Source organism: Micromonospora alfalfae, assembly GCF_022230925.1.
In the GTDB taxonomy this organism is placed as follows: Bacteria; Actinomycetota; Actinomycetes; order Mycobacteriales; family Micromonosporaceae; genus Micromonospora; species Micromonospora alfalfae.
On sequence record NZ_JAKKFH010000018.1, the window covers coordinates 114,354 to 172,024 of the forward strand.

51 protein-coding genes and 1 riboswitch (2 of these 52 cut by a window edge) are annotated in these 57,671 nt (G+C 71.8%); of the genes, 24 read left to right on the plus strand and 27 right to left on the minus strand.

The window, feature by feature from the left end:
- A protein-coding gene (locus tag MED01_RS15740) for an SCP2 sterol-binding domain-containing protein (protein ID WP_238669315.1) crosses the window boundary here: on the plus strand, positions 1-96 show its end. 327 nt of this gene lie to the left of the window's left edge; the window shows 96 of its 423 coding nt (coding positions 328-423); the start codon falls outside the window, past its left edge; it ends in the stop codon at positions 94-96.
- Positions 93-2,159: an amylo-alpha-1,6-glucosidase gene (locus MED01_RS15745; protein ID WP_238669316.1), complete on the plus strand. Its 2,067-nt coding sequence runs from the start codon at positions 93-95 to the stop codon at positions 2,157-2,159. Before MED01_RS15740 ends, MED01_RS15745 begins: the two co-directional genes overlap by 4 nt.
- A 43-nt stretch (positions 2,160-2,202) precedes the next feature.
- Here the strand turns inward: MED01_RS15745 and MED01_RS15750 are convergent, their stop codons facing one another.
- Complete coding sequence (locus MED01_RS15750; RefSeq protein WP_238669317.1) at positions 2,203-2,706, minus strand: DinB family protein; 504 nt, start codon at positions 2,704-2,706, stop codon at positions 2,203-2,205.
- A 126-nt stretch (positions 2,707-2,832) separates the two neighbouring features.
- Here MED01_RS15750 and MED01_RS15755 point away from each other — a divergent pair, with 126 nt between their 5' ends.
- On the plus strand, positions 2,833-3,738 hold the full coding sequence (locus tag MED01_RS15755; protein ID WP_238669318.1) for a DUF72 domain-containing protein: 906 nt from the start codon (positions 2,833-2,835) through the stop codon (positions 3,736-3,738).
- Positions 3,739-3,774: 36 nt separating this feature from the next.
- On the opposite strand, the gene MED01_RS15760 is transcribed toward MED01_RS15755, so the two are convergent.
- On the minus strand, positions 3,775-4,146 hold the full coding sequence (locus MED01_RS15760) for a hypothetical protein (RefSeq protein WP_238669319.1): 372 nt from the start codon (positions 4,144-4,146) through the stop codon (positions 3,775-3,777).
- Between the two features lie 197 nt (positions 4,147-4,343).
- Positions 4,344-4,973, minus strand: coding sequence for a hypothetical protein (locus MED01_RS15765; protein WP_238669320.1), 630 nt, complete (start codon positions 4,971-4,973; stop codon positions 4,344-4,346).
- Between the two features lie 197 nt (positions 4,974-5,170).
- Here MED01_RS15765 and MED01_RS15770 point away from each other — a divergent pair, with 197 nt between their 5' ends.
- Positions 5,171-5,341, plus strand: coding sequence for a hypothetical protein (locus MED01_RS15770; RefSeq protein ID WP_196922054.1), 171 nt, complete (start codon positions 5,171-5,173; stop codon positions 5,339-5,341).
- A 19-nt stretch (positions 5,342-5,360) separates the two neighbouring features.
- On the opposite strand, the gene MED01_RS15775 is transcribed toward MED01_RS15770, so the two are convergent.
- The 3 genes from MED01_RS15775 to MED01_RS15785 form a co-directional block, all read right to left on the minus strand.
- A complete protein-coding gene (locus tag MED01_RS15775; protein ID WP_238669321.1) occupies positions 5,361-6,224 on the minus strand; it encodes an alpha/beta hydrolase family protein in 864 nt (287 codons plus the stop codon).
- Positions 6,225-6,364: 140 nt separating this feature from the next.
- Positions 6,365-7,621 (minus strand): SGNH/GDSL hydrolase family protein, encoded by a 1,257-nt coding sequence (locus MED01_RS15780; protein WP_238669322.1) that lies wholly within the window; start codon positions 7,619-7,621, stop codon positions 6,365-6,367.
- A 198-nt stretch (positions 7,622-7,819) separates the two neighbouring features.
- Positions 7,820-8,518: a hypothetical protein gene (locus tag MED01_RS15785; protein WP_238669323.1), complete on the minus strand. Its 699-nt coding sequence runs from the start codon at positions 8,516-8,518 to the stop codon at positions 7,820-7,822.
- 277 nt (positions 8,519-8,795) lie between these two features.
- On the opposite strand from MED01_RS15785, the gene MED01_RS15790 reads away from it, so the two are divergent.
- From MED01_RS15790 to MED01_RS15800, 3 genes are all read left to right on the plus strand, one after another.
- A complete protein-coding gene (locus MED01_RS15790) occupies positions 8,796-10,853 on the plus strand; it encodes a DNA gyrase/topoisomerase IV subunit B (RefSeq protein ID WP_238669324.1) in 2,058 nt (685 codons plus the stop codon).
- 38 nt (positions 10,854-10,891) lie between these two features.
- Entirely contained in the window at positions 10,892-13,375 is a 2,484-nt protein-coding gene (locus tag MED01_RS15795; protein WP_238669325.1) for a DNA gyrase/topoisomerase IV subunit A, read from the plus strand.
- A gap of 251 nt (positions 13,376-13,626) precedes the next feature.
- Positions 13,627-14,145 (plus strand): TrmH family RNA methyltransferase, encoded by a 519-nt coding sequence (locus MED01_RS15800; RefSeq protein ID WP_238669326.1) that lies wholly within the window; start codon positions 13,627-13,629, stop codon positions 14,143-14,145.
- 171 nt (positions 14,146-14,316) lie between these two features.
- On the opposite strand, the gene MED01_RS15805 is transcribed toward MED01_RS15800, so the two are convergent.
- Entirely contained in the window at positions 14,317-14,889 is a 573-nt protein-coding gene (locus MED01_RS15805; protein WP_238669327.1) for a peptidoglycan-binding domain-containing protein, read from the minus strand.
- Between the two features lie 349 nt (positions 14,890-15,238).
- Between MED01_RS15805 and MED01_RS15810 the strand changes: the two genes are divergently transcribed.
- On the plus strand, positions 15,239-18,052 hold the full coding sequence (locus MED01_RS15810; protein WP_238669328.1) for an AfsR/SARP family transcriptional regulator: 2,814 nt from the start codon (positions 15,239-15,241) through the stop codon (positions 18,050-18,052).
- 13 nt (positions 18,053-18,065) lie between these two features.
- On the opposite strand, the gene MED01_RS15815 is transcribed toward MED01_RS15810, so the two are convergent.
- The 7 genes from MED01_RS15815 to pseB all read right to left on the minus strand — a co-directional run bounded on the left by MED01_RS15815 (position 18,066) and on the right by pseB (position 25,589).
- Positions 18,066-18,701, minus strand: a complete 636-nt coding sequence (locus tag MED01_RS15815; protein WP_238669329.1) for an alpha-ketoglutarate-dependent dioxygenase AlkB — start codon at positions 18,699-18,701, stop codon at positions 18,066-18,068.
- Between the two features lie 160 nt (positions 18,702-18,861).
- On the minus strand, positions 18,862-20,019 hold the full coding sequence (locus MED01_RS15820; RefSeq protein WP_238669371.1) for a PseG/SpsG family protein: 1,158 nt from the start codon (positions 20,017-20,019) through the stop codon (positions 18,862-18,864).
- Positions 20,016-20,771, minus strand: a complete 756-nt coding sequence (locus MED01_RS15825; RefSeq protein ID WP_308193486.1) for a cytidylyltransferase domain-containing protein — start codon at positions 20,769-20,771, stop codon at positions 20,016-20,018. The genes MED01_RS15820 and MED01_RS15825 overlap by 4 nt, the downstream gene beginning before the upstream one ends.
- 5 nt (positions 20,772-20,776) lie before the next feature.
- Positions 20,777-22,603 carry a class I SAM-dependent methyltransferase gene (locus MED01_RS15830; RefSeq protein WP_238669330.1) on the minus strand — a complete coding sequence of 609 codons (1,827 nt, stop codon included), beginning with the start codon at positions 22,601-22,603 and terminating at the stop codon, positions 20,777-20,779.
- Complete coding sequence (locus MED01_RS15835) at positions 22,593-23,441, minus strand: hypothetical protein (protein WP_238669331.1); 849 nt, start codon at positions 23,439-23,441, stop codon at positions 22,593-22,595. The genes MED01_RS15830 and MED01_RS15835 overlap by 11 nt, the downstream gene beginning before the upstream one ends.
- 10 nt (positions 23,442-23,451) lie before the next feature.
- A complete protein-coding gene (locus MED01_RS15840) occupies positions 23,452-24,609 on the minus strand; it encodes a DegT/DnrJ/EryC1/StrS family aminotransferase (RefSeq protein ID WP_238669332.1) in 1,158 nt (385 codons plus the stop codon).
- Complete coding sequence (pseB, locus tag MED01_RS15845; protein WP_210816822.1) at positions 24,606-25,589, minus strand: UDP-N-acetylglucosamine 4,6-dehydratase (inverting); 984 nt, start codon at positions 25,587-25,589, stop codon at positions 24,606-24,608. The genes MED01_RS15840 and pseB overlap by 4 nt, the downstream gene beginning before the upstream one ends.
- A 365-nt stretch (positions 25,590-25,954) precedes the next feature.
- Here pseB and MED01_RS15850 point away from each other — a divergent pair, with 365 nt between their 5' ends.
- Positions 25,955-27,691, plus strand: a complete 1,737-nt coding sequence (locus MED01_RS15850) for a hypothetical protein (RefSeq protein ID WP_238669333.1) — start codon at positions 25,955-25,957, stop codon at positions 27,689-27,691.
- Between the two features lie 101 nt (positions 27,692-27,792).
- Here MED01_RS15850 and MED01_RS15855 read toward each other — a convergent pair whose 3' ends face one another.
- Positions 27,793-28,329, minus strand: a complete 537-nt coding sequence (locus tag MED01_RS15855) for a GNAT family N-acetyltransferase (protein ID WP_238669334.1) — start codon at positions 28,327-28,329, stop codon at positions 27,793-27,795.
- Between the two features lie 73 nt (positions 28,330-28,402).
- On the opposite strand from MED01_RS15855, the gene MED01_RS15860 reads away from it, so the two are divergent.
- The 4 genes from MED01_RS15860 to MED01_RS15875 are packed head-to-tail and all read left to right on the plus strand — an operon-like array spanning position 28,403 to position 31,187.
- A complete protein-coding gene (locus MED01_RS15860; RefSeq protein WP_091401397.1) occupies positions 28,403-28,654 on the plus strand; it encodes an acyl carrier protein in 252 nt (83 codons plus the stop codon).
- Entirely contained in the window at positions 28,651-29,931 is a 1,281-nt protein-coding gene (locus tag MED01_RS15865; RefSeq protein ID WP_238669335.1) for an AMP-binding protein, read from the plus strand. The genes MED01_RS15860 and MED01_RS15865 overlap by 4 nt, the downstream gene beginning before the upstream one ends.
- The gene (locus tag MED01_RS15870; RefSeq protein WP_238669336.1) at positions 29,924-30,679 is read left to right on the plus strand and encodes an SDR family NAD(P)-dependent oxidoreductase; all 756 of its coding nucleotides are present in this window, start codon (positions 29,924-29,926) and stop codon (positions 30,677-30,679) included. The genes MED01_RS15865 and MED01_RS15870 overlap by 8 nt, the downstream gene beginning before the upstream one ends.
- Positions 30,680-30,731: 52 nt before the next feature.
- On the plus strand, positions 30,732-31,187 hold the full coding sequence (locus MED01_RS15875) for a hypothetical protein (RefSeq protein ID WP_238669337.1): 456 nt from the start codon (positions 30,732-30,734) through the stop codon (positions 31,185-31,187).
- Between the two features lie 30 nt (positions 31,188-31,217).
- On the opposite strand, the gene pseI is transcribed toward MED01_RS15875, so the two are convergent.
- A complete protein-coding gene (gene pseI / locus MED01_RS15880; protein ID WP_238669338.1) occupies positions 31,218-32,270 on the minus strand; it encodes a pseudaminic acid synthase in 1,053 nt (350 codons plus the stop codon).
- Between the two features lie 133 nt (positions 32,271-32,403).
- Positions 32,404-33,567: a glycosyltransferase family 2 protein gene (locus tag MED01_RS15885; protein WP_238669339.1), complete on the minus strand. Its 1,164-nt coding sequence runs from the start codon at positions 33,565-33,567 to the stop codon at positions 32,404-32,406.
- A 299-nt stretch (positions 33,568-33,866) separates the two neighbouring features.
- On the opposite strand from MED01_RS15885, the gene MED01_RS15890 reads away from it, so the two are divergent.
- The 4 genes from MED01_RS15890 (at position 33,867) to MED01_RS15905 (ending at position 38,028) form a co-directional block, all read left to right on the plus strand.
- Complete coding sequence (locus tag MED01_RS15890; RefSeq protein ID WP_238669340.1) at positions 33,867-35,102, plus strand: acyltransferase family protein; 1,236 nt, start codon at positions 33,867-33,869, stop codon at positions 35,100-35,102.
- A 92-nt stretch (positions 35,103-35,194) separates the two neighbouring features.
- Positions 35,195-35,617: a hypothetical protein gene (locus MED01_RS15895; protein WP_238669341.1), complete on the plus strand. Its 423-nt coding sequence runs from the start codon at positions 35,195-35,197 to the stop codon at positions 35,615-35,617.
- Between the two features lie 132 nt (positions 35,618-35,749).
- Entirely contained in the window at positions 35,750-36,520 is a 771-nt protein-coding gene (locus MED01_RS15900) for a hypothetical protein (RefSeq protein ID WP_238669342.1), read from the plus strand.
- A 284-nt stretch (positions 36,521-36,804) separates the two neighbouring features.
- Positions 36,805-36,946: riboswitch (cyclic di-AMP (ydaO/yuaA leader) on the plus strand.
- A gap of 233 nt (positions 36,947-37,179) precedes the next feature.
- Positions 37,180-38,028, plus strand: coding sequence for a C39 family peptidase (locus MED01_RS15905; protein WP_238669343.1), 849 nt, complete (start codon positions 37,180-37,182; stop codon positions 38,026-38,028).
- A 73-nt stretch (positions 38,029-38,101) separates the two neighbouring features.
- On the opposite strand, the gene MED01_RS15910 is transcribed toward MED01_RS15905, so the two are convergent.
- Positions 38,102-39,139: a hypothetical protein gene (locus MED01_RS15910; protein WP_238669344.1), complete on the minus strand. Its 1,038-nt coding sequence runs from the start codon at positions 39,137-39,139 to the stop codon at positions 38,102-38,104.
- Between the two features lie 136 nt (positions 39,140-39,275).
- Between MED01_RS15910 and MED01_RS15915 the strand changes: the two genes are divergently transcribed.
- Entirely contained in the window at positions 39,276-40,022 is a 747-nt protein-coding gene (locus tag MED01_RS15915; RefSeq protein ID WP_238669345.1) for an alpha/beta fold hydrolase, read from the plus strand.
- Between the two features lie 4 nt (positions 40,023-40,026).
- On the opposite strand, the gene MED01_RS15920 is transcribed toward MED01_RS15915, so the two are convergent.
- From MED01_RS15920 to MED01_RS15935, 4 genes are all read right to left on the minus strand, one after another.
- Positions 40,027-41,697 (minus strand): CDP-glycerol glycerophosphotransferase family protein, encoded by a 1,671-nt coding sequence (locus MED01_RS15920; protein WP_238669346.1) that lies wholly within the window; start codon positions 41,695-41,697, stop codon positions 40,027-40,029.
- Positions 41,698-41,730: 33 nt separating this feature from the next.
- The gene (locus MED01_RS15925; protein ID WP_238669347.1) at positions 41,731-43,248 is read right to left on the minus strand and encodes a bifunctional cytidylyltransferase/SDR family oxidoreductase; all 1,518 of its coding nucleotides are present in this window, start codon (positions 43,246-43,248) and stop codon (positions 41,731-41,733) included.
- Between the two features lie 146 nt (positions 43,249-43,394).
- Positions 43,395-44,171, minus strand: coding sequence for an ABC transporter ATP-binding protein (locus MED01_RS15930; protein WP_036412239.1), 777 nt, complete (start codon positions 44,169-44,171; stop codon positions 43,395-43,397).
- Positions 44,172-44,205: 34 nt separating this feature from the next.
- Positions 44,206-45,099, minus strand: coding sequence for an ABC transporter permease (locus MED01_RS15935; protein ID WP_238669348.1), 894 nt, complete (start codon positions 45,097-45,099; stop codon positions 44,206-44,208).
- Positions 45,100-45,279: 180 nt separating this feature from the next.
- Here MED01_RS15935 and MED01_RS15940 point away from each other — a divergent pair, with 180 nt between their 5' ends.
- From MED01_RS15940 to MED01_RS15950, 3 genes are all read left to right on the plus strand, one after another.
- Complete coding sequence (locus tag MED01_RS15940) at positions 45,280-45,918, plus strand: TetR/AcrR family transcriptional regulator (protein WP_238669349.1); 639 nt, start codon at positions 45,280-45,282, stop codon at positions 45,916-45,918.
- 110 nt (positions 45,919-46,028) lie between these two features.
- A complete protein-coding gene (locus tag MED01_RS15945) occupies positions 46,029-48,149 on the plus strand; it encodes a DUF6077 domain-containing protein (RefSeq protein WP_238669350.1) in 2,121 nt (706 codons plus the stop codon).
- Between the two features lie 356 nt (positions 48,150-48,505).
- On the plus strand, positions 48,506-50,263 hold the full coding sequence (locus tag MED01_RS15950) for a CDP-glycerol glycerophosphotransferase family protein (protein ID WP_238669351.1): 1,758 nt from the start codon (positions 48,506-48,508) through the stop codon (positions 50,261-50,263).
- Between the two features lie 105 nt (positions 50,264-50,368).
- Here the strand turns inward: MED01_RS15950 and MED01_RS15955 are convergent, their stop codons facing one another.
- Positions 50,369-50,707: a DUF952 domain-containing protein gene (locus MED01_RS15955; protein WP_238669352.1), complete on the minus strand. Its 339-nt coding sequence runs from the start codon at positions 50,705-50,707 to the stop codon at positions 50,369-50,371.
- Between the two features lie 113 nt (positions 50,708-50,820).
- Between MED01_RS15955 and MED01_RS15960 the strand changes: the two genes are divergently transcribed.
- The 3 genes from MED01_RS15960 to MED01_RS15970 all read left to right on the plus strand — a co-directional run bounded on the left by MED01_RS15960 (position 50,821) and on the right by MED01_RS15970 (position 53,316).
- On the plus strand, positions 50,821-51,132 hold the full coding sequence (locus MED01_RS15960) for a hypothetical protein (RefSeq protein WP_238669353.1): 312 nt from the start codon (positions 50,821-50,823) through the stop codon (positions 51,130-51,132).
- Positions 51,133-51,219: 87 nt separating this feature from the next.
- Positions 51,220-51,876, plus strand: coding sequence for a response regulator transcription factor (locus tag MED01_RS15965; protein WP_091401433.1), 657 nt, complete (start codon positions 51,220-51,222; stop codon positions 51,874-51,876).
- Positions 51,877-51,885: 9 nt separating this feature from the next.
- Positions 51,886-53,316 carry a sensor histidine kinase gene (locus MED01_RS15970; RefSeq protein ID WP_238669354.1) on the plus strand — a complete coding sequence of 477 codons (1,431 nt, stop codon included), beginning with the start codon at positions 51,886-51,888 and terminating at the stop codon, positions 53,314-53,316.
- A 10-nt stretch (positions 53,317-53,326) separates the two neighbouring features.
- Here the strand turns inward: MED01_RS15970 and MED01_RS15975 are convergent, their stop codons facing one another.
- The 4 genes from MED01_RS15975 to MED01_RS15990 all read right to left on the minus strand — a co-directional run.
- Positions 53,327-54,283, minus strand: coding sequence for a TAXI family TRAP transporter solute-binding subunit (locus MED01_RS15975; protein WP_238669355.1), 957 nt, complete (start codon positions 54,281-54,283; stop codon positions 53,327-53,329).
- A 64-nt stretch (positions 54,284-54,347) separates the two neighbouring features.
- Positions 54,348-55,100: a hypothetical protein gene (locus tag MED01_RS15980; protein ID WP_238669356.1), complete on the minus strand. Its 753-nt coding sequence runs from the start codon at positions 55,098-55,100 to the stop codon at positions 54,348-54,350.
- Between the two features lie 106 nt (positions 55,101-55,206).
- Positions 55,207-56,004, minus strand: a complete 798-nt coding sequence (yaaA, locus tag MED01_RS15985) for a peroxide stress protein YaaA (protein ID WP_238669357.1) — start codon at positions 56,002-56,004, stop codon at positions 55,207-55,209.
- A gap of 65 nt (positions 56,005-56,069) precedes the next feature.
- Positions 56,070-57,671, minus strand: the 3' portion of a protein-coding gene (locus MED01_RS15990; RefSeq protein ID WP_238669358.1) for an ArnT family glycosyltransferase. It continues 54 nt past the right edge of the window; only the last 1,602 of its 1,656 coding nucleotides appear in the window; its start codon lies beyond the right edge, outside the window — the gene reads right to left on this strand; the stop codon is at positions 56,070-56,072.

Below are 57,671 nucleotides of genomic sequence, written 5' to 3' on the forward strand. Positions count from 1 at the left end.
GGCGCCCGTCATCCGCACGAGCTGGGCCGGGCCGCGCTGGCCGGCCGGGCCGGGCACGCTGGGCCCGAGACGACCGCTCGGGATGAGCGGTCGTGAAGCAGGAACTGGTGCACCTCATCGCGGGCAACGTGTTCGCCATCAGCGACGCCCAGGGCGACATCGAGGCCGAACCGCAGGCTCCGTCCGGACTCTTCGCGTACGACACCAGATTCCTGTCCCACTGGGTGCTCAGGATCGACGGTGAACGGATCAACGCGCTCTCCCGCGACGACCTCACCTACTTCGAAACCCGGTTCTTCCTGGTCCCCGGTGCGGCGAGCCACTACGTCGACGCCGACGTGTCGATCATCAGGCACCGCTCGGTGCACGACTGCTTCCACGAGAACATCACGGTGCTCAACCACTCGTCGCAGCCCGCCGAGTTCACCGTCCGGGTGGAGATGGCCAGCGACTTCACCGACATCGTCGAGGTCGGGCAGCTCGGGCAGCTCCGGCAGCGGGCCATCGAGGTCACCGCCGACCCGGCGCGTCACCGCCTCGTGCTGCGCTACCAGCGGGACCGGTTCGTTCGCGAAACCACAGTGCGCAGCACCGTCCCCGCCGAGGTGGACGAGCGGGGGATGACGTTCCGGATCCGGATCGAACCCGAGGGGAAGTGGGAGACCGATCTGCACGTCAGCGTGACAATGGGTGGCGCGGAGGGCCGGGATCTCCGCACCGACCTGCAGTCGCACCAGCAGACCGTACGGACGGGGATGCGCGAGGACCTGGCGCAGTGGCTGGACCGGGCGCCGCAGCTGGTGGCCGAACGCAAGGGCCTGGAGGAGCTCTACCAGGGCAGCCTCGCGGACCTGGCGGCGCTGCGCTACCAGCCGCTGTCATACCGCGAGCGGGTGCCCATCGGTGGTCTGCCGTGGGCGATGGGGTTGTGTGGCCGGGACGCCCTCATCACCTGCCTCCAGACGGTGGCCTTCACCCCCGAACTGGCTCCGGCGACGCTACGGATGCTGGCGCTCATGCAGGGCGGCCAACTCGACGACGCGTTGGACGAGGAGCCCGGCAAGATCCTGGCCCACCTCCGGTACGGCGAGACGGGGGCGTTCAGCGACCGGGTGAGCGCGCTCTACTACGGTGCGGCGGACACCACACCGCTCTTCGTCGTGCTGCTCGACGAGTACGAGCGCTGGTCCGGTGACGCGGACCTGGTCCGCGAGCTGCGCCACCCGGCCCGGATGGCGCTGGACTGGATCGACGAGTACGGCGACCTGACCGGGGACGGCTACCTGCGCTACCAGCGCCGCAACGAGCGCGACGGCACGATCAACCAGTGCTGGAAGGACTCCCCGGACGCCATCGTCGACGCCCACGGTCGGCAACCCGCCTTCCCCCGGGCCACCTGCGAGTTGCAGGGCTACGCGTACGACGCGAAGCGGCGTGGCGCCCGGATGGCCCGGGAGTTCTGGGGCGACCCCGCGTACGCCGACCGGTTGGAACGGGAGGCGGAAGCGCTGAAGGAGCGCTTCAACACTGACTTCTGGCTGCCACACCGGGAGTACTACGCGTTGGCGCTCGACCCGTACGGCGAACCGGTCGACGCGCTGGCCTCCAACATCGGGCATCTGCTGTGGAGCGGGATCGTTGCGGACGACCGGGCGGAGGCGGTCGCCGGGCACCTGGTCGGGCCGCGGCTGTTCAACGGGTGGGGGGTACGCACGTTCGCCACGGGGCAGCGCACGTACAACCCGGTGGGCACGCACCTGGGCGCGGTGTGGCCGTCGGACAACGCGCTGATCGCGGCCGGTTTGCGCCGCTACCGCCTCGACGTGCAGGCGGCCCGGATCGCGGACGGCATCTTCGACATGGCGCAGACGCTCGGTGGCGCGGCGCCGGAGATGATCGCCGGCTACGAGCGCAGCCTGACGACCTACCCCGTGCAGTTGGCGACGAGTTGCCGCCCGCAGGCGTGGTCGTCGGGAGCGTTGCTGATGCTGCTCGGCACCATGCTGGGCCTGCGACCCACCGGCGACAACCTGTTGGTGAACCCGGCGGTGCCGGAGGGGTTCGGTCGGCTGGAACTGCTGGACATCCCGGGCCGTTGGGGTCACTCCGACGCCTACGCGAGAGACCGGACCACCGAACGCCGGCACGGTCTGCGGTGAGGCGGTGCGGCAGCGCTCGGCCCGGCGACGGTCGGTGTCGGAGTCAGCCCATGGTCTTGGCGCCGTCGATCGACTCCCGCAGGATGTCGGCGTGCCCGGCGTGCTGGGCCGTCTCGGCGATCAGGTGCAGCAGCACCCGGCGGATCGTCCAGCTCGCACCCGCCTCGAACCAGGGCGCCTGCGGCAGCGGGTGCGCCGCGTCCAGGTCCAGGGTGGCGGCCAACTCGTCGGTCTGGGCGGCGACCTCCTGGAAGCGCTCGACCAGCCCGGCGAGGGTCTCGCCCGGCAACATCTGGAACTGACCGACCCAGTCGATCTCCTCGCGGCCCATCGCCTCCGCGCCGCCGACGGCGAAGAGCATCCACCGGTGCTCGACGCCGGACACGTGCTTGATGAGGCCGCCGAGGCAGAGCCCGCTGACGGTGGGGCGGCTGGCCGCCTGCTCGTCGGTGAGCCCGTCGACCGTCTGCAGGAGGAAACCGCGGTGCCTGCGGAGTGTCTGCAGGAGGTCGGTGCGCTCACCGGTGAGCTGCTCAGTGCTGGTCATGCCGCCACCCTTCGTTGATGTCCACCCGGTGCCACCGTAGGGCGCGGCACCGACACTTTGCGGGCACGACACCGGTCGACCCGCCAGCGGTTGCCGATCGGCGCCGGCGGCGGTCCACTGGATGACATGGGTGTGATTAAGGTGGGCACGTCGTCCTGGGCGGACCAGTCCCTGCTGCGCTCCGGGTGGTACCCACGCTCGGCCAGCACGCCGGCCCGTCGACTGGGCTTCTACGCCAGCCAGTTCCCGATGGTCGAGGTGGACACGTCCTACTACGCCATACCGGTGCCGGAGACGACCCAGGGCTGGGTGGACGCCACACCTGACGACTTCACCTTCGACGTCAAGGCGTTCAGCCTCTTCACCGGTCACCCGACACCGGTCGCCGTGCTGCCCCGGGACCTGCGACCGGCCAGCGGTCCGAGCCGGATCCGCCGCCGAGACCTGCCGGAGCCGGCGTACGACGAGCTGTGGGCCCGGTTCCACGCGGCCCTCGACCCGATCGCGGCCGCCGGCAAGCTCGGCGTGGTGATGTTGCAGTTCCCGCCGTGGCTGGTGCGCAGCCCCGCGGCGGAACGCCGGATCGTCGAGCTGGCGCAGCGCTGCCGGCCGTGGCGGGTCGCTGTCGAGCTGCGGCACGGCTCCTGGTTGGACGACGACGGCGCGGCGGACACTCTGGACCTGCTCCGCGCCCACGACCTGTCAGTGGTCTGCGTCGACATGCCACAGGGGCACCCGTCGTCGGTGCCACCGATCCTGACCATGACGGCGGAACCGGCGATCGTCCGGTTCCATGGTCACAGCGACGCCTGGGGCGAGGGCGACAAGCAGGAGAAGTTCCGGTACGCGTACGCCGAGGACGAGCTGCGGCACTGGGCCGGGCTGCTGGCCGAGTTCGCCGATGCCCCCGACGAGCTGCACGTGCTGTTCAACAACTGCTGCGCCGGGCAGGCCCAGCGCGATGCCACCAGGCTGGCGCAGGTGCTCGCCGAGACGATGCTCGTCGAGCAGGCCGTCCCGGCGACCGGCTGATCGCGGCACGGGCCGCCCGGCCGGGCACCGGTCCGCTCAGGACCGTCGTCCCCGGCTGCGCAGGGCGTCCTGGGTCGACTCGCCGATGTCCGCGTCGTCGGGAAAGCTCCGACCGCTGGGGGCGGGATCGGGTGGGGCACCCGGCCCGGCCATCGTCGTACGGGTCGGCTCCACCGACCCGAAGCCGTGTCGTCCCGCCGGGTCGGACCGGCCCGCCGGAGCACCCGCGCGTCGCTCTCCGCGCCGCCCCTCGGGCACCGCGGTCTCCTCGCTGCCCTCGTCCATCGGTGAGTCGTCGCCAGTGCCCCAGGGCGCGTCGGCGTCGAAGCCGTCGCCGGTGCCCCACGGCTTGGTCGCCTCCGGCTCCAGCCGGTCGTTGTCACCGCTGCGTCCCTTGTGCGCCGTCATGGCCACCCCGCTCGTCGGTCCGCCGCCGCCGGCGGACGATGTGCCCTGCCCAGGCCGGGACAGCCGGCCCGAGTGCGGCGTACGACAGGTCGCCGGCACGCCGCCGCGCGCGGGATCCGTCGTCGCTCCGGTGCGCGCGTAGGGCCGACCAGCGCCCCGCCGTCGAGGTGGCGGCGGGACGCCGGCCGGCCCGACGTTCAGCGTCCGGCCATCGCCATCGGCCGCTTGCCGTTGCTCATTCCCGCCATCTTGATCATGGTCTTCGAGGCGCCCTTCATCCCACCGGCGCGACCGAGCATCCCGCGGAACACCTGGCCGGGCTTCTGCTGCTCACCCATGTACGCGGTGACCACCACCAGGGTCCCGGTCAGCGCCGGAATGGCCCACTGGAGCAGCTTCATCTGCCGCTGCGACGAGGCCACGCTGGCCGGGGTCTGGTGGTTCGGCTCGGTGGCGCCGCTCACCGACGGACCGCCCGCCTTCTCCAGCCGCATGCCGACCAACCGGCTGTAGCCGGTGACCGCCAGCGCGCCGATGGTCAACGCGGTCTTGATGGCGCTGGCCCGGCCCACGCCGGACTGGGCCGCCACCCGTGGGCTCTCGGTCACCAACTCACCGACGGCGCCGGCGAGGTGGGCGCCGATCGCGGCCGCGTTGACCGGTGTCCACTTGGACCATCCGGCCGAGGCGACCGGGAGCCGCTGGGTCGAGTCGCTGATTTTCGCCGCTGCGCCGTTGACGCCGAAGGCACCCATGAGGGAGCCGCCAAACCAGGCCGCCAGGCCCAGATCGTGCATCGAGCGCAGTGCGGTGTGCCGTTCGGACATGTGATCCCCTTCCGCCGTGTCGGGCGGTGCGGCTTACCCGCCGGTCGGGCAGCTAACCCCGCCCCGCCTGGGCCGATGCGGCCCGTGGCGGGCAGTTACCGGACATCGGTGGCGTCGGTGGGTCGGCATGGCCCGGGCAGGAGTCGTTCGCCCGGTGGCGGGTAGATCCCGAGCGACGCCGACGAGAGGGGAACGCGATGTCGCAGCCGGACGAGAGCCGGGAGAAGACCCCCAAAACAGACGCGGTGCTCATGCACCCCGACAACGACCCACACCGGAACACCGCAGAGGTCGCGCCCCGCAAGGAGCACGGCGAGATCCAGGTGGAACGCGACGGTGAACTGGTGCCGCTGGACCAGGACGAGTGAGCCGACCGGTCGGTACGGCTCAGCGGGGCGGCAGGTCGCCGGCGAAACCGGCGATCCGCCGTGCCAGCGGGACGCTCGCGCGAACCCAGGTGAAGTGGTCCAACGTCGCACCGGCCTGCGCCACTGAGTACCGCTCCCGGGTCACCGGCGCGCCGGCGAGCTTCGCGCAGAGGTGATCCATGGTCTCGTGCGGGGTGAACTGGTCGTCGTCCACACTGACTGCCAGCACCGGGGTCCGCACCGCGCGGACCGCCGCCTCGGTGTCCGTACCGTCGAGCCGGGGAAATCGGCCGGTCCGCGCGGTGTGGGCCCAGTCGCGCATCACGCCGCGTGCCTGCCGACCGCCGAAGCCCCAGCCCGGCCAGACCCCGAACAGCGCGGCGGTGGCGGCGATCCCCTGGGTGTAGGGCAGCACGCCGAGGCCCCGTCGGCCCGGGTAGGTCCGCCAGTACGGGATGCCGACAGCGATCAGCGCCAACCCGTCCACCTCGTCGCCGCCGTGCAGGGCGAGGTGCAGCAGCGCGGCCTGCCCGCCGAGCGAGTGCCCGAGAAGCAGTCGGGTGCGTCCGTCCAGTCGTGGTTTGAGGGCGGCCAGGACGGCGCCGACGTCGTCGGCCAGTTCGGCGTAACCGTGCCGGTCCGCCCGGCTCGGCGCGGGCGTGCTCGCCCCGGTGCCGCGCAGGTCGGCCACGACCACGCCCAGCCCGGCGGCGCGCAGCGCGGCGGCGAAGGGCCGGTAGTACCGGGCCCGGACACCCATCGCGGGCCAGATCACGACCATCGGCGCACCCGGCGCTCCGGCCGGCTCCGGGTAGACCTGCACACCCAGCCGGCCGCCATCGACCTCGACGAACTCCTGCGCGTACTCCGCATCCCCGTTCATCGGCCCAGCCTACGGCCTGACGTTACCGCCGGGTAGCAGCAGGCCACCGGCTCGGCGGCCGTTGTGCGGCTGCGCCGCGCGCTCCGCGGACACGACGGAGGGCCCCGCCGACCGGCGGAGCCCTCCGATGGACGCTGTGGTCAGGAGACCGAGATCGCCCCGTTGCTGGCCCGGACACAGGCCACCGAACGGGCGCTGGTGGAGGCCGCGCCGCTCAGGCACTGACCGAGGACCTGGTGCCCGGTGGCGTTCGGGTGCCACGACTCCTGGCAGGTCTGGAAGTAGCTGACGCAGGTGTTGGCGATCCGCTGGATGGCGATCTTGTCCTTACCGGCGAGGCTGGTGACGAAGGTGCCGGTCGCACCGTCCTGGAGCCGGATCGGAGTGGCCAGCGCACCGCTCGGGCTGCTGGTCTGCTCGCAGAGCCGGGCGCCGTTGAAGGCCTGCTGCACGTTCAGGTAGACCAGTTCGTCGGCGGGGAACTCGGCGGCGAGAGTGTCCCGGGTGGACTTCACGATGCTGCCCAGACCCTGCGAGAAGCGGTGCCCGGGCGCCAGGCTGGCCCGGTGGATCGGGCATCCGGCCGCGTACCGCTCGGCCCCCAGGTCACGGAACTTGTCCCGGGTGTCGTCCCGGCTGTCCTCCTCGTGGAACTGCTGGTTCAGGTCCAGCGGCAGCGGGTTCGTGTAGTCCTGGAACACCACCCGGTGCTGCCCGTCCGCGTCCACCTGGTCGAGGGTGGTCAGGATCTGGCGTACGGCCGCTGTGGTCTCCGCGGTCGCGGCGCTGAGCTGCGCGGCGGTGGCCAGGTCGGCGTCGCTGCACGGCTTCTGCTCGACCGGCCCGTTCAGGTACGCCCAGAACTCCCACCAGCCGGTCCAGGCGTCGGCGATGAACCGGTTGGCGCACTTCTCCGCGACGCTGCCGAAGGTGAAGGAGCTGTTGTTGGAGCCGAGGCCGACCAGCACCAGGTCGATGTCCTGGGTCTGCGCGACGGCGCGCAGCTGACTCAGCTGCGAGGCGACGGTACGACCGTTGGTCCGCGCCTGGGAGGCGTTGGCGATGTCGTGCGGCTGCCCACCGGAGCAGGCCAGGTTGAACCGGTTCTGGATGCCCGGCAGGTTGGCCTGGTTGAGCGAGGCGTTCGCCGAACGGTGGCAGAAGTACGCGTTGTTGTTCGCCGCCGTCCAGCCGGGGAAGCCCTGGCTGACTCCGTTGACGTCGACGACAGGGGTGTACGCCCCGGCGCCCTCGCCGCTGATGAAGCTGTCCCCGAGTGCCACCGCGGCGGTGGGTAACGCGGCGGACGCGGGTGCGGGCAGCGCGACGGCGGTCGACAACGCGGCCATGGCGATCGTTAGTCCCGCGGCGAGCGCGGTACGCCGGAACCTGGGCATGGGGCCCCCATCCATCGAAAGATGAAAGATTCTCTGAGAGCGCGATCAGATCACCCCGGCGCGACGGGCGTCAATGGCCCGTAACAGATTCGTTCGACGAACGACACGCGCACGTAGGCAGGAGGGTCTACGGCGTCGAGAGTGGACCCGCGCTCCGGGTTGCCGAACCCACCGACCCGCGCCCGTCGGCGCGGAGAGTCAGTGACCGGCCGGGCGGTCGCGGCGGTGCAGCAGGGCCGTGCCCACGGCGTTCAGACCGACACCCCAGACCAGGAGTACGCACAGCCACTGCACCCACCGCAGCGCGCTCATCTGCCCCGAGAACAGGTTGCGCACGCTGCCGAACGGGGTGAGCCACGGCTGCGCCGGACGGAGGGCGTCCACGGCACCCAGCAGCGTGAACAGCCCCAGCGGCAGGATGATCGTGGCTAGGAACGCCACCACCACCGAGCGCAGCAGCAGGCCCAGGCCGGTGCCCACCAGGCCGGCGGCGATCTGCACCAGCACACCGCCCACCGCGGTCGTCCCGGCGAACCGCCACGGGTCGTCGGCGACATCGGCCGGGGTGAGCGCCAGCGTCGCGGCGCAGATCAGCACACCGGCCACGCCGATGACGACCGCTGGCAACCCCACCGCAAGCACTGTGGGCAGGACCGGAAGGCGGACGGGCGCCCGGCGCAGGTCACGCACCAGCAGGATGCCGAAGAGCGGGGTCGCGACCGACATCAGGCTCTGCACAGTGCGCGAGAGTTCGGTGAAGCTCCGGTCGGCGGGAGCCGCCGCCGCGACCAGCGCCACGGCGGCCAGCAGCCCCGCCACCAGGGTGCCCACCAGCAGCCACCGTCGGGTCCAGGTGCCGAGGGAGCGTTGCAGGGCGTCGTGAATCGTCACGTCCATCTCGACCGCCTCCTGATCTCCTCGACCCGGACGGCGTGCACCCCGCGCGCAAACCGGCCGCGATCATGAGCGAGCATATCGGTGACGCTGTCTCTGCGTGGTCCCGTGATCACCCGCCGGCTGTTCGTTGGCTCACGTCCGGAGGGGCGCGCGCGGCGGGTCGCGTAGGTCCTCCGGTGGTTGTCCTAGCCTCGGGCTAGGCTCGCTGCGGCGCGCCACGCCGGCTGATGTCGCCGGTGACCGGCAGCACACCGCCGAGACCGGGGAGTACGACCAGTTGACCGCAGAGCCTGACACCCTGTACGGGGCCGATGACCTCACCCACCTTGAGGGGCTGGACGCTGTCCGCAAGCGGCCCGGCATGTACATCGGTTCCACCGACAGCCGTGGCGTGGGTCACCTCGTCAACGAGATCCTCGACAACTCCACCGACGAGGGTGTCGCCGGTCACGCCAGCCACGTCGAGGTGATCCTGCACGCCGACGGCTCGGTGCAGGTCGACGACGACGGCCGGGGCATTCCCACCGACGTGCACGCCAAGTCCGGCATCTCCGGTGTCGAGTTGGTGCTGACCCGGCTGCACGCCGGCGGCAAGTTCGGCGGCTCCGGCTACAAGACCTCCGGCGGTCTGCACGGCGTCGGCGCATCGGCTGTCAACGCGTTGTCCCGCCGCTTCGACGTGACCGTCCGCCGGGCCGGCAAGGTCCACGCGATGTCGTTCCGGCACGGCGTCCCGGGCATCTTCGACGGCGACGGGCCGGACGCCCTCTTCACCGCCGGCCCGGGGCTCCAGGTGACCGGTGCCATGAAGCGCGGCCAGCGCACCGGCACCTCGATCCGCTGGTGGCACGACGCCCGTTACTTCGAGACCGGCGCTGCGCTCGACGTCGACGCCGTCCGGATGAAGCTCCGCAACACCGCGTTCCTGGTCCCCGGCGTGACCTACCTGCTGCGCGACCTGACCGGCGAGACTCCCGCCGAGGAGCGGTTCCACTACCCCAACGGGCTCAGCGACATGGTGGAGTTCCTCGCCCCGGCCGGCGACCGGCCGGTCTCCGGCACCCTGCTGGTCAACGGCGAGGGCACCTACCGGGAGAACGCCGCCGACGCCAACGGCGTCATGCAGTCCAACGTGCAGCGGCGTGCCGAGGTCGAGGTGGCGTTCCGGTGGGGCACCGGTTACGAGCGCACCGTCGAGTGCTTCACCAACACCATCCGCAACGCGCACGGCGGCACCCACCGCAAGGGGTTCGAGCGGGCCCTCGTCCGTGCGCTCGCCGACGCGATCCGCAACACCCGTGGTCTGCTCAAGGCCAAGGAGGAGCCGCCCACCCTTGACGACGTCCTGGAGGGGATGACGGCGGTGGTGCACGTGCGGATCCCCGAGCCGCAGTTCACCTCGCAGACCAAGGACGAGCTCTCCACCACCGGCATCACCAAGGTTCTCCAGTCCCTGGTCGACGCGCACATCAAGGCCTGGCTGGAGGACCGGCGCACCAAGGCCGAGGCGCGCACCGTCCTGCAGAAGATCGTCGACGCCGCCCGGGTGCGACTCACCCAGAAGCAACAGAAGGACGCCGCCCGGCGCAAGACGGCCCTGGAGGGCGCGTCCATGCCGCCGAAGCTCGTCGACTGCCGGGCCACCGGCATCGACCGTAGCGAGCTGTTCATCGTCGAGGGTGACAGCGCCCTGGGTACGAGCCGGATGGCCCGTTCCTCGGAATACCAGGCGCTGCTGCCGATCCGCGGCAAGATCCTCAATGTGCAGAAGGCCAACCTCCAGCAGGTTCTGGACAATGCCGAGTGCGCGGCCATCGTGCAGGTCCTCGGCGCCGGCTCGGGGCGCACCTTCGACCTCTCCGCGCTGCGCTACGGCCGTGTGCTGATCATGGCCGACGCCGACGTGGACGGCGCGCACATCCGTACGCTGCTGATCACCCTGTTCGCCAGGTACATGCGGCCGCTGATCGAGGCGGGTCGGCTCTACGCCGCGATGCCGCCCCTGCACAAGATCACTACCAAGGGGCGCAGCTCGCAGACCGTCTACACCTACACCCAGGCCGAGATGGAGACGACGGTCCGCAAGCTGGAGAAGGCCGGCAAGCAGATCGTCACGCCCATCCCACGGTTCAAGGGTCTCGGTGAGATGGACGCCGACGAGTTGTGGGACACCACGATGAACCCGGCCACCCGGGCCGTCCGCCGGATCACCCTCGACGACGTCGACGCCGCCGAACGCATCCTCGAACTGCTGATGGGCGAGAAGGTCGAGCCGCGTCGCAACTGGCTCATCGACTCCGCCGACCGCGTCGACCGGGATGCGATCGACGCATGAGCGCCGCTTCCGTTCCCGTTCCAGTGGAGAGCTGAGTCATGGCACGCCGTAAGGAAAACAAGGTCGACCTCTCCTCGTTCGACCAGGCCGGCGCGCGGGTCTTCGACAACCCGCTGGTCACCGAGGTCTCCGACTCCTACCTGGAGTACGCGTTCTCGGTCATCCACTCCCGCGCCCTGCCCGACGCCCGCGACGGCCTCAAGCCGGTGCACCGGCGCATCCTCTGGTCGATGTACGAGCAGGGCTACCGCCCCGACCGCGGGCACGTGAAGTCCGCCCGAATTGTCGGGGATACAATGGGAAAGTACCATCCGCACGGCGACACGGCGATCTACGACGCCATGGTCCGCCTCGCGCAGGACTTCTCCCTCAACGTGCCCCTCATCGACGGGCACGGCAACTTCGGCAGCCCCGACGACGGCCCTGCCGCCTCGCGGTACACCGAGGCCCGGATGTCCCGCGAGGCCATGCTGCTCGTCGGTGAGCTGGGCGAGGACACCGTCGACGTCGAGCCCAACTACGACGGGTCGCTGACCCAGCCGACAGTGCTGCCGGCGGCCTTCCCCAACCTGCTGGTCAACGGCGCGTCCGGGATCGCGGTCGGGATGGCCACCAACATGATCCCGCACAACCTGGCGGAGGTCGTCTCCGCGGCCCGCTGGCTGATCAACCACCCGGACGCCACCCTGGACAAACTCATGGAGTTCGTCCCCGGCCCGGACCTGCCCAGCGGTGGGGTGCTGCTCGGCCTGGACGAGGTGCGCAGGGCGTACGAGACCGGCCGTGGCGTGGTGCGGATGCGCGGCAAGGTGGAGATCGGCCCGATCGAGGGCAGCCGAGGTCGTCAGGCGATCACAGTGGTCGAGCTGCCCTACGGCGTCGGCGCGGAGAAGGTCATCGCCGCGATCACCAACGAGGTCACCAAGACCAAGCGGCTGACCGGCATCGCGGACGTCAAGGACCTCACCGACCGGGAGAGCGGCACCCGGCTCGTCGTCGAGTGCAAGGTCGGGGTCAACCCGCAGGCGCTGCTCGCCGACCTCTACCGGTTGACCCCGTTGGAGCAGTCGTTCGGCGTCAACAACCTGGTCCTTGTCGACGGGCAGCCGCGCACGCTGGGCCTCAAGGCGCTGCTGGAGGTCTTCCTGGCCCACCGGTACGAGGTGGTCACCCGGCGCACCTCGTACCGTCGGCGCAAGCGTCAGGAGCGGCTGCACCTGGTCGACGGTCTGCTGATCGCGTTGTTGGACATCGACGAGGTGGTCCGGCTGATCCGGGGCAGCGACGACGCGCAGGCGGCGAAGGACGGGCTGATGAGCCGGTTCGGCCTCTCCGACATCCAGGCCACGTACATCCTGGACACTCCGTTGCGCCGGTTGACCAAGTTCGACCGCATCGAGCTGGAGGCCGAGCAGGAGCGGCTGCGTTCCGAGATCGCCGAGCTGAGCAAGATCCTCGACGACGAGCGGGTGCTCCGGAAAGTGGTCTCCGACGAGCTGGCGGCAGTGGTCAAGCAGTTCGGCACCGAACGTCGGACGACGCTTGTCGACGGTGACCTGAAGGAGGTGCTGGCCGCGTCCGCGCCGGCCGGCCCGCTGGAGGTCGCCGACGACCCGTGTCAGGTGATCCTCTCGGCGACCGGGCTGGTCGCCCGGACCGCGGCCGAGTCGGAGGAGAGCTCCGAGGGGCGTCGCCGCAACGGCCGGGTCAAGCACGACACGGTACGCGCCATCGCGCACTCCACCGCCCGAGGTCGGGTGCTGCTGTTGACCAGCGCCGGTCGGGCGTTCAAGGTCGACGTCCTGCCGCTGCCGGTGCTGCCCGAGCAGGCGGGCACCGTGTCACTGCGTGGCGGTATGTCAGCGGCCGAGCTGGTGCCGTTGGCGGCGGGGGAGACCGTCGTCGGCCTGGCCCCGCTGGGCGGGCAGGCGGAGGGCTCACCGGGGCTGGCGTTGGGCACCCGGCAGGGCGCGGTGAAGATCTGCTCACCGGAGTGGCCGGTGCGCTCCGACGAGTTCGAGGTGATCGGTCTGCGCGATGGTGACGAGGTGGTCGGGGCGACCTGGCTGACCGACGGCACCGAGACGCTGACCTTCGTCACCTCGGAGGCGTCGCTGTTGCGCTTCCCCGCCGGGTTGGTCCGGCCGCAGGGCCTCAAGGGCGGCGGTATGGCCGGCATCAACCTGCCGGCCGGGGCGCGGGTCGCGTTCTTCGGCGCGGTGCGCACCGACGACCCGGGGCATGGTGAGCCGATGGTGGTCACCTCCACCGGCGCGACGGTCAAGGTGACGCCGTTCAAGGCGTACCCGGCGAAGGGCCGGGCGACCGGCGGCGTGCGCGCGCACCGCTTCCTCAAGGGTGAGACGGACGTCGCCGTCGCCTGGGTGGGACCGCGACCGGTCGGCGCGACCGCCACCGGCGACCCGGTGGAGCTGCCCGCCGCGGACCCACGCCGCGACGGCAGCGGCTTCGCGGTGATGCTCGGCCCGACGGTGGTAGGCCACCTGATCGAACGCGACTGACCCGCCCACCTGCGCCGTCGCCCGGTCATGTCCGGCGTGCCAGGTCGGTCGAAGATCGTGCTCGATCCTGGACGTAATGGTGTCACCGACGCGGTGATGCCACTCGATCCTGGATCGAGCACGATCATGCGGGGTGGGGCGTCCGTCAGCGCGGTATGTTGGTGCCCTCTGTTGTCGGTGAGGGTCCGGGTGCACCGCGAAGCGCCCCTCAACATGATTTCTTCTCTGTCCGGCGGAGTCGCCGGTGCGGCGTGAGCGCCGCCATCCGGGTCCGGCCGAGGCGTGAGCTACGGGCCGTCCGCCGTCCCCGGCCACACCGCTGTTGGGGTCACCTGATCGCCGCGCCACTCTGGCCGCTGCACGGCGCGAACCTGGGCACCCTGTTGCGTACGTGCGACGCGGTCGGCGCCTGCCTCGCCGTGCCACCGTTCCGCTGGGTGGACGAGGCCGTGGCCCGAGGCAACACGCTACGGCGGCCGGGCTGCGTCCACCGGGTCGGCAGCCCGCTGCGCTGGCTGGCCGCCGAACGGGCCGCCGGCAGCCGGATTCTCGGGGTGGAACTGGCCGACGAGGCCGTCCGGCTCGGTGATCTGCCCGCCGCTCGGGGCCGTACCGTGGTGCTGCTGGGCCACGAGGCGACAGGCATCCCGCCCGAGGCGCTCGATCAGCTGGACGCGGCGGTGGAGATTCCCATGGTCGGCCACGGCCACAGCCTGAACGTCGCGGTAGCCGGCTCCCTGGTCCTCTACAAACTGGCCGGCCTCCTCTAGTACGGCGCCCGGTCGCCGCTGGAGCAGTGGCGATCAGGCCGGAGAACCGCACGGTAGGTCCGGACAACGGTTCTGTCGCGTCCGGACCTACCGTGCGGGTCGCTGGTCACCACGCGGGGTCGGGCCACTCGCGATGATGCTCGGTTGGCCAGACCGCCGGGTTGGGCGAGGTCAGCAGGTGCGGGAGTTGTAGGCGGCCCAGTAGGGGCCGCTGCCCTGCGGCGGGTAGAACCGGTAGTTCCCGTCGGGCGAACGCTGTAGGACGAATTGGTGCGAGCCGTACGGGCTCCGGGAACCCGTCGCCCCGTGGTAGACCACGTACAGCCACCCGTTCTGGTTGTCGTGCTGCACCAGCTTGTCGCCGGCCTTCGTCCAGCTGTTCCGGCCTGCGGAGCCATCCGCTGAGAGGCCCTTGTCGCGCTGGAAGTTCCTCGTCGCGGCATCGGTCTGGTCGCCGAAGACACCGTCGACCCCGGACGAGGGCAGGTAACCATTCGCCCAGAGAATGGTCTGCCAGAGACAGGCGACGTTCGAGTTGCGGTGCGTGGTGACGTTGGTGACGCCTTCGTCATCGAAGTCGTCAGACACCGCGCCGGTGCCATGGACGAACGCCCGGCCCGTGTAAGAGCCGCTGGCCGCGGCCGGCGTGGCGATGGTGACGTTGATGCCGATGGCCAGTGCCGCGCCGATGGCGGGCACCGCGACTCTCTTGAGGACGCGGCCTGTGGATCGGTGCGACGACATGTATCTCCTCTGGTCGGGATTCACGAGGGCGCAACGGTGCTGGGGCGTTGCGCCGGCCGGCGGTGTCAGACCTGGCACGACGAGGCGAGGTGGCCTCGCGCCACTGTGGACGAACGGTCCCGTCTGGCCTCGCGTCATCGGCGTGCGACCAGGTCTGGCGATTGGTGCTCTTGGATGAGACGGTGAGGACGGTAGAACCGTCCTCACCGCTCCGGGTCCCCCCATGGAGAAGGTACGGTGGGGCCGGTACAACCGCCGCACAACTCACGCACAGCTCGTCCACTCGCCCGCTTGTCCGGGTGCTGTACGCGCGGCGGCACATGGCAGCGCCCACATGTGAGGTGCCTGGTTGCGTTTCGAACTCCTTGGCCCGTTCCGGGTGTACCGCGACGGCCAGCCGGTTCCACTGGGCTCGGTGAAGCAGCGTCTCCTGCTGGCGACCCTGCTGCTGCGCCCGAATGAGGTCGTCGGCACGAACGAGTTGGCCGCGATGCTGTGGGGCGACGAAGAGCCGGCGTCGGCCGCCGCGAACCTGCGCACCTATGTGCGCGGGTTGCGGCGGTCGCTGGGCGGTGGGGCGACCTGGGACGGGATAACCGCTGCGGCCGGCGGCTACCTGCTTCGGGTGGGCCCGGACGAACGGGACGTGGATCTGTTCGACGCCGCGGCGGCGCGGGGCCGCGAGGCGCTCGCCACCTCCGATCTGGACCGGGCCGAGGCCGAACTCTCCGCCGCGGTGCGCCTGTGGCGTGGTGCACCGCTGGCCGATCTGCCGCTGCGCTCGACGCTGGCTCGGCGGGTGGCGCAGTTGGAGGAACGTCGGCTGCTCGTCGAGGAGGACTACGCCGAGGCGGTGCTGGCCCTCGGCGCGTCGGCCGACGTCGTGCACCGGTTGCGCGGCCTGCTCGACCGGTACCCGCTGCGGCAGCGGGCGTGGGGCCAACTGATGGTGGGCCTGTACCGCATCGGAGACGTAGCCGGCGCACTGGATGCTTTCCGGCAGGCCCGACAGACGCTGGCCGAGGAGACCGGCCTCGATCCCGCACCCGAGCTCGTCACGCTGTACGACGACATCCTGCATCACCGCCCGGGCCTGACGGCGCAACCGCCAACGGGGTCGGACCGGCCGGCGCCGGACACGGGAGTGGGGCCGCTCATCCAGCGCCCCGAGCAACTGCCGCGTGCGGTGCCGGAGTTCGTTGGACGTAGCACCGAGCTGGCGGGCCTCGACGGGCTTCTGGGTGGCGGGGCCGAGGGGTCGACGAGCGGCGCCATCTCTGTGGTGTCCGGCATGGCCGGAGTCGGCAAGACCGCCCTGGCGTTGCACTGGGCGCACCGGGTTGCCGACCGATTCCCGGACGGCCAGCTCTACGTGAACCTTCGCGGTTACGACGAAGCTGGCGCGGTGTCCCCGCCCGACGCCCTGTCCGGCTTCCTCGAAGCGCTCGGCGTGCCCCACGCCCGGATACCCTCCGACATGGAGGCCCGGACTGGTCTCTACCGCAGCCTGCTGGCCTCCCGGCGGATGCTCCTGGTGCTCGACAACGCTCGTGACTCCGCCCAGGTGCGCGCCCTGCTGCCCGGTGCGGGCCGCTGCATGGTCGTGGTCACCAGCCGTGACCGGCTGGGCGGCCTGATCGCCGCCGAATGTGCCACGCCGTTGACACTGCACGTGCTCACGGCGGAGGAGTCGAGAAGCCTGCTCGCCAGACGTCTCGGGGCCAGCCGGCTCGCCTCCGAGTCGGTGGCGGTGGCCGACATCATCGAGGCCGCAGGCCGGCTTCCGCTGGCACTGTCGATAGTCGCGGCGCGCGTCGCGACCCATCCCACCTTTCCGCTCAGCGCGATCGCCGCCGAACTGCACTCGGCCGAGGCGAGGCTGGACGCCCTGGCCGACGGCGACGTCCGGCGCGTCTTCTCGTGGTCGTTCTTGGCCCTGGGGGCGGACGCGGCCCGGCTGTTCACCCTGCTGGGGCTGCATCCGGGCCCGGACCTGACCACCACTGCGGCCTCGGCGCTCGCCGGTGTGCCTGCCGCTGCCGTCACGCCGATCCTGCGGGAACTGACTCGGCTCCATCTGCTGGCGGAGCACGCGCCCGGCCGGTTCGCCTTCCACGATCTTCTGCGCGCCTACGCGGCCGAGCTCGCACAGTCGTCGGAGCGCGGCGACGAACACGTCGCAGCCCGACAGCGCCTGTACGACCACTACCTGCACTCCGCCTATCCGGCCGCCCGGCTACTCCAGCCGCAGTGGCCCACGATCGAGCCGATGCCGCCGCTGCCCGTACCCGCCAGGCGACCGGTGACCGATCACGACGGCGCGCTCGCCTGGTTCACGGCGGAGCATCGGGTGCTGGTCCGGGTGGTCCGACAGGCCGCCGAGAACGGCTTCGAAACGTACGCCTGGCAGATCGCGTGGGCGCTGACCACCTTCGTGGCGCCGCGCGGCCTCTGGCAGGACCAGCTCGCCATCCAAGAGGTCGCGCTGGGCGCCGCGGAGAAGATCGACGACCTCGCCGGTCAGGCCGTCGCCAACCGCCTGGTCTCCCGCGCGCTGATCCGACTGGGCGACCGCACCACTGCCGAGTACCGGCTCAAGCGCGCGCTTGAGCTGCACGAACGTCTCGGCGACCCGATCGGCCAGGCCCAGACGCTGCACAACTACTGCGAACTCTGCTACCTGGACGGCCGGCTGGACGAGGCGCTCGCACACGGTCGCGAGGCACTGCGGCTCTACCGGCTGGTCGGCAATCACGCGGGCGAAGCCCGGACGCTCAACGCGATCGGTTGGCTTCTCGCCACCACCGGCGACTACGTCCAGGCCATCGCCAGCTGCACCGAGGCCCTCCACCAGCAACGACGGACCGACGACCGCAACGGTCAGGCCGCGACGCTGGACAGCCTCGGCTTCGCCTACGACCGCCTCGGTGAACGCGACCGCGCGGCCAACTGCTACGAGCAGGCGATCACACTCTTTCGCGACTCCGCGGACCGGTATCACGAGGCGGAGACCCTCATCCGACTCGGAGACACCCGGGAGGGGATGGGTGACCGGGACGCTGCCGCTGCCGCGTGGCGCCTGGCTGCGCGAATCTATGAGGACGTGGGCGACCCCGCAGCCGAGGAGGTCCGCCGCCGCCTCGAACGTCTGATTTCGCCCTAGTCAGGGGCCACAGTCAGGCGACGTTGTGGGGGCGGAACTGGACGCTCACCCGGGGCCCCACGGGGCGGGTGGTCTTGGGGATGGCGTGTTCCCAGGTGCGTTGGCAGGAGCCGCCCATCACGATCAGGTCGCCGTGGCCCACCGGGAAGCGCAGGCTCTCGCCACCGCCGCGTGGGCGCAGCAGCAGCGGTCGGGGTGCTCCGAACGACACGATCGCGACGACCGTGTCGGTGTGCGCCGAGCGGCCGATGGTGTCGCCGTGCCAGGCCACGCTGTCGCGCCCGGACCGGTAGAGGCACATGCCGGCGGTGACGAAGGGTTCGCCCAACTCGGGCGCGTAGTGCCCGGTGAGCGCGGCCCGCGCGGCGGTGAGCACGGGGTGGGGGAGTGGTCTCGCGGCGTCGTACCAGCACAGCAGGCGGGGCACGTCGACCTCGGAGTCGAACATGGTGCGCCGTTCGGCACGCCAGGACACCTCGGTGAGCAGTGTGTCGAGGACCGTGTCGGAGCCGCGCACCCAGCCGGGGAGGTGGTCGACCCAGGCGCCCCGGCTGAGCTGGTGCCGGCGGATCTGGCCGGGCAGCGGCCCCAGGGTCGGCCCGGCGTCGGCCAGGTCGAGCATCGACGGCTGGTAGGCGGCCTGCGTCATACGGCCACCCTAGCAGCACTTTCGTACACCCGTGCTAGCGGTGAATCGTGCGGGCCGGCTGCTTCTCGGCAAGATCGTGCTTGATCCTGGATGTAGTGGCCTGCCGCGCCTTCGTGGGGACTGTTTCCAGGATCGGGCGTGATCTTGGCCTGCCGCGCGGTCAGCCCGGGACGGTGGCGGCGCGTACGGCGTCGAACACCGCGTCCACCACCCGCGCCCGGCCCTGCCCGTCGACGGTGGACCAGGCGCGGGCGGCGAGGGTCGCGCGCCGCTGCGGCGAGCTGAGCAGCCCGTGCAGGGTCCGCGCCGCCGTCGCGCGGGCGGCGCGTCCGGCGACGCCGGCGGCGGTCAGCTCCGGCAGCTCGCCGAGGCCGGCGGCCAGGCCGTGCCGCACCACCCGGGTGTACGACTCGCGTTGGTTGTCGACCACGCAGACCAGTGCGCTGGGTGCGCCGAGGCAGCAGAGTTCCCAGGTGGACGTGCCGGCTGCGCTCACCACCAGGTCGGCTTCGGTGATCAGTGCCGGCAGCGAGGTGGTGGGCGGGACCGGTCGGATGGTCTGCCCCCGGCCGGGGGTGACATCGTCGACCTCCGCCTCGATCTCGGGTCGCCCGACGATGACCGTGAGGTCCATCGGGTGACCGGTGGCCGCCAGCACCCGGGTCAGGACCGGGGCCGCGCCGACCGCGTCGGTGCCGCCGAAGAAGGCCAGCACCCGGGGGCGACTGACCGCCGCAGCGGGTGGGGCGACCGGCGGCCGGGCGCTGATCACGGTGTCACGCAGCAGGGCGTATCCGCTCCCGGCGAGCAGCCGGCCGGGCAGTTCCGCCCCGGACCTCAGCCCCGGCAGTTCCGCCCCGGATCCCAGCCCCGGCAGGGCCGCCCCGGACCTCAGCCCCGGCAGTTCCGCTCCGGGCCCCAGCCTGGGCAGGGCCGCCCCGAAGTTCTGGTCGAGGTAGAGGTCCGCGACCTGGCCTCGGCTGTCGCCGTCGATGATGGCGAGGGTGTAGACGCCGGCGGCGCGCAGGGCGCCGGCTCCGGCCGGGTCCAGTTCGTAGGAGTCGAGGACCAGCACGTCCAGGTGGTGTCGGCGGGCCGCCTCGACCAGCTCGGCCGCCGAGTCCGGGCCGGGGAGTAGCGGGATGCCCCGCGCGGCCAGCTCCGCGGTTGCCCACTCGAGCCGTTCGACGGTGCCGAAGACTGTGACGTCGGCGCCCCGGGCGAGGAACTCCTCGGCGAGCGCCAGGCAGCGGACGAGGTGGCCGACGCCGCGCCGTGGTCCGGCGTCGCAGCGGAATCCGACCCTCAGGGCGCTCAGGACTCCTCCAGGTGCTTCTGTCGTACGCCGGCGTTGAGTGCGCGCAGCCGGGGCTGACCGTCGAGCCAGTCGGCGAGCTTGGCCAGCGGCACGCTGACGTCACCGAAGTGGTCGATGATCGCGCTGACCAGCGCCCAGTCCTGCTCGGTGTCGAGGGTGAGCCGCAGCGCGGAGCGGTCCGGGGTGAGTGTCACCCCGAGCACCCGGAACAGCTCCGGATGGGTGTACGCGTACGAGGTCACGTGCACCCGGTGGTGGTCGGTGGCGAGCCGGCCCAGGGTGCGCAGCGTCTCCGCGCGGATGATCTCGACGTCCAGCCCTCGGGGCAGGGTCCGGGCGATCGACGTGCTGGCGTAGTCCAGCCCGGGGACCGCCCGGTACACCGACGCGACCACTGTGATGATCTCCGGGTCGAGCAGGGGGCAGTCGGCGGTGAACCGCATGACGGCGTCTCCTGGGTGCGCCGCGAGGGCGCCCACGAACCGGTCCAGCACGTCGTCGACCGGCCCGCGGTGGCACGGTACGTCGAGCCGCGCGCACTCGGCGGCCACCGCGTCGTCGACCGCGTCGGTGCTGGTGGCGACGACCAGGTCGGCGAGGACGCCGCTGTCCCGGGCGGCACGGACGACCCGGCCCAGCACGGAGCGTCCGGCGAGCGGGCGGAGCACCTTGCCGGGCAGTCGGGACGAACCCATCCGCGCCTGCACGATGCCGACGATCCGTGGCCCCGCGGCGGTTCCGGGCGGCGGTATGTCGGTCACTGCTGCTCCTCCTGCTTCGGGGCCAGCACCGCGGTGGCCCGACGCTTGGCCGCGCGGGCACCACGCTTGGCCAGCCGGGCCGGGGTGATGGCGAGCCGGCCCACCCGGTAGCTGAGCGACCCGCTGAGCAGGCCGATCGTCGTCTCGGCCCGGCGTAGCGCCCGTTCCCGCGAGGTGAGCAACTCCTCGGTCCACGCGGTCAGCGCGGTCAAGCGGGTGAGTTCCTCGCGCTGGCGCAGCCACGCCTCGCGTAGCTGCTGGTAGCTGTGCCCGCCGAGCGGCGGGTCGGTCGGCGCGACGGCCTGTAGTTCGGTGGCGAGGCCGACAGTGGCGTCGGCGTCCAGCCCGTGCAGCGCGGCGGCGATGGCCGCCTCAACCTCGACCGCCTCGCTGACTGTCGCCCGGTCGAGGTCGTGGCCGGCGAGTCCGCCGAGCACCACTGTCAGGCCCGCGATGTCGAGAGTGGACGACCACGGATGGGCGTACCCGCCGGTGAGCAGGCCCGCCGCGAAGCGCCACAGCCCGCGGGCGAGCACCACGTCGCCGGGCAGCTCGGCGGTGGCCCGCCAGCTGGGGTCGAGCACCGCGTACCGCTCGCCGTCGACCACCACGTTGTCGGTGCCGGCCAGCGCCGCCGCGCCGGCGATCCGGCCGTCGCTGTCGGCCTGGTCGGCGAGCCAGCCCGCGTACCCGCGCAGCAGCGCGCGCACTGTAGCCAGGTCGCGGCGCAGGGCCGCGTCGAGCAGCAACGTACGCAGCAGCCGGCCGGACGGCACCGGTCCGGACAGCGCGTCGGCGTCCCGGTACGCGGCCTCGCGGCTGGCGAACGGCGCGACGGCCGGCGTCGTCGCGTCGGTGGGCGGGACGAGTCCCCAGCGCCAACCGGAGGGGCCGTGCAGCACCTCCAGCACGCCGATCCCGGGACGACCGGTCTGCACCAGGGCCACCGGCAGGTCCGCCTCAACGGTCGGCGTGGTCGGGTCCGTGGGTTCGGCGGGCCGGTGGGCGAGGGTCAGCCAACCCGGTGCGAGGTCGGCGGCGCGCCCGGCGTGCAGCGCGTCCACAGCGAGCCGGGCCGGGTCCTGGAGCACTGTGGCGCTGGTGAAACCCCCGGCGCAGGCGCCGTGCAGCACCGCGTCGAACAGGCCGGAGCCCGCGTCCCGGTCGAGGTGGTCGGCGTCCAGCAGCGCCGTCGGGGTGCTGACACCGGGGTACGCGGCCCAGCACGCGGCCGGCCGTAGCCCTGCCGCGCCGAGCCGCTCGCGCAGTTGGTCCCGGTTGGCCGGGTGGGCTCGGTCCAGCACGCCGCCGATCACCCAGGCGGAGTCGTCGCGGCGGGCGTACCAGGGGGTGGTGCCGACCAGCCGGTGCAGGCCCAGGGGGTTGTCCAGGCGCAGCAGCAACGCGCCGCCCGGTCGCACCGCGGCGACGAGTCGCGCCAGCACACCGTCCCAGCCGAGCCGGGTGCCCTCCACCGACTCCACCGGGTCCAGCCCGGCAGCCGCGATCACCACGTCGTACGTCTCGTCGTCGGGCAGCCCGGCCGGACCACCCACCACCACGCGGGCGGCCCGGTGCGCCAGCGCCACCGCGTCCGGGTGGCTGCGCAGCAGGCAGGTGACCTCGGCGTGGGTGAGCTGGTCGAGCAGCGCCGGGTCGTGTGGACCGGCCACCAGGACCCGGGCGCCGGGCGGGACCAACCGGGCTGCCAGCGCGGCGAGCGGCCCACCGTTGGCCAGCCGTTCCTGCGGCAGATCCGACCAGGCCAGCATCTCGCCGCCCGGCAGGGTGATCCGGTCGGCGGGTGCCGTCTCAGTCGTCACTGTCTTCCTCTTCCTCCTGGAGGTTCACCCAACCGAGCAGTTCGCGGAGCTCGGCCGGCGTGCAGCGGTGGTCGGTACCCAACTCGGCGCGGGCGATCTCGACAGCGGTGGGCAGGTCGACGGTGGTGCCGTGCAGCTGCGGCCACTGCCGTCGGATCCGAGCGGTGCCGCCGAAGGTGGGGTCCTCGTTGGACAGGATCATCGGGTCGCCGTAGACCGCCGGCTCGCACCCGGCCGCGATGCCGTAGAAGATCGCGCTGGTCAGCCGGTTGGAAGCTACCCGGCGGTGACGGCGCAGCTCGGTGAGCTGTCGGTCGAGGAACTCCGGATCGGTGTCCTTCCACCAGTGTCCCCGGTAGCCGTGGCAGATCACCCGGAACCCGGCGCGCTCGTAGAGCCGGCGCACGTTGCGCATCCGGTACTCGTGCCAGTAGAGGCAGACAGTGACCGGGCCGGGCTCGGTGTCCTGGATGAGGGCGATCAGTTTGCGGTGGTCGCCCTTGACGTGCTGACCCTCCCAGCCGTGGAACGGGTACCAGATCGTGCCCTTCCGCTCTTCGACAGGTGGTTCCTCGGGTCGCATGGCCAACAGGTAGCTGAACGGCGCGCCGATGACGACCACGTTGCGTCGCCCCACCGACCAGGCCCGGCGGCGGGTCTGCTCCGACCAGAGCAGGCTGGGGGTGCGTTCGGCGTACGGGTGGCCGGGGGCCAGGCCGTCACCGATGTTCCAGCCGTGCTGCACGTACCCGTTGATCCGGGGTGGGTGCCGGTCGCCGAGGCCGGCGTACCGGGCCAGTACGTGCGCGTGGCCGTAGAAGTGGTTGGCGTGGTGCATCAGGTTCCCATCAGGCGGCGGGACGCACCGAGCCGCCTCGTAGCGCGGCGGTCAGCGCGTCGATGACGCGGTCCTGGTCGGCGTCGCTGAGCCCCGGGTAGAGCGGCAGCGACAGCTGCTGGGAGTAGAACAACTCGGCCACCGGGCAGGACCCGCGCCGGTAGCCCAGGTCGGCGAAGGCCGGGTGCCAGTGCACCGGGATGTAGTTGACCTGCACGCCGATGCCGGCGGCCCGCATCCGGTCGTACACCTCGCGGCGTCGTCCGTCGAGCACCCGGATCGGGTAGAGGTGCCAGGCCGGGTCGGCCCACGACCTGCGCTTCGGCAGCAGTACGCCGTCCAGGTCGGCCAGCGCCTCGTCGTAGTGGGCGACCAGGGCGCTGCGGCGGGCCGTGAACTCGCCGAGCCGACGCAGTTGGCTGCGACCCAGGGCGCAGAGCACGTCCGGCAGTCGGTAGTTCAGCCCGAACTCGTGCACCTCCTGGTGCCAGCCGCCCTCGTCCGGGAAACGCAGGTCGTCGCGTTCGCGGACCACGCCGACGCCACGGAACCGGCGGGCCCGCTTCAGGATCTCCGGGTCCAGCGCCGCGACGGCGCCGCCCTCGGCGGTGGTCAGGTTCTTCGTGGGGAAGAACGAGAACGTGGTCAGGTCGGCGAGCGAACCGACCGGCCGACCGTGGTACGTCCCGCCGATCGAGTGCGCCGCGTCGGCGAGCAGCAGCGCGTCGCTGCCCTCGACCGACTTGCGCAGCGCGTCGTAGTCGGCGGGGTGGCCGGCGTAGTCGACAGCGGCGACGACAGTCGTCCGCGAGGTGACGGCGGCGGCGGCCGCCGCCGGGTCGAGGCAGAACGTCTCGTCGTCGACGTCGGCGAACACGATCTTCGCGCCGAGGGCGACAGCGCTGCTGGCGGTCGCCACGAACGTCATCGGTGGGACGACCACCTCGTCGCCCGGCCCCACCCCGGCCGCCGCGTACGCCACGTGCAGCGCCGCGGTGCCGTTGGAGACGGCGGCGACACCGACCCCGCCGGTCCACCGGGCGAGGTCGGCCTCGAAGGCGTCGACCTGCGGACCGGTGGTGAGCCAGTCGCCGCGCAGCACGTCCGCGACGGCTGCGACGTCGTCCTCGCTGATCGACTGCCGGCCGTACGGGAGCATCTCTGTCATCCGTTGATGCCGAGCATGTCGCGCAACTGCTCGACGGTGAGCCACTCGTCGTTGGTGTCCGACTGGTAGGCGAAGCCGTCCGGGACCGGGTCGCAGTCGACCGGCGCCTGGTAGCCCCAGGTGGCGATGGTCGGCTGGACGATGAACCGGCCGTCGGCGCGCAGCGTCCGCCGGCTGTCGTCGGGGGCGATCATCTCCTCGTGCAGCTTCTCGCCCGGCCGGATCCCGATCTCGTGGGTGGTGGCGTCCGGGGCCACGGCCTCGACCAGGTCGAGGATGCGCATGCTCGGGATGCGCGGCACGAACAGCTCGCCGCCCTGCATCTGGTCGAACGAGTCCATGACGAACTGCACGGCCTGGTCCAGGGTGATCCAGAAGCGGGTCATCCGTTTGTCGGTGATCGGCAGGCTCTTGCCCTCGGCGGCCAGCCGGCGGAACAGCGGGACCACCGATCCGCGGCTGCCCACCACGTTGCCGTAGCGCACCACCGAGAACCGGGTGGGGTGCTGGGCGGCGTAGTGGTTGGCGGAGACGAACAGCTTGTCGCCGACCAGCTTCGTCGCGCCGTACAGGTTGATCGGGCTGGACGCCTTGTCGGTGGAGAGGGCGATGACCTTCTTGACACCGGCCTCGATCGCCGCGTCGACGACGTGCTGTGAGCCGGTGATGTTGGTGGCGATGTACTCCGAGGGGTTGTACTCCGCGGTGTCCACCTGCTTCAGCGCGGCGGCGTGCACCACGTGGTCGACGCCGTGCATGGCCCGGGTGAGGCGGTGCCGGTCCCGGATGTCGCCGATGAACCAGCGCAGCCGCGGGTCGTCGCCAAGTTGCTGGCGCAGCTCGTACTGCTTGAGCTCGTCGCGGGAGAACACCACCACGCGGGCGGGGTCGGCCTCGTTGAGGATGTGCCGGAGGAACGTCCTGCCGAAGGAACCCGTTCCCCCGGTGATCAGAATGGACGATCCATTCAACTCACTCAATGTGGTGCTCCCGTGTTCGTGGATGAACGAGCGGCCCTGGGCCGGCCGACCGGGGTGACACGCTAGCCATGGCGGGTTAACTCCCCGGCGCTCGCGGGTGAACCACAACCTCTGCTCCCGTGAATGCCGAACACCGCGTAGGCGAACACTTCCGACCGCCCCGGATGTGGGCTGACCTGGCCGGATCGGGCCGCTACAGTGACCGCGCGAACGACCCGGCGGCCCGGCGCGCAGCCGGTACCCACGTTCACCCGACATCCACACCGGCTCGGTGCGAACGGGCCACAGCGGGCGTCACCGACGCCGGCCGGTAGGCCCGTCGGATCAGCGCGGGCCCGGTACGGCCGGCAATTCTGGAGGCGTTCATGGCACCCGGTAGTGACGTGACCGAACGGCCGGCGGTGGTGGTCGAGACGCCGAGCGGCCCGCCCGCCCGACGTTGGCTGGTGCCGCTGCTGCTGCTCGTCGGTTGGGTGCTCAGCGTGGCCTGGCGCATGTGGTGGTCCCGGCACATCGTGCTGCCGATCGCGCACACCGACGAGGACAGCTACCTGAACACCGCCCGCGCGTTGGCCGGCGGTCCGGGGGGCTTCAGCAGCGAGAACGACCTGCTGCGCCGGGTCGGCTACCCGATGCTGATCTCGCCGGCGTTCCTCGGGGACCGGGATTTCACCGACAGCTACCGGGTCGTCCAGCTGATCAACGCGATGGTGAACTCGACGCTGCTGCCGCTGGCGTACCTGTTCGGTCGTCGCCTGTTTCAGCTGCGCCGCTCGTACGCGCTGCTCGGCGCGGTCGCGGCGGCGACCCTGCCGGCCACCGCCTTCTACGCTGGCGTCGCCATGATCGATGCGGTGATGGCGCCGCTGGTGGTCGCCTGGCTGCTCGCCGTGCACCGCTGGATCACCCGGCCCGGCCCGCTCGCCGCCGCCACCGTTGGCCTGCTCGTCGGCGGGTTCCACCTGCTGCACTCCCGCGGCCTGGTGATCGTGGCAGTGCACGCCGGGTTGGTCCTGCTGCTGTTCGTCCGCCGCCGGATCAGCCCGCCCGTGGTGCTCGCGGCGCTGCTGCCGGTGCTCGCCATGGCGCTCGTCAACGAGGCCGCCATCCGCTACCTCGGCGGCAAGGTCTACCTGCTCGGCAGCACCCCCGGCGGCAGCACCCTCGACGCGGTCGCCTCCGCCCAGGGCGTGGTCCGGGTGAGCGCCGCGGTCACCACCCAGCTCTGGTACCTCGTCGTGATCACGTTTGGAACGGCCGGGGTGGCCTGGGCCGGTGCCGTCCGCGAGCTGTGGCGTCCACGGCACGGCGACGCGGCCCGCTGGACGATGGGCGTGGCGCTCGCGGTGACCGTCGGGGTGGCCGGCGGCGCGTCGGTGATCCTGTCCGGCATCACCGGCAAGCCGCTGGACGCGATCTACGGCCGCTACGTGCAGATGCTGGCACCGTTCTGGCTGCTGGTCGGGTTGGGGGTGCTGTTCACCGCCGGGTGGCGGGTGGTGCTGCGCCGGGCGGCGGTCGCGGTGGCGTTGCTGGTCGGTGGTGGCGCGCTGGTCGCGGCCCGACTCGCGTACGTGGCCGGCCAGGGCCACCGGTTGCGCTACGGCGGGTTCAGCGCATCGGACCTGGCGGCGTTGACCGGGGGCTGGCGGGAGCTACGACCGGTGGTCGGGTCGCTGGTCGGCGTCGCCGGCTGCGTGCTGCTCGTCGCCACGGTCCGGTTGCCCCGCCTGCGGCTGCCCGTCCTCGGTGCCCTCGTGGTGGTCAACCTCATCACGATGCAGGTGATCGACCAACGGATCGTGCGACCGACTGCTGCGAGCACCGCCCCGACACCCCGGGTGGCCGACGTCGGCGTACGCCCCGGCGAGCGGGTGTGGGCCTCGACCGGCGTGCACTACGTCCTCCGGTTCAACCTCAGCCACCAGGTGACCTGGAGCGACGTCCGGTGGTTCGGCGACAAACAGCCGCCGGCCGCGGCGCAGGTCGTGTTCGCCCGCTGGGCACCGGGGCAGGTCGACGACTGGGACGGCGCGGCGTACGGCTTCGTCCGACTCGGCGGCAACCCGGAGCAGCACTGGGCCGCCTGGCGGCGGGCCTGACCCACCGCATCCCGGTGGACACCGTTGTTCGTTAACGGCGGATGTCCACCGGGAGCACTGCCGGTTAATCGTTTCGGTCTATTGCGGAAAGGATTCGACAATCAGCGTTGGCGGCGGTCCGCCCGGGCCAGGGAAATCGGGATGACGGTGATTTCCCGGCCGCCGGACAGCTCCTGCCGCGGGGTGCCCTCGACGAATCGGAAACGCCGGTTCATCTGTCGTACGACGGTATTGTGGCCGAGCACCTCGCCGTCGAGTCGGTCCAGGTGCAGCCCGTCGAAGGCGTACTCGACGGCCTCCCGCATGACCCCCAGCCAGGCGGGCAGTGTCTCGCCCCGCCCGTCCAGCCCGTCGGCGTCGAGATAGAAGCCCCACGCGCCGGTGCGAGGGCCGTCCAACCGCAGGTCGAAGAAGGTGACCACACCACAGGGCCGGTCGTCGCGGACGTACACCAGCACTCGCCGGGACGGGTCGTCGCGGACCGCCGCCCACCACCGGTCATGCTCGTCGGCGGTGATCTCGTGACTGGTCTTGCTGACCTGCCGATTGGTTTCCTGATTACGCCAGGACAACATCAGATGAACGTCGTCCGTCGTCGCTTCGCGTAGCACGCGCGTCTCGCTTTCCTGGCTGTTCACATCGGGTTCCGGCACCTTACCCGGGCCCACCGGGAAATCAGATATGCATTCGTTGGGTTGTAGACTGCGGCGCATGAACGAATTGAGTCGCGCGCAGATCCGCGACCTCATGGCTCAGGTGCTGAAGAATCAGGACAAGGAGCTGCCCGCAGACGACGCGGCGCAGTTGCGGGAGATCGGCTTCCGGTCGCTCGACTTCTCCGAACTGGCCCTGCGGGTGGAGGACGAGACGGGGGAGGAGCTCAACTTCGACGCCCCCGGGCTGCGTCGCATCGCCACCGTCGGGGACGTCCTCGACTTCCTCGTCGAGCTTCAACACCAGTGACCGTCGCGACGTCGCGCCACCCCACCCCCGCCAGCCCGGAGCCAGCCGGTGTCGACAACCGGCTCGTCATCGGTGGCGCGGCGGTGACCTGGCGTTCGCTGCCGACGCCCAACCTGCCCGACCCGGCGGCGGTGCTCGCCCGCTCCGCAGTGCACGCGCTCACCGCGGCGCGGCAGCACGCCGTGCACGGCACCGAGCTGCTGCTCAGCACAGCGGGTCGGGTCGACGCGGTGCTGCGCACCGAGCTGCTGGAGGCCGGGTTCACAGTCGGCGTCCTCGAGGACGACGGCGTGCACCCGAGCGCACCGGCCCGGCCGCGAGCCGCCGAGCCGGGCCGGCTCTGGCTGCTGACCTCGGGCTCCACCGGGCGTCCGAAGCGGGTCGGGCACACCCTCGACACGCTGACCACGGTGCGGGCCGACCAGCCTGAGCGGACCTGGCTCTGCCCGTACGCCCCGGGCACGTACGCCTGGTGGCAGGTCGTCACCCTGTCGCTGACCCAGCCCGGCCAGCACCTGGTGGTGGTCGAGCCCGACGAGTTGGACGACTGGCCCACTGTCGCGGCCACCCACCGGGTGGACGCGGCCTCCGGCACCCCGACCTTCTGGCGGCGCACCCTCTACCGGGACGCCGCGGCGCTGGCCCGAGTGCCGTTGCGCCAGATCACCCTCGGCGGGGAACCGGTGGACCAGGCGATCCTGGACCAACTGCGGGAGGTCTTCCCGACGGCCCGGATCTCCTGGATCTACGCGTCCTCCGAAGTGGGGGCATCCATTGTGGTGCACGACGGGCGGGCCGGGTTCCCTGTCGACTGGCTGGACCGGGAAACCCCGGGCCGGCCGACGCTCTCCGTCCGCGACGACGAGCTGGTGGTCACCTCCCCGTACCACGGGGCCGGTCTCGCCGGCCCGATCCGCACCGGGGACCGGGTGCAGGTGCTCGACGGCCGGGTGCTGATCACCGGCCGACGTGACTCCGACGAGATCAACGTCGGTGGTAGCAAGGTCTCCGCCGGCGTGGTGCGCGGCGTGCTCGCCGGTCATCCGGCGGTCGCCTGGGCCCGGGTGACCGGCCGCCGCGCCCCGGTGCTCGGGCGGATGGTTGTCGCCGAGGTGGTTCTCGCCGCCGTCGGCCCGTCCGGCGCCGACACCGGTGTGCCGGACGAGGCAGCGCTGGTCCGCTGGTGCGCCGACCGGCTCCCCGAGCACGCGGTGCCGCGCCGCATTCGCGTCCTGACCGACATTCCCGTCAAGGAGACCCTGAAGAGCGATGTCTGAGCCAGCCGACACCCAGCTCGTCCCGCCCAGCTCCGTGGTCCTCGTCTCCGGCGGTTCCCGTGGCCTGGGCCTGGCCATCGTCACCGACCTGCTCGACGCGGGCGTACGCGTGGCCGCGTTCGCCCGCACCATCACCCCGGAGTTGGAGAAGCTCACCGCCGAGCACCCGGACCGGGTGCACGTCGGCTCGGTGGACGTCACCGACCTGCGCGCCGCGCAGAGCTTCGTCCGCGAGGTGGAGCAGCGCCTCGGCCCGATCGACGGCATCGTCAACAACGCCGCCATGGGGCAGGACTCTCTGCACGCGCACACCGCAACCGACGACATCGCCCGGATCATCGAGACCAATCTGACGGCCCCGCTACAGCTGACCCGGCTGGTGATCCGCCGGATGCTCACCAAGGGGCTGCGCGGGCGGATCGTGAACATCACCTCGATCTGCGGGCAGCGCGGTTTCCCCGGCCTCGTCGCGTACTCGGCCACCAAGGGCGGCATGGACGCCGCCACCCGCTCGCTCGCCCGCGAACTGGGCGGCCGGATGCTTGTCAACTCGGTCGCGCCAGGGTTCTTCGCCTCGGAGATGTCCGCCGTGCTCGGTCCGACCCAACTCGACCAGATCGTGCGCCGCACCCCGACCGGTCACCTGACCGAGCCGGTGGAGGTCACCCCGGTCGTGCGGATGCTGCTGCGCGAGCACACCAACATCAACGGCCAGGTCATCGTGGTGGACGGTGCCGCCGCCATCTGACCTGCGGCCGGTTCCCCTGCCTGTGCGACCGGCACGGCACAGCGGGGCGGCCGTGCCGCGTCCGGTGCCGGGGCTGCTCGCCGCCGCCGAGCAGCATCTGCGCATCGGATCGCCGGCCGCGATGGCCGATGCGGTGACCCGCAGTCACCTCGACGATGGACGGTGCGTCGGCTGGTACGGCCCACCGGCGCCCGGCTGGCGGGTGGCCATCGACGCGGAGCGCGCCGACGCCCCGGTGCCCCCGGCGCTGGCCCGCCGGTTCGGCACGGCTGACTTCTGGGCCCGCTGGACCCGGGCCGAATGCTGGTGCAAGTTGGCCGATGTGTCGGTGATGGCCTGGTGGCGGCGCCATGGTCTGGGCTCGCCGGCCGGCGGATCGGCGATCTGGCGGACCCTCGCGGTGGACGACCTGGTGGTCACCGTCGGCTTCGCCCCGACCCTCCCACCCCGCGATCTTGCACTTTCTGACGGCGAATCGCGGCTTACGCGCCCTTCGCCGGGACAGTAAACGCAAGATCGCGGGGCGGGGTGGGGTGGGTTAGATCAGGTTCCAGGTCAGGGGGGTGCCGCGGGGGACGTCGGTGGTGAAGGTGCGGCCCAGGACCCGGTCGATCTCCACGGGCGCCAGCCCGCCGGCCGGCCGGATCGAGCGGACGTTGTGCGCGGTCACCGGATCGCCGGCCCGGACGTCCTCGACCACGAAGAGCGACCGGCGGAACCGTAGCCCCTCCCGCTCCGCGGGGGTCGGTCCGACAGCGGTGCCGCCCAGCGCGTCGTAGGCGCGGCCGGACTCGGCGACCAGGGCCGTGAGCTCCGCCGGGTTCAGGGAGAAGTCCGAGTCCACGCCACCGTCGGCCCGGTCCAGTGTCACGTGCTTCTCGATGAAGCAGGCACCGAGCGCCACCGAGGCGACCGCCACCCCGATGCCGGGCGTGTGGTCGGAGAGCCCGACCGGCACGTCGAACGCGCCGGCCAGCACCGGCAACCGGCGCAGGTTGCTGTCGGCCGGCGGCGCCGGGTAGGACGCGGTGCAGGCCAGCAGGACGATGCCCGCCGCGCCACCGGCTCGGGCGGTGCGTACGGCGGCGTCGATCTCGGCGACGGTCGCCATCCCGGTGGAGATCACCATCGGCTTGCCGGTGCTGGCCACCAGTCGGATCAGCGGCAGGTCGACCAGTTCCGACGAGGCGATCTTGTACGCGGGCGCGTCCAGCGACTCCAACAGCTCCACGGCTGTCGCGTCGAACGGCGACGAGAAGACGGTCAGGCCACGCTCGCGGGCCCGCTCGAAGATCGGGGCGTGCCACTCGTACGGGGTGTGCGCGCGTTCGTAGAGGCGGTACAGGTTCTCCCCGCCCCACAGCTCGTGCCCGCTGGAGATCCGAAACGCCGGGGTGTCGACGTCGATGGTGATGGTGTCCGGCCGGTACGTCTGGAGCTTGAGCGCGTGCGCCCCGCTCGCGGCCACCGCGTCGACGATGGCCAGCGCCCGGTTCAGATCGCCGTTGTGGTTGCCGGACATCTCGGCGACCACCAACGGTCGCTCCCCGGCACCGACCGCGTGCGGTCCGATCTTGATTGTCGCTGTCATTCCGACCTCTGCTCAGGTACGCCCGCACCGGGGTGCGGTGGTGCTGTCGTCGTCCACCCGGCGGGCGGACGACCTGGGACATCAGGGCGGCGGGAGCCGCCAGGGCTCCCGGTGTGCTCCGCCCTGGGGTCGATCACGGCAACCGGCCGACGGCCAGCGCGTCGCGCCGCTCCGGCGCGAGCCCACCCTCGCGCGTCGGCCCGGCGCTGGCCCCTCGCCCCGGGTCCTCGTCGGCGGCGAGTGAACCGCCCTCGGCGCCACCCACCGGGGCGGACCGACGCAGGAGACCAGCGACCCGGTGGGCCCGGCGCAGCGCCGAGTACGCCACCCAGTCACCCCGCCCGACGAGGCGGTGCTTGAGCCCGGTCACGCCCGGGGGCAGCGGGTAGCCACCGGTGGGCAGGTAGCGACGGTAGTGCGCGGCGGCCCGGTGGAAGAAGTCGCGTCGCAGGTGTGGGTGCAGCCGGCCGTCGTTGCCCACCACCACCAGGTAGTGGCTGATCATCAACTCGAACAGCTCGGCCTGCAACCGCTCGTCAGGGTGCTTCCGGGCGACCCAGTCCATCAGCCGCTCGTACTGGGTGAAGGCGTCGAAGTGCCGTCCGCTGCGGGTGGAGGTGATCGCGCCCTGGCGGCCCTGGCGGTACAGGTAGCAGACCCGGTCCAGCACGGAGATCTTCTCGGCCCCGATCAGCAGCGGGTGGCTGAACGGGATGTCCTCGTACCAGCCGGGGAAGAACCGCAGCTCCAGCTCGTCCATGAAGTCCCGGCGGACCACCTTGTTCCAGGCGGTGTGCTGCACCCGCAGCAGCTGCGGCTGGTCGACCAACCGGGTCACGCCGGTGATCCCGCCCAGCAGCGGGCTGCTCGCGTCGACCTCCCGCCGGCCGTCCTCGTGCACCCGCAGGTGGTCGAGCATCAGCACGTCGGGCTGGTGCTGGCGAAGCCGGTCCAGCACCGCCGCGATCGTGCCGGGTGGCAACCAGTCGTCGCTGTCGACGAACCAGACGTACCTGCCGGTGGCCACGTCGAGCCCGGCGTTGCGGGCCAGCCCCAGACCCACGTTGCTGCTCAGGTGCACGACACGTACGCGGTCGCGGCTGACCGCGTACGAGCGGAGCATGTCGCCGCAGCCGTCCGGGGAGGCGTCGTCGACGGCGATCAGCTCGACCGCGTCCGACTCGCCCGCCGGGATGTCGGACCGGATCGACTCGAGGCACTGGTACAGGTACGCCTCGACGCCGTACACGGGCACGACGATGCTCAGCAGCGGTGCGTGCGTCGGCTCATTGACCACGTCCGCCACCTTCGACGACCCGGGTGGCCGGCCCCGGAACCTGACGTTGCCGCCGATGGTGGACTCTCTGAACTCCCGCCCAGCGGAAGGTTAACGCCGGGCCGGTGGGCGGTTTCCGGCCCGGGGAACGCGGGCTCGTGGGGCGGGTGGGATGCGTCCGGTTCACCCGGGACTGACCCGGTAGGGTGCCTCGGTGCGGCCCTGCCGGGTCGTCGTGGGCGTCGCCGTCGCGCCGTCCGACGCCGCGACGAGGAGGCTACGACCGTGTTGGTGACCCTGCCGAGCGCCGGGATCCCGGCATGACGAGCGTCGCCGCGACGTCGGCCGCCCGGCCCGCGCCGACCCTGTCCCGGCTGCCCTCGCTGACCGGGCTGCGGTGGATCGCCGCTCTGCTGGTCTTCGGCTTTCACGCCGGCACCATGCGGATCATCGCCGAGCCGGACTACAAGGCCGTCGTCGACGCGCTGTTCACCCTCGGTCTCTCCGGGGTGCAGTTCTTCTTCATCCTCAGCGGTTTCGTGCTGGTCTGGTCGGCCCGCGAGGGGGATTCCCGGCGTACCTTCTGGCGGCGACGGATCGCCAAGATCTACCCGAACCACCTGGTGCTGTTTGTGGCGACGGTTGCGGTCGCCTGGTGGTTCGCCGACCCGGTCCTGCCGGCGGCGGCGTTGGAGAACCTGCTGCTGTTGCAGGCGTGGGACCCCCGTCCGGGCTGGTTCTACAGCATCAACACCGTCAGCTGGTCGTTGTCCTGTGAGTTCTTCTTCTACCTGTGTCTGCCGCTGGCGCTGCCACTGCTGCGCCGGGCCAAACCGAAGCTGCTCTGGGCGCTGATCGTCGCGCTGCCGCTGCTGATCCTCGCGCTCTGGCCGGCGCAGGAGTTGGTGCCGGAGGTGAGCCGCTGGTGGTTCACCCAGATCTTCCCGCCGGTGCGGTCGCTGGAGTTCTGGCTGGGCGCGGTGGCGGCCGAGTTGATGCGTCGAGGGCTCTGGCGCGGCCCCGGTCTGACAGTGGCTAGCGGCATCTTCGTGGTCACCTGGGTGGCGGCCGCGCAGTGGATCCGCGCCGAGCTGTGGACCACGCTGCTCGCTGTCGCGTACCTCCTGGTGATCACCGCGGCCGCGGACGCTGACGTGCGGGGTCGGCGCTCGCCGTGGCGGTACCGGCCGCTGGTCTGGCTCGGTGAGGTGTCGTTCGCCTTCTACCTGGTGCACGTGTTGGTGATGACGAGCGTGCTGCGCTGGAGCGGGACCTGGGGGATCGGCTTCGCGGGCTGGCGTGGCCCGGCCGTGGTGCTCGGCTTCCTGGCGGCGAACCTGATCCTCGCCGGGCTGCTGCACCGCTTCGTCGAAACCCCGATGATGCGCCGGCTCGCGCCGCGCCGCGCGGCCCGTCCGGCGCCCGTCCCCCGACAACGTGCGGGCGGCGACGACGACGCACGTGGCAGTGCACGCAGCGCCCGCGGCGAGGTCGACGGACCTGTCGACGAGGTCGGTCAGGCCGGCGGACGATCAACGTACGTCGACCTGCGCTGACAACGTCCACCCTGGTCAACAGGGTCGGCGCGGCGTGATCCGACACGCCCGTGGTCGGTGCGCCCGGGTCGGCGCGACGGTAGCGTTGGGGCGTGCTTCCGGTCGCGTTCACCTGTCCGCTGTGGTGGGTGGCGCGCTGGGCGACCCGGGTGCTGACCAGCCTCGCCGTCGTCGCGGCCCTGGCGCTCGGCGCAGGCCCGGCCACGGCCGCCACGCCACCACCCGGCCCGGTGCCGACGTCGAGCGCGGTGCCGGCCACTGTCGCCGCCGGCTCGCTGGCGGCCTCCTACCGGCACCCCGGGGCACCCCGAGCGGCCCGCCCGGCCCTGGCGGTGGCGCCGCAGGCCGCCGAAGAGGCGATCCCGACATGGTCGATCGACGCGCCGGTGGCGCTCCCCGGCGATCAGAACACCATCGTGGCCGACGCCCTGCCGGTCCGCGCGGCCAAAGCTGACCTGCCGCCCCTCGTCGATGCCGCGAGCGGTCGGGCTTCCCGGGCCCCACCCGGGCGCTGAGCCACCGGGACGACCGTCCCGTCACCGCGCCCTGTCGACCCACCCGCTCTCTGACCCGCCGACCCGTGGCCACAGTGGCCCGCAGGTCGGCGTGGCTCCCCATCGCACTGCTCTCTCCCCGAGGTGCCGACCATGGAGACCGTCGTCTTCTACCAGTTCGTGACCGAGATGCCGCGGGCCGCCGCCATCTGGTCGACGCTGTTTCTGCTGACCCTGGGCCTGCTCACCGTGCTGGCCGCCCGCCCCGAACGGGACCGGCCCACTGACGACCCGCTCCCGGCCGGGCCCACTGCTCGGGAGTTGGCCGCCGCCGAGGCCGTCGACAGGCGCCGCTACGCCGAGGAGGTGGCCGTCGCCGCGGCAGGCGCGGCCACCACAGCCAAGCGGCGACGTGCCGCCTGGCTGACCGCTCAGGAGCAGTTGGAGCGGGCCTGGATCGGGTACGACGAGGCGGACACCGCCGCGCGTCGCTTCGCCGGCGCCGGTGCGCTGCCCACCCCGCAGACCCCGCACACCCCCGCCGAGTACGCCGCCCGGGAACGCTATCTGCACCGGGCGGCGATGGCGGCGTACTGGCGGGGCGACCTGACCATGGCCCAGCTCGGCGACGTGTTCGGGCACCGGCGCTGCTGGGATCCCCGGCGACACCCGGTCGAGCAGGAGGTGCTGATCAGCCGGGTGGTCAGGGATGCGCGGCTAACCGACTACCAGGTGGCCGCCGACAGTGAGCGGGCCGCCTGGCGCGACGCGGAGTTGGCCGCCGAGTCGGCTCGTGCCCTCGCCGAGGAGGCGTACGCGGCGGTGGCCCGGCTCCGCCCGCCAGTGGTCCCTGCGCGCCGCACTGTGGCCGGGGCGCTGCGTCCCGCCGTCGTGGCGCTGTGGCGCCCGGCCCGGGTGGGTTGAGCCCAATCCGTGATGTGAGGCCGGTCACCCAATCGTGAATTAGGACGTCCGACGCGATCGGCGGGATTGTTCCCGCGATTGTGGTCGCGTTCTTTGCGGCCTGTCCGGTTGTCGCCCATAGGCGTCGCCGTAACCGGTTGTCCCATCGAGTCACATCATCGGCAATACGCGCAGAAATTGTCTCACCGATTGGGGTTTACGCAGGTGAACCTGGCTTGGCAGGGCGCGGAGCCGCCAGTACTGTCGTCCTGTCCGATGCGGTAACCGATCGCAAGAGGCGACGCCGCATCGACCCGCTTAATCGTGATCAACGAACCGGGGACCCACCAGTAAGTCCGGGGTGAATCCGCGAGCCACGGCCCGCGGTAGGGCGATCTTCCCGCCCGAATCCGTCAGCTAACCCGGTAGGCGGTGTCGGAAGGAGTCAACTCCTCGTGCAGCACCTTTCCACCCCTCGGTTGTTCCCTCGCCTCCACGGCGCGGCGATGCACCCGCTCATTCGTCCAGTGACGGTGAGCTGACCCCCCGGGTCATCGCCTTCCCCGCCCGGCCGCGCCGGGCGTTCCCCTGAGCGGTTCACCATCCGCGGACCACGGTCCGCGCGCTGGCGCCTGCCCGGATACCGGTCCGGCCCCGGTGTGCCGCTCTCCCCCCGATCCGTGGAGGACCCCGTGAAGCACACCCTGAAGCGTCAGCTCCGCCGCCTCGCCACCGAGCGCCCGTACCAGATCGTCGCCGCCTCGGCCGCGGCCCTCGCGATCGCCACCACCACCGGCGCCCTGCTCACCACCGCCGACGACGCCCCGGCCGGCCAGCGCACCGCGACCACTGTCGCCGAGATGCGCAGCGACGTCGCCGCCTCCCGCGGCGAGGCTCGGGACGCGTCCCCCTCGGCCAGCGCCGCCCCGACCACTGCCGCCCCGGCCGCCAGCGCCGCGTCCCCCGCCGCCAAGGCCAGCAGCAACCCGGACCTGACCCGTAAGCCGACGCCGCCGAAGCCGCCCGCGACGAAGGTGCTCGACTACGACTACGAGGCGCAGAACACCTACTACAACTGCGGTCCGGCGGCCACCCGCAACGCGCTCAGCGCCGCCGGCATCGACCGCACCCAGGAGCAGCTCGGCGCCAAGCTGGGCACCACCGAGATGGGCACCAACTCGGCCGAGGACACCACCCGGGTGCTCAACGCCGAGGTGAAGGGCTCCCCGTACCGGACCCGGATGTTCCCCGGCGCGCCCAGCCCGGCCCAGATGGACCGCCTCCAGGCCGACGTGGTGAAGGCCATCACCGACGGCCGGGGCGTGGTGGCCAACGTCGTCGGGGACGCCACCGACACCGACGGCGGCTGGCACTCCTACGGCGGCGGGCACTACATCGCCGTCGTGGGCTACAAGGACAACGGTCGCACCGTGCGGATCGCCGACTCGGCGAACCCGGCCGACCCGTCGTACTGGATCACCACGATCGACCTGGCCAACTGGATCACCAGCCGGGGCTACTCCGCCTGACCCGGGCACGCTGACCGCCGCGGGCGCCGTCCCCCACAAGGGGCCGGCGCCCGCGGCGTCTTCGGCTGTGCGGTCAGTAGGTGATGAAGCCGTACAACGCCTTGTGGTTCGACTTCGTCCCGACCACAGTGTGGTCGACGGCGGACGACTGCACACCGCCCCTGACGAACAAGTAGTCGATCTTGCTGGAACCGTTGGTGGCCGCCGATCCGTACCCGGTCATGCCGTAGCCGCTGAGCGTGCCGGGGGCGATGCCGGTGCGGTTCGCGTCGATGCCCACCACGCGGATCGTCGACGCGTTCAACAGCGTGGTCGCGTCCGCACCGAGGTGGATGCCGCTGTTGGCGATGCCCCGGTCGCCGTCGCCGGCGCAGGCGTTCTGCCGATTCTCCTGCGGCAGGTGCATCGTCGCGGCGAACACGCTGGTGCCGGTCGCCTTGATGGTGAAGCGCGCCGCGATCGCGCTGGTCCGCTTCCACTTGTAATAGTCGGTGCTGTCCGGGTCGCTGTTCGGCGGCTTGTACAGCGTGCACCCGGCGCCGTTCGCGTACGCCGTGCCCGGCTTGAGCCAGCCGGCGCTCCAGTACTTCGAGATGTCGCCACTGGCGAGGTTGAGCGTGCGCTTGTTCCAGATGATGGCGTTGGTCTGCTTCTTCTTCAGGTCGCCGAGCGACTGCGAGCTGCACTTGTGCGTGCTGCCCCACGGCTCCGGGTCACTCCACGCCACGATCGCCCCGTAGCTGCCCGCCGGGTAGCCAAACTTCGCCGACAGCTGGTCGGCATACGCCTCGGCCTGGCCGGTGCCGCGCACCTGCTGCACGATCAGGATGTCGGGTGCCACCACGCCGCTGGTGCCCGTGCGACCGGCGTCGTCGACCAGGATCGAGGTCAGGTGGTCAGGTCCGGAGATCCGGGTGCAGCTCCCGTCGGAGTTGTTCACCACCAGGTTCTCGATGTTGTTGTTGTAGACCCGCAGCACCCGGTCGGCCGCCGCGGGCGCTGCGCCGTTCGGTGCGGCCACGTCCGATGGCGTCGCGGACGCCCGGTGCGGTACGCCGAGCGTGACGGCTGCCAGTGCCGCGACCAGCGCCAACCCGTACATCCTGTACACAGTGGCTCCCCTCCGGACGGAATCGACAGGTGACTCTCTCCGTCCGGCCCGGAACTTTACAGTGGATCAACCTTTGGTGGGGGCGGTGTGGATGACGGCTCTCGTACCAGGTCGTGAACCGTGGGAGACTGCGGCCGTGGTGGATGAATCGGGTGGTCAAACCGGTCGCGGGCGGGTCCTGCTGCTCCTGCACGGGATGGGCACGACCGGGGACGTCTGGTTGCCGTGGGCGCCGCTGCTGGAGCAGCGCTGGGCGGGGCGGTGGCTGGCACCGGACCTCGCCGGCCATGGCTGGGCGGCACCACTTCAGTCGTACACCTTCGCGGGATTCGCCGACCGGATAGCGCGCGGCCTGGCACCCGGCGACCGGCTCGTCGTGCTCGGGCACTCGCTGGGCGGGGTGGTCGGCCTCGCGCTGGCCGCCCGCGCCGCCGGTACGCCCGTGGACGCAGTGGTCGGGCTGGGCATCAAGGCCGTCTGGTCACCCGACGAGCTGACCCGCGCCGCCGACCTCGCCGCCCGGCCGGTGAGCTGGTTCGCCACCCGGGCCGAGGCGGCTCGCCGCTACCTGCGGGTCTCCGGGCTGGCCGGCCTGGCCTCGCCGGACCACCCGGTGGTGGACGCCGGGCTGCGTCAGGTCGACGGCCGGTGGCGCCTCGCCATGGACCCGACCGCCTTCGCCGTCGGTGAGCCCGACCTGGCCGGGCTGCTGGCGGCGACCGACGTGCCGGTGGTGCTGGCGCGCGGAGAGAACGATCCGATGGTCACCGACGAACAGCTCAAGGAGTACGGCGTACCGGTAGCCACGCTGCCCGGTCTCGGGCACAACGCGCACGTGGAGGACCCGGCGGCGGTGCTGGCGCTGCTCGACGCGTACCGCTGAGCGGCTACGCCGGTGTGGACGCGGCCAGTGTCTCAGCCGGTGCCAGCTCCCGGCGGGCGGCGGTCAGGAACGCCTCGGCGTACGCCTCGGCCGGGAAGTCGCCCAGGTAGCGGCGACGGGTGGCCCAGCGGGCCTCGGCCAGCGGGTCGGTGTCCAGCAGTGCGCTCAGCACCTCGTCCACGTTGGACATGTCCCGACGCAACACGTAACCCGACCCGGCCAGCGGGAACCGCTCCACGAACCGGTCGCCCTCGTCGCCCATGTCGGTGACCGCGTACGGCTTGCCGGAGTAGAGGAAGTCCGAGATCACGCCGGACACGTCGGAGACCAGCGCGTCGGCGGAGTTGACGCACTCGGTCAGGCTCAGCTTCCGAGCCGACGCGCCGACCACGTGCTGGCGGCCGGTGCGGGCCCGGTCGGCGACGAGCAGCTCGGTCAGGCGGCCCAGTTGGCGGGCCGACGCCGGGTTCTGCGTGGTGTACGGGTGGGCTCGCAGGATCACCGTCGCGCCGCGCTCCAACAGTCGGCGCAGCAGGCTTTCGGCCACCGGCAGCGAGCAGTAGTCGGCGTCGGCGTTGTGCCCGGTCCAGGTTGGCGTGTAGAGCACGGTCGGGTGCGCCAACCCTCTTGCCGGCTCCGGGCGTACGTCGATCGACTCGACCTGTGGGCGACCCACCACCACGAACTTGTCCGCCGGGATCTGCACTCCGGCGCGGGCGTACCTGTCGATCGCCGCCTGCCCGGCCACGAAGATCCGGTCGAAGATCCCCGACACCGGGTTGGCGCTCGGCGCCTTGTCGCTGTCGCCGTGGTGCAGCTGGATGTGGGTGAGCTGGGTGAAGCGGACACAGTGGCTGTTCTTCGCACCGTGGTTGACGTAGAACGCCGCCCGCAGGGTCGGCACCAACGCCTCGTCCAGCGCCCCCAGGGTGGGGCAGTAGACCACCGGCGCGTCGGTGGCCGCCGCGATCGGGGCCAGGAACTCCGGCTCACGCAGCACGACCAGGAACGGCCGGCCGATCCGTTGCAGATACGGCAGCCACATGGTGACCTGGTATTCCGAGCCGGGAGGCGCGGAGAAGTAGAGCAGGAATTCCGGCTGGTGCCGGCGCAGCGCGGCGGCCACCGACCCGCCCCCGGACCGTGGGCGGAACCGTCGCCGGGCGAGGTCCAGAGCGACCGCACCGGCGCCCGCGCCGACCAGCAGGCTGGCGGCCAGGGCCACACCGGCCGGCAGGGCGAGCGCGGCGGCGAGCGCCACGGCGGCGAGCAGCCCGAGCAGGGCCGTGCCGAGCCGGTCGGCGATCAGTGGCGTCCAGGCGCGTACCGGAAGGTTGGCCGCCCGGATCTCCAGAGCACCGGCGGTGCGCAGCGGCCCCACCAGCAGCACCAGCCCCAGCAGGACCAGCCCGGTGGCGACAAGCGCGAGGTCGAGCCCGTCGTCCAGCCGCCGGGAGTAACCGACCAGGATCGCCGCGGCGATCAACGCGGTCTCCGCCACCAGGTCGGCGCTGGGCCGGATCCGCTGCTCGGCGGCCGAGGCGGCCAGCGCGGCGACCGCCAACGCCAGCCCCCAGCCGGTGGCGCCGGTCAGCGCCAGCACGACAAAGGCCAGCACTGCCAACCCGGTGGTCAGGCACCGGGCGGCCAGCTTTCGGACCAGGTCGCCGCGCATGTCGCTCCGTTCGTGGTTCCGCAGCCGTCGACGTCAGTTGGTGGACGTCGCGCCGGCCGGTGCCTCGACCCGACCCGACCCGGACTGCGTCGGCACGCTCGGCGTGGGCCCGTCGCCGGGCGCCCGGCGTACGTCGATCACCTGACCGGTCAGGTCGGAGATCAGCACGTCCAGCGACGACTGGGCGACGGCCTCCGCGGCGAGCAGGGTGTGCTCCGGCTCCTCGCCGAAGGCCCGCGTCCGCATCGGGGTGGCGGTGCGCTCCGGGTTGATGCAGTTGACGCGGACGCCCACGTCGGCCCACTCGTCGGCGAGCGCCTGGGTGAGGTTGACCAGGGCGGCCTTGGTGGCCGAGTAGAGCGCGTAGCGGGCCCGGCCCCGGGTGTAGGAGCTGGAGGTGTAGAGCAGCAACTGGCCCTTGGTCTGCTGGAGGTACGGAAGGGCCTGGCGGGCGATGGTCACCGGGCCGACGAAGTTGACCTGGAGCAGCCGGTCCATGGTCTCCTCGTCCATCTCGGCGAGGGCGCCCTTCTCCAGGATGCCGGCGGTGACCACCACGTGGTCGATCCGGCCGGTGGCCTCGAAGGCGGTCGTCAGCGCGGCCTCGACGTCCTCGGCCCGCTCCACGTGGGTGCCCGTGCTGGAACGGCTGAACGGGAAGACCTGGGCGCCGTAGCGCCGGGCCAGCTCGGTCAACTCGTGGCCGATGCCGTAGCTGCCGCCGAACACCACGATGGTCCGGCCGGTCAGCTCCTCGCTGTAGCTGCGGTGGTCGGTGAGTCGGGGCGCCTGCGCGGCGGCGAGCTGGAAGAGCTTGTCCGCCAGGTGCACGTCGACCGGGTGGGTGACCTTGATGTTCTCGTCCGAACCGTCGATCACCTTGATCGGGGTGCCGGGCAGGTAGCGCAGCACCACGCCACAGTCGTCGGTGGCGGCGAAGTCCGGGTCGTCCTCGGCGATCTGGTACGCCGCGCGGATCGTGGGGGAGCGGAACGCCTGCGGGGTCTGACCACGGCGCAGCCGGGAGCGCACCGGGATGTCGGTGATGCAGTCGTTCTCGTCGACCTGGATGATCGTGTCCGCGGAGGGGATTGCCACGTCCACGGCGTCGTAGCTCCAGAGCGCGTTGACGCACTCGCGCACGATCCGGCCGCTGAGCAGCGGGCGCACCGCGTCGTGGAAGAGGATGTTGCAGTCTTCCGGGCCGACAGCGTCCAGCGCGATCCGGGTGGTGGCGTTGCGGGTGTCACCGCCCTCGATCACCTTGGTGACCTTGCGCAGGCCGGCCTTCTCGACGATCTGCTGGGCGTCCTCGAGGTGGCCGGTGGCCATCAGCACGATGATCTCGTCGATCTCCGGTGCCGCCTCGAAGACCGCCAGGGTGTGCTCGATGATCGGCTTACCGGCGATCTTCAGCAGCTGCTTCGGGATGCCGAGGCCCAGTCGGGTCCCGGTGCCGCCGGCCAGAACCACCGCCACTGTCCGTGCGGGCCGCCACGGTGTCGGGGTCTCCGCTTCGGCGTCCGGGCCAGGGGTCTGGTCCTGCGTCATTGCCGGATCCTCACTCTCAGGGATGCGTTAACGGAAGGTTCCGCCCGAGCGGCGACGGAATGAACCTTAACGCGCGGACCGCGTCGCCCCAACGCGGGCGACGCGGTCCTCGGGTGCCATGTCGGCGCTGGACGTTCGGCGGAACTCTACTTGCTGTTCGCGTACGCCTCGTACGCCCGGATGACCTCGTCGGTGGGGCCATCCATCCGGATGACGCCCGATTCCAGCCAGATCGTCCGTTCGCAGGTGTCCCGTACGGAGGAGAGCTGGTGGCTGACCAGGAACACCGTTCCCGCGCCCTCCCGCAGCTCCCGCACCCGCTGCTCGCTGCGCTTACGGAAGCCCTTGTCGCCGGTGGCCAGCGCCTCGTCGATGAGCAGCACGTCGTGCTTCTTGGCGGCGGCGATGGAGAACCGCAGCCGGGCCGCCATGCCCGACGAGTACGTCCGCATCGGCAGGCTGGCGAAGTCACCCCGCTCGTTGATCCCGGAGAAGTCGATGATCCCCGCGGCCTGTTTGGCAACGTCGTCGGGGTGCATGCCCATGGCCAGGCACCCGAGGACGACGTTGCGTTCGCCGGAGAGGTCGTTGAGCAGGGCGGCGTTGACGCCCAGCAGCGACGGCTGCCCCTGGGTGTGGATGGCGCCCCGGTTCACCGGCAGCAGACCGGCGATGGCCCGCAGAATTGTGGACTTGCCGGAGCCGTTGCTGCCGATCAGCCCGATCGCCTCACCCCGGTACGCGGTGAAGGAGATGCCCTTGACCGCGTGCACCTCCCGGACGTTCGGCGCATGGGTGCGCTTGACCAGCCGGCGCAGCGCTGCCACCGGCGTGGTGCCACCGGCGGCGCCCTGGTGCACCCGGTAGATGATGTGCGCGTCGTCCACGACCACTGTCGGGATGCGCTCCTGGGTGCGGGTCATCGTCGCGCTCGCCTCGGTGGGGGCGTCGAAGTGATCAACCACGGCCGTACTCCTGTTCGCCGCGCCAGAAGTAGATGAAACCGCCGATGCCGGCGACCAGCGCCCAACCGGCGCCGACCAGCCAGAGCTGGGCCAGCGACTCGTTGAGCAGCGGCGCCTCCTCGAGCAGCGCGTACCGCGCCAGCTCGATGTAGACCAGCAGCGGGTTGTACTGCACAAGGGTCGTCGCCCAGCCGGGCAGCCGGTCGAAGAGGCTGACGCTGTAGAGGACGCCGGAGCCGTACATCCAGGTCCGCATGATGAACGGCATGACCTGCTTCAGGTCGCTCGACTTGGCGCCCAGCCGGGCCACCAGCAGCACCACGCCGGCGTTGAACACCGCCTGCAGCAGCAGCGCCGGCACCAGCAGCAGCCACTCCCAGGTGAGCGGCTCGCCGGTGACCAGCACGATGCCGACCAGCACCACCATCGAGGCCAGCAGTTGCTGGAACTGGGTGATCGTGGTGGACAGCGGCAGGCTGGCCCGGGGGAAGTGCAGCGCCCGGATCAGCCCGAGGTTGCTGCTGATCGACTGGGTGCCGGCCAGGACCGCGCTCTGGGTGAAGTTGAAGATGAACAACCCGGTGGTCAGGTAGGCGATGAAGTTCGGGATGCTGTTCTGTGCGAGCACCACCCCGAAGATCAGGTAGTAGACCGCCGCGTTGGTCAGCGGGGTGAGCACCTGCCAGAGCTGACCCAGCTTGGCGTTGCTGTACGAGGCGACGAGCTTGGCGTTGGCGTACGCGGCGATGAAGTGCCGGTAGGCCCAGAGTCGGCGGCTGTACTCGACGAGGCTGGGTCGCTCACCGGCGACCCGTAGCCCGTGCCGAGCGGCCAGCTGCGCCTGGGTCAGGCCCGTGTCGGGGTCGACCAGCGCGGTGGTGGCCATGGAAATGGCGCTCCGATCTTTCGTGCAGACGGGGGTTGCTCGCGACGATCGAATCCTAGTGGGAAATTTGCGCGGGGCGCCGCCTCGTCGCTGCGAGGACAGTAGTCCGAAACACGTCGGGACGCAACCGTACCGTCGTTGCGCTACGCTGTCCGGCGTGACCTGCGATAAGAGCCCTCGATGACCACCGAAAAGAGGCGGGCGCCGGCCGGCGCCGCGGTGCTGCGTGACGAGATCACCACGGCGATCCGCCGGGCACTGATGCAGGAGCTCGCCGCGGTCGGCTACGGCCGGCTCTCCATCGAGGCGGTGGCCCGGCGGGCCGGCGTCAGCAAGACGGCGATCTACCGACGGTGGAGCTCGAAGCTCGACCTGGTGCTGGAGGTCGTCGCCGCTGCGGCACACGGCAAGCTCCCCGCACTGGACACCGGCACGCTGCGCGGTGACCTCGCGCTGCTGTTCCAGGCGGTGGCGCACGCGCTGCGCCACCCACTGGCGTCGCAGATCATTCCGGATCTCCTGGCCGAGGCGGCGCGCAACCCCAGCATCGACGCGACACTGCGTCAGGTGCTGCACGCCCGGCAGCAGGAGATCGGCGGTCACCTGGTCACCCGGGCCGTGCAACGTGGCGAACTGCCCGCCGACACGGAGCTGGACGCCGCCGTCGACCTCATCGTGGGGCCGCTCTACTGGCGGCTCGCCATCGCCCGTCTCCCACTCACCGACGGCTACCTCGACAATCTTGTCGAATCAGTGGCGGCCGGGCTGGGCGCCGACAGCGCGCTGCCCCGTCCCCGGGCGGCCCCGGTCTCCGGCTGACCACGCCCGCGACACCCCACCACACGGAAAATGGTTCGGCTACCGGTCTCCGCTACGCTGCCCCATTGACACCCGGCCGTAACCGTGCCGAAGCCCGCCCTGCTCCCCAGATGAGAAGGACACCCGTGGCCAACGTCGACAGCATCGCCGTCGCGCCCACCGGTTCGGACCCGGCACCGAGGTCCGACCAGGCTCCCCAGCCCTCCAACGGCACCGGCCGGGCCCCGACGGCCCGGGTCCGCGCGCTGGTCGCGGCCGCCCCGGTGCTGCTCACCGATGGCGCCGTGGTGGCGTTCGCGCTCTGGACCGTTCTCTACCACCTGGCCTTCCTGTTCGGCCTGGCGCCGTCGGCGACGTTCCTGATCTGGGTCGGCGGCTGCCTGGTGGTGCTCGCGGGTTGGCTGTGGCGCCGCCGCCGGGGCCGTACGTCTTCCGCCGCTGGTGGTCCTGCTGATCAGGAGGTCGTCGAGGGCGCCGCCCCGACGTATCCGCGTCCGCTGTTCGCAGTGGTGCTCGGCGCGGGCACGGTCGCCGCGGTCACGGCGGGGCTGACCACCGTCAACGACGGCGTCGGGGACGGAATCCCCTGGTGGATCCCCGGTGGCTTCGGCGCTGTCGCCGCGGCGGGGGCCATGTTCCTCGTCCGACGTCGCTGGCTCGCCACCCCGGCCGGCGACGCCCCGGCGGCCGCCGCGACCCCGCTCTCGTCGGCGTACGCGGTGATCGTTGCTGTCCTGGCCGCGATCTCGGGGCTCTTCTTCGCGCGCAACTCCGTCGACGACGCCTTCTTCCTCGGTAAGTCGGTCTGGGTGGCCGAACGCGACGAGGTGCCGCTGCGGGATTTCCTGTTCACCGACGGCGTCGCACCGGCGATGAACTCCCAGCCGCCTGTGCCCTCGATCGAGGTCTTCTACGGCGCCTTTGCCCACGTCTTCCACCTGCACGCCGCCTCCGCCACGTGGTTCATCGTGACGCCGGTCATGTCTGTCCTGGCGGTGCTCGCCCTGTGGCGGCTGGTGCAGCGCTGGGCGCCGCGCCGCGCCGTGCTCGCCTTCAGCGTCGCTGTGGCCTACCTCTACCTGGTCGCCGGCGAGGACGCTGCCCTCGGCACCTTCCACCTGACCAGGCTGCACCAGGGCAAGACCATGTTCGTGGCGGCGGTCGTTCCGCTGATGTGGGTCTACCTGACCGAGTGGTTCGACTCGCGTTCCCGCCGAGGGCTGATCCTCATCGCAGCGCTCTCCATCGTGGCCACCGGCCTCTCCACCACCTCCGCGATCGTCCTTCCGCTGCTGGTCGGCGGCGCGGTGTTCGCGATGATGCTGGTCGGCCGTTGGCGGGACGCGATCCTGGCCGGGGCGGCCGCGCTGGTCTACCCCCTCGGCGCGACGGTCTGGTCGCGGCTCAACGCCGGCCCCATCACCGAGAACGCCGCCGCGGCCTTCTACGACGCTGAGGTCACCTACCGGCGGACCATCCTGTTCGGTGTGCTCGGCGTGATCGGTGGCCTGGCCCTGTGGCTCGGCCCCCTGGTCACTCGTCGGCGGACGCCCCAACTGCTCGTCGCGGGCAGCACACTGGCGATGAGCGTGCTGCTCTTCCCCGGTGTCCTCGAGGCGCTCAACAGCCTGACCGGCATCGGCGTCGTGCTCTGGCGGATGCCGTGGATGTTCGCCCTCCCGGCGGTGATCGGCATCCTCTGCACCGTCGACCTGCCGCGCCTGCGGGCGTTCGGGAGCGCCGCGATCGCTGTGGCACTGGTCGCTGGCTTCGCCGTCCTCGGCACGCCCATGTGGTCGCCGAAGAGCTATGTGACGGTGCACGAACAGCCGGTCTGGAAGCTGCCCCAGCAGCGCAAGTTGATCGTCTTCTGGATGACGCGGCTCGACCGGCCCGACGGCGTGGTGCTGGCCCCGTCCACCCTCATGCACACCGCCCCGATGGTGACCAGCAGGATGCGGGTGGTCAGCCCCAACGACCGCTACCTGCCCGACTACGGCATCGACTCGCCGTTCGCCCAGGACCGGCTGAAGTTGGTGGCGCTCGCCAACGGCAAGCCGGAGCTCGCGCCGGTCTCTGAGTTGGCCGGCGCGATCGAGCGGCTCAATGTCACCACCATCTGTGTCTATTCGGGCAACCAGGTGGCCCGGGACCTGGCTCCGCAGCTGGGTTTCCAGCAGTTCGCCACCCGCAAGCGGCCGGGAGCGATGACCTGTTTCCGGCGCGGATGAGGTCTGGCGCCCACCCCTCGTGCACAGCGCGTGGCGAGGCGCGCCGGACCGTACGGCTACCGAGTTTCTGACCGGAAAGGGCATTGATACCTGAGCGGCGTCCCGATGTCCCCTCGCGTTAAGGTCATAGGTGCACGAGCGGCACGTAGGGGATGTGGTCACCGCCGTGCGGGCTGTGATGCGGGAGTTCAGACATGGGTTGAGGCTGCCAACTGTCGACAGCTGTCCAGTTCCGCAACAGTCACTCAAGGTGATGGGCGGCGAACCGGGCGCGACGCCTCAGTTTGTCCTCGTCGGGTTAAGCCGTGACGAATCCAGGCCCTGCCCGTAACCGATCTAGTAGGGAGCGAAATTCGTTGTTCGGCACGTTGACAGGACGCCTCGGGGTGGCCGCCCAGAGTGCGCTACTGGTACTGGCCTACCTGGTCATGCTCGTCGGTGGCGTATTCGGTTGGGTCGGCCTGTTCGCCGTCGCCGGGTTGGCCGCCATTCTCGGCGAGTTCGCCGTCGCCCGCTGGTCACCGCCATCGCAACTGCTGTTGGAGAAGGTGGGCCTGCACTGGTCGTACCGGCAACTGACCCGCGACCTCGCCGCCGTGTTGCTGGTCGTCGCCGAGGTACGCCTCAGCGGCGGCGAGCTGACCCTCCTGCTGGTGCTGCCGGCCGCGGTCTGGGTCGTGTCGGTCTTCGCGGGTGCGCTCTCCACCATGATCGAGCGTCGTAACCCGCTCTCCGCCATGGTGCGCAACATCGAGCTGGGTCCACTGTCCAGCGCCCCCCAGCCGCCCGCCTGGGCAGCGGCGGTCGCCGGTGACCGGATGCCCCTGCTCAACCTGCTGCTGGTGCCGGCCGGCGTGGCCGCCGCGGTGCAGCACGATCCGACGCCGTTCTTCGTGGCCGGCGCGGTGGCGGTCGTGGCGACCGGTCTGGTGGGCGCCATCATCGCGCTGACCTGGCTGCGGGGTCGGGGCGCCGGGCAGGGCCCGTTGCTGCCGGCGGTCCAGCGCTGGCTGGACAACTACCGGCCGGAGGTGGCGCTCTACTTCGCCGGCCCGGCCAAGGACGTCTACCAGGCGAACATGTGGCTCGCCCCGGCCGAGGCGCTCCAGCAGCGCGCGGTGGTGCTGATGCGCAGCCGGGAGGCGTTCCTGGAACTGGCCGACACCCGGCTGCCGGTGATCTGCGTACCGGCCGGCGTCGACTTCATGAACCTCGACCTCGGCGGGATCCGTGCGGCGCTCTACGCCGCGAACGTGGGCGCGAACATCCACATGCTCCGCGAGCCGGGCACGAAGCACGTCTTCGTCGGGCACGGCGACAGCGACAAGCAGGCCAGCGTCAACCCCTACAGCAAGGTGTACGACGAGGTCTGGGTCGCCGGCCTGGCCGGCCGGGAGCGCTACGCGCGGGCCGGCGTGGGAGTGCTCGACTCGGACATCGTCGAGATCGGTCGGCCGCAGCTCGCCGGGGTGCACACCTTCGGCGCCGAGTCGGTGGACCGGCCGTTCACAGTGCTCTACGCGCCCACCTGGGAGGGTTGGCTCGACGACGACCCGTACCACACCTCGCTGGTGCTGATGGGTGAGCGGATCGTCAAGGGACTGCTCGCCACGAATCCGCGGGTCCGCCTGATCTACAAGCCGCACCCGCTCACCGGTTCGCGGTCCAGGGCGGCGAAGGCCGTGCACGACCGGGTCGTCACGGCGATCCGCGCGGCCGGCGGCAACCCGGACGCGTCCTCGCTGGACGGCACCGAGCACCTGGTGGTCACCGGCCGCACGCCGGCGCTGTTCGACTGCTTCAACCAGACCGACCTGCTGATCAGCGACGTGTCCAGTGTGGTGTCCGACTTCGTGCAGAGCCAGCGGCCGTACGTGGTGGCCAACCCGGCCGGCCTGTCCGAGGACGACTTCCGCCGCGAGTACCCGACGGCGCGGGCCGCGTACCTGCTCTCCAAGGACTGCGGCGAGCTGGAGAAGATCGTGTCGGTCACCCGGGCTGGTGACGACCCGATGACCGAGGCCCGCCGGGAGCTGAAGACCTACCTGCTCGGCCCCGCCGAGGCGAACCCGATGGACCGGTTCCAGCAGGAGATCGACCGGCTCTGCCACTGAGCCCCGTCGGTGCGGCACAGCGCCCGGCCCGACACTGTCGGGTCGGGCGCGTGCGTGTCAGCCGGTAGGGCCGCCACGGATCAGGCCAGCAGAGCGCCCACCGGGTCAGCCCAGCAGGGCGGCCACCGCGTCGGCGGCCGGAAGGCCCGCCGGCAACGCCCGCGCCGCCACCACCGCCGCGACCGGCAGCGGGCCGTACACGTGCGGGAAGAGCTGACCGCCGCGCGACGGCTCCCACCGCAGCGCGTCACCCAGTCGCTCCTCCTCGACGCTGAGCAGAGTCAACCCGGTCGCCCCGGTGAAGTGCCGTCGCGCCGTCTCGACCACCTGGTCGGCCCCGGAGAGATGGATGAACCCGTCCTGCCGGTCGACAGCGGAACCGGTGAAGGAACCGGCGGCGAGGGCGTCGTCCCATTCGGCGCTCGACAGCAGTTTGTAGATCACCACGGCAGCCTACGGTGCCGTGGTCGGCGCGCCCGCCCGGTTTTCGCCGGTACGGCCGCGCCCGTCGCCTCCCGCCGGGCATGCTCAGGTCAAGGGCCGCGGAGGGATGGGCGATGCAGAGCTACGACGATGACTGGACCGACAGCCAGCGCGCGCTGTACGACGAGTGCTACCGGGCCGGCGGCGAGTGGGCCGATGACCCGGACACGTCGTCCGACGACGTGCAGCACGTGATCAACCTGGCCGAGGCGGACGATGACGCCTTCCAGGATGCCGAGATCGACTATCCGGCCCTGGTCGACGCGGTCACCCAGGCCAGCGGGGTCAACGTCACCAGCGTGCCGGCCAGCCACGAGGACCCGGGCTTCCGCGGGTTCACCGACGGCGTCCGGGACGCCATCGCCGACGACACCTTCGGCCTGTAGCCCACCCGGCGCGGGTGGGCGGCCTCCCGGTCCGCGCGCACTTCTGCCACCATTCGCAGAACAGCGCTGCGACGGACGGGGGCACGGGTGCGGATCCTGCTGGTGGAGGACGACCGCCGGGTGGCCGCTGCGCTGTCCTCCGCCCTCACCCGCCGGGGGTACGAGGTCGAGCACGCCGCCACCGTCGCCGCCGCGCTCTCCGCCGCCCCCTGTGACCTGGTGCTGCTCGACCTGACCCTGCCCGACGGGGACGGGACGGACCTGTGCCGGGAGCTGCGTCGGCGCAGCAGTCAGCTCGGCATCATCGCGGTGACTGCCAGGGGTGAGGAACGTGACCGGGTGCTGGGTCTGCGCCTGGGCGCGGACGACTACGTGGTCAAGCCGTTCTCGATGGTGGAGTTGCAGGCCCGGATCGAGGCGGTGTTGCGCCGCGCCGCGAACGCCGCGCCCGAGCGGCACCTCATCGAGGCCGGGCCGGTCCGCATCGACGTGGCCGCGCGGACGGTGACAGTCGACGGCCGTGCCGTCACGTTGACCCGCAAGGAGTTCGACGTGCTGCTCTCGCTGGCCCGCCAGCCCGGGGTGGCGGTGCCCCGCGATCGGATCCTGCTCGACGCCTGGGGCACCACCTGGGCCGACCGGCACACCGTCGAGGTGCACGTGGGGTCGCTGCGCGGCAAGCTCGGCGACGCCCGCCTGGTCGAGACCGTACGCGGCGTCGGTTACCGGCTGCGCGACGCGTGAGGAGCTGACGTGCGCCGTCGCCTGGTGATCAGCTATCTGCTGCTGATGGTCCTCGTCCTCATCGCGTTGGAGACCCCACTGGCCGCCACCATGGCCAGCCGGGAGACCGAACGGGTCCGCGCCGACCGGCTCGCCGACGCGACCCGGTTCGCCTCGCTGGCCGGCCCGGCGTTGCGGGACGGCGGGCCCGGCCCGATCGAGTCGGAGCTGACCAGCTACGACGACCTGTACGCGATCACCGCCGCGATCGTCGACCGGGACCGGAACATCCCGGTCTCGTCGCCGAGGTGGCAGGCCAGCCCGGGGACCACGACAGTGCTGGACGTCGCGCTGTCCGGGCAGCAGACCAGCGCCCCCGAGTCGGTCTGGCCCTGGACGACCGACCCGGTGGTGGTGGCGGTACCGATCAACGACGGGGGTGAGGTGCTCGGAGCGGTGGTGATCGTGACCCCGGCCGGCCCGATCCGCCGAGCCGTCGTCGCGTGGTGGCTGCTGCTCGCCCTGGCCGGCCTGCTCGCCGTGCTGGCGTGCGTGCTCACCGCGTTCGGGCTGGCCGGTTGGGTGCTGCGCCCGGTCACCGAACTGGACGCGGTCACCCACGAGATCGCCGAGGGCGACCGGGGCGCCCGGGTGCAGCACCGGTTGGGACCGCCGGAGCTGCGGCGCCTCGCGGCCAGCTTCAACCACATGGCCGACGTGGTCTCCGATGTGATGGACCGCCAGCGTGCCTTCGTCGCGCACGCCAGCCACCAACTGCGCAACCCGCTCACCGCGCTGCGGCTGCGGGTGGAGGAGTTGGGGCCCAGCCTCACCGACCCGGACGGCCGGTCCGAGCACCAGTTGGCCCTGGAGGAGACCGACCGGCTCGCGCTGGTGCTCGACGCGCTGCTGACCCTCGCCCGGGCCGAACGGGAGGAGAACGAGCGCGTCACAGTGGACGCCGCCGCGGTGGCCGCCTCCCGGGTGGCCGCGTGGGCGCCGCTGGCCCGGCACCGGTCGGTCGCGTTGCGGCTGGCCACGACCGACGCCCCGGCGTACGCGCAGACAGTGCCGACCGCCGTCGACCAGGCGTTGGACGCCCTCATCGACAACGCTGTGAAGTTCAGCGGGGCGGGCGGGGCGGTGACGGTGACCGTGGCGCGCCGCGACGGCGGGGTGGCGCTGGAGGTCCGCGACTCCGGCCCCGGCATGACCGAGAGTCAGCTCGGTCAGGCGACCGAGCGGTTCTGGCGGGCCCCGGACGCGCAGAACGTGGAAGGCGCGGGGCTCGGTCTGACCATCGCCGCCGTGCTGGTGGACGCCTCGGACGGGCGGCTCACCATGCGCCCGGGGGAGTCGCGGGGGCTGATCGCCGCCCTGTGGTTCCCGACGCCGACCCTTCCGGTGGAGCCGGCGGAGGAGGAACCTGCCGCTGACCTGCGACCCTCCCCGGCGCGGTGAGGGTCGGCCGTCACGGTTTGGTGGCGCGGTACCAGGACGCGGCGCCGGGGTGCAGCGTCAGCGGCGCGGTGACGATCGCCGAGCGGGGGCTCATCCGTCCCGCCGCCGGATGGGCGGCGGCCAGCTCGGCCCGGCGTTCCATCAGCAGCCGGGTCACGTCACGGACCAACGGCTCCGGCAGGTCGGCCCGGACGATCAGGTAGTTCGGGTCGGCCACTGTGGTTACCGCGTCCACCCCGTACACCGAGCGGGGGATGTCCCGGGAGACGTAGACCTGGCCGTAGCGTGAACGCAGCGGCTCGGTCCACTCGCTGAGGTCCACGATCCGGATGGCGCTGGCGTCCGCCAACTCCTCGATGCCCCGCACCGGCAACCCGCCGGAGAAGAAGAACGCGTCGATCCGTCCGGAGCGCAGCGCCGCCACCGAGTCGTCCAGTCCGAGCCGTTCCCGGCGCACGTCGTCGCCACCGAGGCGGGCCACCTCCAGCAGCCGGGTCGCGGTGATCTCGGTGCCCGAGCCGGCCGCGCCGACGGAGACTCGCCGGCCGCGCAGGTCGGCGACAGTGCGGACCGGGCCGCCGCTCGTGGTGACCAGGTGCAGTTGGTCGTCGTACACCCGGGCGACGGCGTCGACAGTGGGACTTCCCGCCGTGCTGGCGGGCAGTACGTCGGCCTGGGTGAAGCCCAGCTCGGCCCCGCCGGAGCCGACGAGTTGAACGTTCTCCGCCGAGGCGGCGGTGATCACCACGCTGGCCCGCACGTCGGGGAGTTCCCGGTTGAGGATGGCCGCCAGGGACTGCCCGAACGCGTAGTAGACAGCGGTGGGGCTACCGGTGGCGATCCGGATCGACGTCGGGTCGATCGGGGTGTCCCGGCAGCTGGCGACGGCCAGGTTCGCGATCAGCAGCACCGTCGACAGGGCGGCCAGGCCGGCGCGGCGGGACGAGGTACGACTCACGCGGTGCACTGTGCGCCGTCGGGCGGGTGCGCGCAAGCCCGGGTCGGCGATGCGCCGGACGGTCGGAACCCGATCAACACGCCGCGCGAGCTGCCGGTGCCAGGCCCGCGCCCCGCGCTGACGCCGGGGTCACCCCGCGCGCCGTCGCCGTCCCGGGTTCCGCCATCGGGGCGCGTGCCGGCTCCAACGCCGCGCTGCGCAGGATCCGTTGCCGGTCCGGGCCGTCGGCCACGCTGACCAGGAAGCAACCGGTGCCGGGGCGGAGCCGGGCCGGCACGTCGAGCACTGCCGCGCCCCGGATCAGCACAGCGGCCAGCTCCCGGTCGGTGAGCCGCACACCGAGGATGTGCCGCCGGACGTGCCGTCCGGCGGCCAGCAACGCCGAGCGCCAGGCTGCCTCCGCCAGGCGGGTCACCAACCGTCGGCGGGCCGGTGAGGCGCCGGGCAGCGGCCCGCCGAGCAGCTCGCGTCGCCCCTGCCACCAGCCCGCGTCCAACATCCGGGTGTACGCGCCCTGGTGCTCCCGGGGCACCCACAGCCGGTGCAGCTCGTAGCGGCGACGCAGGCCGCCGACGGCCACCTCGTGGGTGACCGGGATGTCCAGCCGGTTGAGCAGTTGCCGCATCCGCTGCGCGGCGTCCTCCCGGTTGAACTCCACCCCGGCGGTGTGCTCGGCGCGTACCGCGCTGGGCCGGGCGGCGGTCGGTGGCGGTGTGCACCGCAGCAGGCAGGCGGCCTCGAACGCGTCGCCCAGCGTCAGCCAGCCCAGCGGGGATGGGGTGGTCGGGGTGTGGGGCCGGTCGAGCAGGGCGGGTTCGTGGGTCAACGGAGGCTCCCTTGTCGGAGTCTGGGTTGCCCTACCGTGGCCCCTGGCACGCCGTTTCGGAACTCCTCCGGCCCAGCCTTGAGCAAATCTTGCGGCTGGGGTGCCGCTAAAGATCGGTGACCACCAGATCCACCTGGCGCACCCGGCCCGCGGCGGTGGCTTGCTCCAGCACTGTGTGCTTCAACTCCCGCAGGGTGCCCACCAGCTCCGCAGCGGTGCGCGGACGAGCGCCGGCGACGAGCAGGTCCCGGACCAGACGCCCCTTTGTCGCCTTGTTGAAGTGGCTGACCACGGAGCGGACCGGCACGCCGTCGACCTCCCGCTCGTGCAGAACCCGCACTGTGACAGTGCGCTCGGCCGCTTCACCGCGCGGCGTCCAGGTGGCCGCGTACGCGCCGGAGCGAAGGTCCAGCACCGGGCCGCGCCCGGCGGCGGCGTCCACCGCCGGCGTCAGCTCCCTGCGCCAGTACGTCGACAGCGCCCCGACGTCGGGCAGGCGGGCGCCGATCGGGCAGCGGTACGGCGGAATCCGGTCGGCCAGTCGGACCGCGCCCCACAGCCCGGAGCTGATCAGGATCGACCGGCGGGCCGCCCGTTGCGCAGTGGGCGGCAACGAGGCCAGGTCCAACGCCTCGTAGAGCACCCCGGTGTAGAGCCGCTCGGCCGGCGCGGTGGCCGCCTCCCGCAGGCGGGCGTTGCGCCGCAGCTCGCCCCGCTGGCCCTCGCTGAGGCCGAGCGCCGCTCGCGCGGCCTCCTCGTCCGGCCCGGCGCACAGCGCCACCAGGGCGTCCAGAACCCGTTGGCGGGCCGGGTTCAGCTCGGGCAGTGAGAGCCGGTCCGGGGCCCAGCGCCGTCCGGTGCCGGCGTCGGCTTTCCCCTCCGAGGGCGGCAACAGGATGAGCATGGGTCTCCTCGACTGGCGAAGCGGCGGCGCCCCACGCGCCGGCCCGGCCAGCGTACGACCAGCCCCTACCGCCAGGGCCGCACCGGGGTGTCGGGGTGGTACACGCGATAGCCGCCGACCTCCCGTACCGGCGCGGCGTCGGCCCGGTCGGCGAGCAGCCTGCGCAACCGCCGGTCCATCGGCGAGTCGATCTCCACCACGTAGCCCGGCCGCTCGGCCCGCCCCACCTGCCGCCAGTACGGCCGGTAGCGGTTCTGCCCCGGCGACAGGTCACCGTCGAGCACCCCGCAGACCACCGACTCATCCGTGTTGAAGATCAACCGGTTGCAGGTCCAGTAGTCCCCGTACACCTCGTGGGGTCCGTCGGCGCGCAGCGCGGCGGCCAACTCCCGGGCCTGGCGCTCCTCGGTCCGCGACGCCGCGGTGCCGGTGGCCGCGAACAGCACGGTGGTCACCAGGGTGATCACTGTCAGCGCGGCCAGTACGGCGGCGGACAGCGCGCCGGTGAACCGCCCCAGCACGCTGCTGGTGCCCCGCCAGGCGGTCAGCGCCGCCACCCAGAGCGGCCAGAGCACCGCCGGCAACGACAGTTGCAGCACCGACAGGTAGCGGGCGTTGTCCAGCGGGCTGGTCGCGGCGAGCGGACTGCGCACGTACGACAGCAGTGTCAACGCCGCGCCGGCGATCAGCGCGAGCTGCACGACCGGCCCGACCCGGTCCCCACGCAGCCCTCCGGCCCCGCGTCCGGCCCGCTCCCCGCGCGGTGCCCCGGCGGCGCGACGGTACGCGAGCACAGCGAGTGCGGCGCCGGCCAGCAGCAGCACCGGGTAGAGCACGCCGAACCACTGTTGCCAGCGTCCGCAGCCGTCCACCGGGCAGAGCCCGTGCGCCAGCGGCACCCCCTCCAGCAGGCCGCCCCGGATCCGGTCGGACCACTGCGGTTGCGGCCCGGCCTTGGTGCTGACCTCCCGGAACACCGACAGCGAGTCCTCACCGGGCCCGGCCCGCAGGTTGTCGACGATCATCGGGGCCACGCCGACGACCACCCCCGCCACCAGCAGCAGACCGGACCATCCGAGCAGCTCCCGCCGTACCGCCCAGACCAGTGCCAACCCGGCCACCGCGAGGTACGGCAGGATCAGCCAGTCCGACCAGACGGCAAGTCCGACGAGCAGCCCGAACAGGCCGATCGCGAGCCGACGGCGGTGCACGGTGCCGGCCGCCAGCCCCACGGTGATCAGCAGCATCAGCAGCACCGCCGGCTTCACCTCCGGCCTCCCGCCGACGACGGTGAGCTGGTCGCGCACCACCCGCTCCGGCCCGAGCGCGAGCAGACCCACCACGAAGGCGGCGAACCACGGGGTGCCGAGCCGGCGGGTCAGCCGGTGGATCAGGTAGAGGAAGATCGCGTACAGCGCGAGCATCGGCAGGCGCAGCACCGGCCAGCTCGGCCCGGCCAGCGCCACCAGGGGAGCGGCCAGGTACGACTCCAACATCCCCATGTAGTGCTGGCCGTAGAGAAAGACCGGGTGTTCCCGACCCTGCCCGATGTGCAGGGCGGCGAGGCCGAAGGTCGCCTCGTCGCTGTTCGACACCGGCACCGTGAACAGCGTCAGGACCAGCCGGTAGACGACACCGGCGAGCCCGAACAGCAGCGCGACGAGCGC

Bases quoted from the DNA above. Each gene is read 5' to 3' on its own strand.
- MED01_RS15750 (WP_238669317.1), bottom strand. From the start codon at position 2,706: ATGACCAGCACTGAGCAGCTCACCGGTGAGCGCACCGACCTCCTGCAG.
- MED01_RS15755 (WP_238669318.1), top strand. From the start codon at position 2,833: ATGGGTGTGATTAAGGTGGGCACGTCGTCCTGGGCGGACCAGTCCCTG.
- MED01_RS15760 (WP_238669319.1), bottom strand. From the start codon at position 4,146: ATGACGGCGCACAAGGGACGCAGCGGTGACAACGACCGGCTGGAGCCG.
- MED01_RS15765 (WP_238669320.1), bottom strand. From the start codon at position 4,973: ATGTCCGAACGGCACACCGCACTGCGCTCGATGCACGATCTGGGCCTG.
- MED01_RS15770 (WP_196922054.1), top strand. From the start codon at position 5,171: ATGTCGCAGCCGGACGAGAGCCGGGAGAAGACCCCCAAAACAGACGCG.
- MED01_RS15775 (WP_238669321.1), bottom strand. From the start codon at position 6,224: ATGAACGGGGATGCGGAGTACGCGCAGGAGTTCGTCGAGGTCGATGGC.
- MED01_RS15780 (WP_238669322.1), bottom strand. From the start codon at position 7,621: ATGCCCAGGTTCCGGCGTACCGCGCTCGCCGCGGGACTAACGATCGCC.
- MED01_RS15785 (WP_238669323.1), bottom strand. From the start codon at position 8,518: ATGGACGTGACGATTCACGACGCCCTGCAACGCTCCCTCGGCACCTGG.
- MED01_RS15795 (WP_238669325.1), top strand. From the start codon at position 10,892: ATGGCACGCCGTAAGGAAAACAAGGTCGACCTCTCCTCGTTCGACCAG.
- MED01_RS15805 (WP_238669327.1), bottom strand. From the start codon at position 14,889: ATGTCGTCGCACCGATCCACAGGCCGCGTCCTCAAGAGAGTCGCGGTG.
- MED01_RS15815 (WP_238669329.1), bottom strand. From the start codon at position 18,701: ATGACGCAGGCCGCCTACCAGCCGTCGATGCTCGACCTGGCCGACGCC.
- MED01_RS15835 (WP_238669331.1), bottom strand. From the start codon at position 23,441: ATGCACCACGCCAACCACTTCTACGGCCACGCGCACGTACTGGCCCGG.
- MED01_RS15840 (WP_238669332.1), bottom strand. From the start codon at position 24,609: ATGACAGAGATGCTCCCGTACGGCCGGCAGTCGATCAGCGAGGACGAC.
- MED01_RS15850 (WP_238669333.1), top strand. From the start codon at position 25,955: ATGGCACCCGGTAGTGACGTGACCGAACGGCCGGCGGTGGTGGTCGAG.
- MED01_RS15860 (WP_091401397.1), top strand. From the start codon at position 28,403: ATGAACGAATTGAGTCGCGCGCAGATCCGCGACCTCATGGCTCAGGTG.
- MED01_RS15870 (WP_238669336.1), top strand. From the start codon at position 29,924: ATGTCTGAGCCAGCCGACACCCAGCTCGTCCCGCCCAGCTCCGTGGTC.
- pseI (WP_238669338.1), bottom strand. From the start codon at position 32,270: ATGACAGCGACAATCAAGATCGGACCGCACGCGGTCGGTGCCGGGGAG.
- MED01_RS15890 (WP_238669340.1), top strand. From the start codon at position 33,867: ATGACGAGCGTCGCCGCGACGTCGGCCGCCCGGCCCGCGCCGACCCTG.
- MED01_RS15900 (WP_238669342.1), top strand. From the start codon at position 35,750: ATGGAGACCGTCGTCTTCTACCAGTTCGTGACCGAGATGCCGCGGGCC.
- MED01_RS15920 (WP_238669346.1), bottom strand. From the start codon at position 41,697: ATGCGCGGCGACCTGGTCCGAAAGCTGGCCGCCCGGTGCCTGACCACC.
- MED01_RS15925 (WP_238669347.1), bottom strand. From the start codon at position 43,248: ATGACGCAGGACCAGACCCCTGGCCCGGACGCCGAAGCGGAGACCCCG.
- MED01_RS15930 (WP_036412239.1), bottom strand. From the start codon at position 44,171: ATGACCCGCACCCAGGAGCGCATCCCGACAGTGGTCGTGGACGACGCG.
- MED01_RS15935 (WP_238669348.1), bottom strand. From the start codon at position 45,099: ATGGCCACCACCGCGCTGGTCGACCCCGACACGGGCCTGACCCAGGCG.
- MED01_RS15940 (WP_238669349.1), top strand. From the start codon at position 45,280: ATGACCACCGAAAAGAGGCGGGCGCCGGCCGGCGCCGCGGTGCTGCGT.
- MED01_RS15945 (WP_238669350.1), top strand. From the start codon at position 46,029: ATGAGAAGGACACCCGTGGCCAACGTCGACAGCATCGCCGTCGCGCCC.
- MED01_RS15960 (WP_238669353.1), top strand. From the start codon at position 50,821: ATGCAGAGCTACGACGATGACTGGACCGACAGCCAGCGCGCGCTGTAC.
- yaaA (WP_238669357.1), bottom strand. From the start codon at position 56,004: ATGCTCATCCTGTTGCCGCCCTCGGAGGGGAAAGCCGACGCCGGCACC.